Genomic DNA, 43284 nt, shown 5'->3' with positions numbered 1-43284 from the left:
AAACTCATTAAAAGGGGATCTTTTGGTTATAGAAATTATGATAATTTGCGTAATCGAATTATTATAACTTCGCGACTATTTGCCTCAACAACAAAAAAAGAGATTAAACAACCTAAGGTTGCTTAATCTCAATATTTGGACTCATCAGTCCGATTTGACGTAGAGCCTTTTTTATATGGAGCTAAACTTTCATTTTCTTATAAGTGATTTAAATGATAAAAATATTAAAATTTTAATAGTATTTTTTATTATGTTTAGTATAAAATATATGTATATTAAATATTAGGAGAATACTTATGGGGGATTTATATTTAGTATTTATTTGTCTTGTTATTAGTTTTATGTTACTTCTTTTTAAAAAGAAGGTTGCCATTGCAAGTTTGTCGATTTTAATAGCGTTTACCTCATTATTAGTAGTAATGCCACAGCACATTGTTAATGCGCAAAGTAATGTATTAACGAAAGAGAAAGTTAAATTTGTGAAGGGTATTGACGGAGATACTGTTCAACTACTTTACAAAGGGAAGAAATCGACTTTTAGATTGTTGCTTATCGATACACCTGAAACTAAAGATCCACGTAAACCTGTTCAAAAATATGGTCCAGAAGCTAGTCGTTTCACGACAAATATGTTAGCAAATGCTCGTACTATTCAAGTGCAGTTTGATAGAGGGCAACGCACAGATAAATATGGTCGTTATTTAGCGTATGTTTATGCTGATGGTAGAATGGTTAATGAAGCCGTTGTAAGACAAGGATTAGCACGAGTAACATACATTTATCCACCTAATAATACGTTCGAACAGATGTTGAAGGTGAGTCAATCGAAAGCTCTAGCTAAAAAGTTAAATATTTGGAGTAAGACAACATCGAACTCTAAAACCAAGGCAGGTCAGACATCTATTGCCAAGTCTACTCTAAAGCCAACAACACCAAAGACCTCGCCTTCAAAAACAACAAAAAAGCAATCTAAAGAATATTATAAAAATTGTACTTTGATGAGAAAGAAATATCCCAATGGAGTTAAAAAAGGACATCATGCTTATCAATCTAAGTTAGACCGTGATAAAGATGGATGGGCATGTGAAAGATAAGCATTAATCATATAGAGAATTAGGGTGCGGAACAATGAATTCGTAATGAATATTGTTTCGTACCTTTTTTATAGTGCAAAAGGCGTGACAATCAATTAATCAGCCTAATCATGATAAAATAAAGATTAATATTACAAATACTAGGTGAGAAGTTATGACTAAAGTCAATTTAATAGAAAGTCCGTATCCGCTTCAAAGTATCAAAGGACTAGGACCAAAAAGAATTGCTTTATTGCAAGAACTGAATATTAACACGGTTGAAGACTTAGTACTTTATCTACCGACTCGTTACGAAGATAATACAGTTGTAGATTTAAATATGGCTGAAGATCAATCTACAGTCACAATTGTCGGAGAAGTTTATTCGATGCCAACTGTCGCATTTTTCGGCAGAAATAAATCAAAGTTAACAGTACACTTGATGGTAGATAACATCGCGGTCAAGTGTATCTTCTTTAATCAACCATACTTGAAAAAGAAAATTGAACTTCATGGGTCGGTAACTGTTAAAGGAAAATGGAATCGTGCAAAACAAGAAATAAATGGAAATAGGATGTTTTTTAATGAAAAATCACAAGATACAAATGAAATTAAGTTAGAACCTGTTTATCGTATTAAAGAGGGCATTAAACAAAAACAAATGCGAGATATGATTTATCAAACTTTAGATGATGTTACAATCCATGAATGGCTTACAGAAGAACTTAAACAGAAATATAAATTAGAATCTTTAGAGGATACACTATATGCCTTACATCGTCCCAAGGATCGACAGGACTTATTACGTGCTAGAAGAACATATGCCTTTACTGAGTTATTTATGTTTGAATTAAGAATGCAGTGGTTAAATCGTTTAGAAAAGTCATCTGACGAAGCTATTGAGATAAATTACGATATTCAAAAAGTGAAAGATTTTATAGAAACTTTACCTTTTGAATTAACTGATGCACAAAAAAAGAGTGTGAATGAAATCTTTAGAGATTTAAAAGCGCCGATACGTATGCACCGATTACTACAAGGTGATGTAGGTTCAGGTAAAACAGTTGTTGCAGCAATATGTATGTATGCGTTGAAAACAGCGGGCTATCAATCAGCATTAATGGTCCCAACGGAAATTTTAGCTGAACAACATGCAAATAGTTTAACTGAACTGTTCGGTGACTACATGAATGTAGCATTGCTGACAGGTTCTGTTAAAGGTAAAAAAAGAAAAGTTCTATTAGAGCAATTAGAAAATGGTACTATTGATTGTTTAATAGGTACACATGCGCTTATTCAAGATGATGTAACACTTCAAAATGTAGGACTTGTCATAACAGATGAACAACATCGCTTCGGAGTCAATCAACGTCAACTTTTAAGAGAAAAGGGTGCAATGACGAATGTACTCTTTATGACAGCAACACCAATTCCTAGAACACTTGCTATATCTGTATTTGGTGAAATGGATGTGTCATCAATTAAGCAACTACCTAAAGGGCGCAAGCCAATTATTACAAATTGGGCAAAGCATGAACAATATGAGCAAGTGTTATCACAAATGACGTCTGAACTTAATAAAGGACGTCAAGCCTATGTAATATGTCCATTGATTGAGAGTTCAGAGCATCTTGAAGATGTGCAAAATGTAGTCGAGTTGTATGAATCACTTAAACTGCATTATGGAGAGGAAAAAGTAGGATTATTACATGGTAAAATGCCAGCTGAAGAAAAAGATGAGGTTATGACGCGATTCAGTCAACATGATATAGATATACTAGTTTCAACAACTGTAGTTGAAGTTGGTGTCAATGTACCAAACGCGACATTTATGATGATATATGATGCAGACCGCTTTGGTTTATCAACGTTGCATCAATTAAGAGGTCGTGTAGGACGTAGTGAACACCAAAGTTACTGTGCCCTTATCGCATCTCCCAAGACAGAAACTGGCATAGAACGCATGACTATTATGACGCAAACAACGGACGGTTTTGAATTGAGTGAGCGTGATTTAGAAATGCGTGGTCCTGGTGACTTCTTTGGAGTTAAACAAAGTGGTTTGCCTGACTTTATGGTAGCGAACATTGTTGAAGATTATCGAATGCTTGAAGTAGCTCGAGACGAGGCGGTAGAGTTGATACAATCAGGTGAATTTTTTACAGAAACATATCAGCACTTACGTGAATTCATTGATCAGAATTTGCTACATATGAGTTTTGATTGATGCTTAAAAGTCACTATTGTCAAAAAGTAAAATATAGCACTATGATATTTGTTGAGCTTATCAAACGGAAAGTGTTATGATATGTGAGGAATGTTTAAGACTTGGTACTAATTTCGCTTTTAAGGAGGGATTTAATTGAAATTGAAAAAAGTAGAACGTCGTCAGGCGATTCAAAAAGCAATTGAATTAAATCCCTTTATTACGGATAGTGAATTATGTGAACAGTTTGAAGTTAGTATTCAAACCATACGGTTAGATAGAACAAACCTAAGTATTCCAGAACTACGAAAGCGTATTAAATTAGTAGCTGAGCAAAATTATGAACAAATTCGTGCTCTAGAGGCAAATGAAGTGGTTGGAGATTTAATTCAAGTTGAACCAAATATATCCGCTCAATCCCTCATTGAAATTACTGAAGAATCCGTTTTTACGAAGACTCAGATAGCACGAGGTCATGTGTTATTTGCCCAGGCAAATTCGCTTTGTGTAGCTTTAATACATAAATCAACAGTGTTAACACAGGAAAGTAATGTAGCATTCATTGAGAAAGTTAAACTTAATGATACAGTAAGGGCAGAAGCACACGTTGTAAATAAAACTTCGCACCATTATGTTATAGAAGTAAACTCATACGTAAGAGACACAATAGTGTTTAAAGGAACGTTTAAAATGTTTTATATAAGCGAGGATGAATGACATGGTTAAAATTGCTATTGATATGATGGGTGGAGATGACGCACCCGGTATCGTCTTAGAAGCTGTTGAGAAAGCAGTTAATGATTTTAAAGATTTAGAGGTTATTTTATTTGGTGACAAAAATCAATACACACTCAATCATGAACGTATAGAATTTAGACATTGTTCTGAGAAAATAGAAATGGAAGATGAACCTGTAAGAGCTATTAAACGTAAGAAAGACAGTTCAATGGTAAGAATGGCAGAAGCAGTGAAAAATGGTGAAGCGGATGGATGTGTGTCTGCAGGGAATACCGGTGCGCTTATGTCAGCAGGTTTATTCATTGTTGGTCGTATTAAAGGTGTGGCAAGACCAGCACTTGTAGTCACTTTACCAACAATTGATGGAAAAGGATTTGTATTTTTAGATGTGGGTGCCAATGCAGATGCGAAACCAGAACATTTATTGCAATATGCACAACTTGGTAATATTTATGCTAAAAAAATACGTGGCATTCAAAATCCTAAAGTATCATTATTAAATATCGGTACAGAACCAGCTAAAGGTAATACATTGACTAAAAAATCTTACCAACTACTTAAAGGCGATCAAAGCTTTAACTTTGATGGTAATATTGAAGCTAAAACGTTAATGGAAGGTAATACTGATGTAGTGGTAACTGATGGATATACGGGTAACATGGTACTTAAAAATATCGAAGGTACTGCAAAATCAATAGGTAAAATGTTGAAAGAAACATTTTTAGGAAGTTTAAAAAACAAACTAGCAGCTTTAGTATTAAAAAAAGACTTAGATGCATTTACTAAGAAGATGGATTATGCAGAATACGGTGGATCAGTATTATTAGGTCTTGACGGAACGGTTGTTAAAGCGCATGGTGGATCAAATGCTCGCGCTTTTTATTCTGCGATTAGACAAGCTAAAATTGCTGGCGATGAAAAGATTGTCGAGATTATGAGAGAGACGGTAGGTGGTAAGGATGAGTAAGGTAGCAATTATTTTCCCAGGTCAAGGTGCACAAAAAGTTGGCATGGCAAGTGATTTGTTTAATGAGGATACGAAAGCGACAAATATTCTAAATACAGCTCAAGAAGCAATGGACTTTGATTTATTGGAAACGATGTTTACAGATAATGAGAACAAACTAGGTGAAACTGAACATACACAACCAGCTTTATTGACGCATAGTATAGCGTTATATAGTGCATTAGATAATATTAATGCTGATTATACTATGGGACACAGCTTAGGTGAATATTCTAGTTTAGTTGCTGCAGGAGTATTAAAATTTGAAGATGCAGTTAAGATTGTTCGCAAACGTGGTCAATTAATGGCTCAAGCTTTTCCAAATGGTGTTGGTAGTATGGCTGCAGTATTAGGTTTGAGTTATGAAGAAGTAGGCCGAATATGCAAAGAATTATCTACAAATGATGAATTGGTCGAACCAGCAAACATTAATTGTCCGGGTCAAATTGTAGTTTCAGGTCACAAATCACTTATTGATAAATTTGTTGAAGAAGGAAAATCGTTAGGTGCTAAACGCGTCTTACCTTTAGCGGTTTCTGGACCTTTCCATTCTTCAATGATGCAAGTGATTGAAAAAGACTTTGAGTCATTCATTAATCAATTTGAGTGGCATGATGCATCGTTCCCGATAGTTCAAAATGTTAATGCACAGGGTGAAACTGATGCAGCAACAATTAAGTCCAATATGATTAAACAATTATATTCACCCGTTGAATTTATCGATTCAGTAGAATGGTTAATTGCGCAAGGTGTAGATCATTTTATAGAAATTGGTCCTGGTAAGGTCTTATCTGGTTTAATTAAGAAAATAAATCGCGATGTTAAATTGACATCAATTCAAACACTAGAAGATGTGAAAGGATGGAATAATCATGACGAATAAAAATGCATTAGTGACTGGTGCTTCAAGAGGTATAGGTCGTAGTATCGCATTACAATTGGCTGAAGATGGTTTCAATGTAGCCGTAAACTATGCAGGTAATAAAGAAAAAGCTGAAGCAGTTGTTTCTGAAATTAAAGCTAAAGGTGTTGAAAGTTTTGCGATTCAAGCAAATGTAGCTGAAGGCGACGAAGTTAAAGCTATGATTAAAGAAGTCGTTAGTCAATTTGGTTCGTTAGATGTACTTGTAAATAACGCTGGTATCACTCGTGATAATTTATTAATGCGCATGAAAGAACATGAATGGGATGATGTTATCAATACTAACCTTAAAGGTACATTTAATTGTATTCAAAAAGCTACACCTCAAATGCTTCGTCAACGTGGTGGTGCAATCATTAACTTATCAAGTATTGTAGGTGCCATGGGTAATCCAGGACAAGCTAACTATGTTGCTACTAAAGCAGGTATAGAAGGTTTAACAAAATCAAGCGCACGTGAACTTGCATCACGTGGTATTACTGTCAATGCGGTAGCACCTGGTTTCATTGTTTCGGATATGACAGACGCATTGAGTGATGATTTAAAATCACAAATGTTAGAACAAATACCTTTATCTCGATTTGGTGAAGATACAGATATAGCGAATACAGTAGCATTTTTAGCATCTGATAGAGCGAAATATATTACTGGCCAAACAATCCATGTCAATGGTGGCATGTACATGTAATTGAAGTACTTGAATTTTATTATCAGTGTTTAAGAAATGCTTGTATTTTACCCATTAAAATGGGAAAATATAGTAGTCTATGGATAGACATTTTTAAAGGAGGTGAATCGACGTGGAAAACTTCGATAAAGTAAAAGATATCATCGTTGACCGTTTAGGTGTAGATGCTGATAAAGTAACTGAAGACGCATCTTTCAAAGATGATTTAGGCGCTGACTCACTTGATATCGCTGAATTAGTGATGGAATTAGAAGATGAATTTGGTACTGAAATTCCTGATGAAGAAGCTGAAAAAATCAATACTGTTGGTGATGCAGTTAAATACATCAATAGTCTTGAAAAATAAAAACTTACATCTGAGTCGTCTACAAGATGGCTCAGATTTTTTTCTTAAGAATCAAACAAAGAATAAACATATGGGAGGTTCTAATGTGACTAATCCAAAAAAAATAGAAATGGTTAATGACTTTCAACAACAGTTTGCGAAGAAAATGAATGAGTTTGGATTTACATATTCAAATATTGACTTGTATCAACAAGCTTTTTCTCATTCAAGTTTTATCAATGACTTTAATATGGATCGTTTGGCGCATAATGAGCGACTCGAATTTCTAGGCGATGCGGTATTAGAATTGACGGTTTCACGCTACCTTTTTGATAAACATCCAGATTTACCAGAAGGTAATTTAACAAAAATGCGTGCAACAATTGTATGTGAGCCCTCACTTGTAATATTTGCTAACAAAATCGAGTTAAATCAACTTATCTTATTAGGTAAAGGTGAAGAAAAAACGGGTGGGAGAACACGCCCTTCATTAGTGTCCGATGCCTTTGAAGCTTTTGTCGGGGCTTTATATCTTGATCAAGGATTAGATGTAGTTTGGCAATTTGCTGAGAAAGTGATTTTTCCATATGTTGAGGATGATGAATTGGTTGGTGTTGTTGATTTTAAAACACAATTTCAAGAGTATGTTCATAGTCAAAATCGTGGAGATGTGACTTATCGTTTAATTAAAGAAGAAGGTCCAGCGCATCATCGATTGTTTACGTCGGAAGTCATTTTAGAGAATGAAGCAGTAGCAACAGGTCAAGGTAAAACTAAAAAAGAATCAGAACAAAAAGCGGCAGAGAGCGCTTATTCAAAATTAAAAAGCAATAATAATCTTTAACATATATTAAAGAAAACCATTAAACGGTAAAATATTGTCCTCCTCTCAACTAGAATGAGTGGAATGATTAACAAGGAGAATAGTATGGTGTATTTAAAATCAATTGATGCCATAGGTTTTAAATCATTTGCAGATCACACAGATGTTCAGTTTGACAAGGGTGTAACTGCAATTGTTGGGCCTAATGGTAGCGGAAAAAGTAATATCACTGATGCCATTAAATGGGTATTAGGTGAACAGTCCGCCAAATCATTACGTGGCTCTAAAATGGAAGATATTATTTTTTCAGGAGCAGAACATCGAAACGCTCAGAATTATGCAGAAGTACAATTGAAACTTGACAATAAAGCTAGAAAGTTACAAGTTGATTCAGATGATATCGTTGTGACACGTCGTTTATATCGTAGTGGTGAGAGCGAATACTACCTTAATAATGATAAAGCGCGTTTAAGAGATATCACTGAATTATTCCTGGATTCTGGTTTAGGAAAAGAAGCATTTAGTATTATATCTCAAGGTAGAGTAGATGAAATTTTAAATGCTAAACCTATTGATAGACGACAAATACTTGAAGAATCAGCTGGTGTATTAAAATATAAGAAGCGAAAAGCTGAATCATTACAAAAGTTAGACCACACTGAAGATAATCTTACGCGCGTAGAAGATATTTTATATGATTTAGAAGGACGCGTTGAACCATTAAAAGCTGAAGCATCAATTGCAAAAGAGTATTTAAAATTGTCTGAAGAGATGAAACAAAGTGATGTTATTGTTACTGTACATGATATCGACCAATATTCAGAGGAAAATCGTCAACTGGATCAAAAATTAAATGATTTAAAAAGCCAACAAGCGGATAAAGAAGCAAAACAAGCTCAGATTAATAAATATATTCAAAAGCAAAAGTCTCAACGTCAACAAATTGATAATGACATTGAACAATTAAACTATGATTTAATCAAAGCTACTGAAGAATATGAAAAGTTCACAGGTCGATTGAATGTTTTAGAAGAAAGAAAACGAAATCAATCAGAAACGAATGCTCGTTTTGAAGAAGAGTTAGATAATTTACATCAAGAATTAAAAAATGCTCATAATGAAAAAGCTGATATTACTCAACAAATTACTGCCTTACAAGAAAAACAAAAAGAGTTGAATAATAGTATTCATCAATTAGAATCAAAACTGTATGTTTCTGATGAACAACATGACGAAAAATTGGAATCAATCAAAAATGAATACTATGAATTAATGTCTGAACAATCAGATGTAAATAATGATATTCGCTTTTTAGAGCATACGATTAAAGAGAATGAAGCGAAAAAATCACGCTTAGATTCTCGCTTGGTTGAAGCGTTCAATCAACTTAAAGCGTTGCAAAGTGAAATTTCTAATACAGAACGCAACCATCAAGCTACTGTTAAACAATTGAGCGATATTGAGACTCAAATAAGTCAACTAGAACAGCAGTTATCAAAATCTAAACAAACTCAAACTGAATATGAAGATAAACTTTATCAGGCTTATCGATACACTGATAAAATGAGAGCTAGAATAGAGAGTTTAGAAACTCAAGAAGAAGATTATACTTATTTCTTTAATGGTGTTAAACATGTGTTAAAAGCTAAAAATGATAACCTACAAGGTATTCATGGGGCCGTTGCAGAAGTGATAAATGTGCCATCTGAATTGACTCAAGCGATTGAGACCGCATTAGGTGCTTCATTACAACATATCATAGTTGATAGTGAAAAAGATGGACGCCAGGCAATACAATTTTTAAAACAAAAGGGTCTTGGTAGAGCCACATTCTTACCATTAAATGTTATAAGATCGAGACAATTATCTAATAATATTAGACATATCGCTGAAAATACAAATGGATTTATCAATGTAGCTTCAGATGCGATTAAAGTTAATTCACAATATCAAGCTGTAGTTGAAAATTTAATAGGTACTACTATTATCGTAGACAATTTGAAACATGCTAATGAACTGGCAAGAGCTATCCAATATAAAACACGCATTGTAACTTTAGAAGGAGATATTGTTAATCCTGGTGGTTCTATGACCGGTGGTGGTACGCGCAAGACGAAGAGTATTCTTTCACAAAAAGATGAACTGACAACTATGCGTAATCAATTAAAAGATTATGAATCGCAAACACAAGATTTCGAGAAACAGCTACAAAAACAAAAAAATGAAGTTGAACATCTCAGCGAAACTTATTTTAAAATGAGTCAGAAATATAATGAAGTAAAAGAACAATCTCATAACGAAGCGTTAGAATTAGATCGACTTAAAACACAAGAAACGCACATTAAAGATGAACATGAGGAATTTGAATTCGAGAAAAATGATGGCTACCAAAGTGAAAATAGTCGCATTACTTTAACTGAAAAACAAGAGCGTTTAACTATTATTCAAGGTAAGTTAAAACAACTTGAAACAGATATTGAACGTTATACTCAATTATCTAAAGAAGGTAAAGAGAATACCACTCAATTGCAACAACAATTAAACCAAAAACGTTCTGACTTAGCTGTAATTAAAGAACGAATAAATGCTCAAAAAGCGTCATTAGAACGTACAGATAAACAGATAGAGACGATTAACAAACAATTAACAAATGTTGACGATAAAATTAAACTCTTCAATTCTGACGAAATGATGGGGGAACAAGCATTTGAAAAATTACAACAACAGATAAAATCTAAAGAAAATGACCGACAATCCATCACTGATCAGTTAAAACAATTGAAAAAAGAACGTATTGATGTCAATGAACATGTTGAGTCACATGAAGCTACATTGCAAAAATGTCATCAAGATTTATTGTCAATTGAAAGTTTTTATCAAGATATAAAAGCACAACAATCGAAATTAGATGTATTGATTAACCATGCAATTGATCATTTGAATGATGAATATCAACTAACTGTTGAGCGGGCTAGAAGTGAATTCTCTTCAAAAACGCCAATTGATGCGTTGAGAAAGAAAGTCAAACTAACTAAAATGTCAATTGAAGAACTTGGGCCAGTAAATATAAATGCTATTGAGCAATTTGAAGAATTAAATGTGCGTTATACTTTCCTAGATGAACAACGTACAGACTTGCGTGAAGCGAAACAAACACTTGAACAAATTATAAGTGAGATGGACCAAGAAGTGAAAGGTCGTTTTAAAGAAACGTTTTTACAAGTGCAATCTCATTTTACGACAGTATTTCAGTCGTTATTTGGAGGTGGACATGCTAAATTAGAGTTAACAGATGATGATTATTTATCAGCTGGTGTCGATATTATTGTTCAACCACCTGGTAAGAAATTGCAACACTTATCTTTATTAAGTGGTGGTGAGCGTGCATTAAGTGCTATTGCACTACTATTTGCTATCTTGAAAGTAAGATCTGCTCCATTTGTTATACTAGATGAAGTAGAGGCTGCACTCGATGAAGCGAATGTAATTCGATACGCTCAATTTTTAAAAGAATTATCTATTCAAACTCAATTTATTGTTATTACACATCGAAAAGGGACTATGGAATATTCAGACCGTTTATATGGTGTGACGATGCAAGAGTCAGGTGTTTCAAAATTAGTAAGTGTCAACTTAAATACAATTGATGAGGTTATGAAGGAGGAACAAGCATGAGTTTCTTTAAACGATTAAAAGACAAATTTTCAACGAAATCTACTGAAGATATAGAACAAGATTTATCAGAAGAAGAAGGTAATCAGAGTAGCGCAACTCATGATGATAATGATGAAGCACAGATAGAACCGAAGAAAAAACCACGTAAATTAAGTGAAGCGGACTTTGATGACGATGGATTAATTTCAATTGAAGACTTTGAAGAAATTGAAGCACAAAAAATGGGTGCTAAATTTAAAGCGGGACTTGAAAAATCACGTCAGAACTTCCAAGAACAACTTAATAATTTGATCGCGCGTTATAGAACAGTAGATGAAGATTTCTTCGAAGCACTTGAAGAAATGTTAATCACTGCAGATGTTGGTTTCAACACAGTGATGCAATTAACAGAAGAATTACGTACTGAAGCACAACGTCGAAATATACAAGAAACTGAAGAGTTACGTGAAGTTATTGTTGAAAAGATTGTTGAAATCTATCATCAAGAAGATGACCAATCAGAAGCAATGAATCTCGAAGACGGCCGTTTGAATGTCATTTTAATGGTTGGCGTAAATGGTGTTGGTAAAACAACTACAATCGGTAAATTAGCACACAGATATAAAATGGAAGGCAAAAAAGTAATGCTTGCCGCTGGAGATACATTTAGAGCTGGTGCAATTGATCAACTACAAGTTTGGGGAGACCGTGTAGGTGTTGAAGTAATTCGTCAAAGTGAAGGTTCAGATCCTGCTGCAGTTGTATATGATGCAATTAATGCCGCTAAAAATAAAGGTGTCGATATATTAATTTGTGATACTGCAGGACGTTTACAAAACAAATCTAATTTAATGCAAGAATTGGATAAAATGAAACGTGTCATTAGCCGAGCTGTACCAGATGCACCACATGAAGCTTTATTATGCTTAGATGCAACAACAGGTCAAAACGCATTATCTCAAGCACGTTCATTTAAAGAAGTTACAAACGTATCAGGTATAGTATTAACTAAATTAGATGGTACTGCTAAAGGTGGTATTGTACTTGCGATTAGAAATGAACTTCATATACCTGTGAAATATGTAGGATTAGGTGAGAAACTTGATGACTTACAACCATTTAACCCAGAAAGTTATGTATATGGCTTATTTGCAGATATGATTGAACAAAATGAAGATATTCCAGATGAAGTTGCTGAATTAGATTTTAATAATGAGGATAATCCAAATGGGGAAAAATGATTTAGTTAAAACTTTGCGAATGAATTATTTGTTTGATTTTTATCAAACATTATTAACTGAAAAACAAAGAAATTATATGGAACTGTTTTATTTGAGAGACTATTCACTAAGTGAGATTGCAGAGACATTTGATGTGAGTAGACAAGCAGTTTATGATAATATAAGAAGAACTGGCGATTTAGTAGAAGATTATGAAGCTAAATTGAATTTGTATGAAAAATTTGAACAACGTCGTAAAATTTATGACGATATGAAACAAACATTAAATGATTCTAAGAAGTTAGAACAATACATTAATCAATTAGAAGAATTAGAATAAATAGAGATAAAGGAGGGCAATTGATATGGCATTTGAAGGATTATCCGATCGTTTGCAAGCTACGATGCAGAGAATGCGTGGTAAAGGTAAAGTTACTGAAGCGGATATTAAAGCAATGATGCGTGAAGTACGATTAGCATTATTAGAAGCCGATGTAAACTTTAAAGTAGTAAAAGAATTTGTTAAGACAGTGTCAGATCGTGCCTTAGGATCAGATGTAATGCAATCATTAACACCTGGTCAACAAGTCATTAAAATTGTACAAGATGAATTAACTCAATTAATGGGTGGCGAAAACTCAACGATTAAAATGGCAAATAAGCCACCGACTGTTGTTATGATGGTTGGTTTACAAGGTGCAGGTAAAACAACAACAGCCGGTAAACTAGCATTATTAATGCGTAAAAAATATAATAAAAAGCCAATGTTAGTTGCAGCGGATATTTATCGTCCAGCCGCAATTAACCAATTACAAACGGTAGGTAAACAACTTGACGTTCCTGTTTATAGTGAAGGGGACCAAGTTAAACCGCAACAAATCGTTGAAAATGCATTAAAACATGCCAAAGAAGAACATTTAGATTTTGTAATCATTGATACAGCAGGTCGTTTGCATATTGATGAAGCGTTAATGAATGAACTTCAAGAAGTTAAAGAAATTTCTAAACCTAATGAAATCATGTTAGTTGTAGATGCTATGACTGGACAAGACGCTGTTAACGTTGCTCAATCATTTGATGAACAATTGGACGTTACTGGTGTTACGTTGACTAAATTAGATGGGGACACTCGTGGTGGTGCTGCTTTATCTATTCGTTCAGTAACTCAAAAACCAATTAAATTTGTTGGTATGAGTGAGAAGATGGATGGACTTGAACTGTTCCATCCAGAGCGAATGGCTTCTCGTATACTTGGTATGGGAGATGTTTTAAGTCTTATTGAAAAGGCACAACAAGATGTTGACCAGGAAAAAGCTAAAGATTTAGAACAAAAAATGCGTAATTCTACGTTCACATTGGACGATTTCCTTGACCAATTGGATCAAGTTAAAAATCTTGGCCCACTTGATGACATCATGAAAATGATTCCAGGAATGAATAAGATGAAAGGCATGGATAAGTTAAATATGGATGAAAAGCAAATTGACCATATTAAAGCAATTATCCAGTCTATGACACCAAGTGAAAGAGAAAACCCAGCAGTACTAAATGTTTCAAGAAAAAAACGTATCGCCAAAGGTTCTGGGCGTTCACTACAAGAAGTGAATCGCTTGATGAAACAATTTAATGATATGAAGAAAATGATGAAGCAATTCAGTGGTGCTGGCCGTAAAGGTAAAAAAGGCAAACGTAGTCAAATGGAAAATATGTTAAAAGGTATGAACTTACCATTTTAATTAAGTGAAAATATCGAACGCTTCTCAAATAGCGTTCGATATTTTGATGTTTATTGAAAAATAAATGTACTACCAAACATTTAGCAAAAGGTTCGGCTTAGCTAAAGTATAAACGCAGTGGTTGATTGGACTTGAAATAAAATATTTCAAGCACCTAATCAACTGTGCGCGGTGACGGGGTCCCAACACAAAGAATTTCATTAAGAAATTCTACAAGCAATGAAAGTTGGGGTACGAATTCAAAGAATTCTATCTCACTCCTATAACCAAATCTACGGTTTTGAAAAAACCTAGTTAAAGGAACACCCTAGCTAAAGCTAGCCCATAACCAAATCTACGGTTTTGAAAAAAACTAGATTTGGTAAAGAAAAAAGTCTTTACAAAATATCAAGTTACTGTTAATATTATTTCTTGTAGAAAATAAAAAGTAAAAGATTTAAAGGAGAGTTTTATATATGGCAGTTAAAATTCGTTTAACTCGTTTAGGTTCAAAAAGAAATCCATTCTATCGTATTGTTGTAGCAGACGCACGTTCACCACGTGATGGTCGTATTATCGAACAAATCGGTACTTACAACCCAGCTAGTGTTAATGCTCCAGAAGTTAAAATTGATGAAGAATTAGCATTAAAATGGTTAAAAGACGGTGCTAAACCAACTGATACAGTTCATAATATCTTATCTAAACAAGGTATTTTAAAAACTTTTGATGAACAAAAACACGCTAAATAATTAGCTTAAACTTTATAAGTAAAGTAATAGAGGCGCCAACTGATGGCGCCTTTTTAAATACTGAAAAATCATGATATGATAAACAAAATGACATTAATGGATTAAATGAGGTGCAAATATGCAAGTTGAAGTTGGTCAAATCGTAAATACACATGGAATTAAAGGTGAAGTTAAAGTGAAATCTAATTCCGATTTTACGGATACCCGTTTCCAACCAAGTGAAGTATTGACGGTAAATCATCAAAATCATGAAGAACAATTGACGGTCTTATCTTACCGTGTTCATAAAGGATTCCATATGTTGAAATTTGAGGGAATAAATAACATTAATGACGTCGAACAATATAAAGGTGACTATTTGTACCAAGAACGCGATCATGAAGATATTGAATTAGCTGAAAATGAATATTACTACTCTGACATCATTGGAAGTACTGTATTTGATGATGACAATCAACCTATCGGCAGAGTTATCAATATTTTTGAAACAGGTGCAAATGATGTTTGGGTTGTTAAAGGAGAAAAGGAATATCTCATTCCTTATATAGCTGATGTAGTTAAAGAAATTGATATTGAAAATAAAACGATTCGTATAACACCTATAGAAGGGTTGTTAGATTAATGAAAATTGATTATTTAACTTTATTTCCTGAGATGTTTGATGGCGTGCTCAATCACTCCATTTTAAAAAGGGCACAGGATAAAGAAATCATTAGTGTGAATACTGTGAATTTTAGAGATTATGCCATTAATAAACATAATCAAGTGGATGATTACCCATTTGGTGGTGGACAGGGTATGGTCCTAAAACCTGAACCAGTCTTCAATGCTATGAAAGATTTACAACGAACTGATCAAACGCGTGTCATTTTAATGTGTCCTCAAGGTAGACCTTTTTCACAAGAAATTGCACAAGAATTAAGCGAAGCTGAGCATATCGTATTTATTTGTGGACATTATGAAGGTTATGATGAACGTATAAGAACGCACCTAGTGACGGATGAAATTTCAATGGGGGATTATGTATTAACTGGAGGAGAATTGCCAGCGATGACGATGACAGATGCGATTGTGCGATTAATACCAGGTGTATTAGGAAATCAACAATCACATCAAGATGATTCGTTCTCAGATGGTCTATTAGAATTCCCTCAATATACGCGTCCAAGAGAATTTGAAAATATGACCGTTCCAGATGTATTATTATCAGGTAATCATGCAAATATTGAACAATGGCGACATGAACAAAAATTAATCCGTACTTATCATAAGCGACCGGACTTACTTGATCGATATCCTTTAACGGAAGACGATGAAAAATTTATAGAAAGCTATAAAAAGCAATTGAAAAACAATTAGTATTATGCTAATATATATCAAGTGTGAAAAGACACTAATTATCACTATGATCCGCTGCTATATGAATGTCTAGGCAAGAACATAGGTTGAAGGAGAGTATATCAATGAGTAATCATAAGTTAATCGAAGCAGTTACAAAATCACAATTACGTACAGACTTACCAGCATTCCGTACTGGTGATACTTTACGTGTACATGTACGTATCGTAGAGGGTTCACGTGAACGTATCCAAGTATTCGAAGGTGTTGTAATCAAACGTCGTGGTGGAGGAATTTCTGAAACTTTCACAGTTCGTAAAATTTCTTCAGGTGTAGGCGTGGAACGTACATTCCCATTACACACTCCAAAAATCGAAAAAATCGAACTTAAACGTCGTGGTAAAGTACGTCGTGCTAAATTATACTACTTACGTAGTTTACGTGGTAAAGCTGCTAGAATCCAAGAAATTCGTTAATCAGCAAACTGAGTATAATAATAAGACAGAGGTTAGATACAACGTTTGTCTTACAAATAAAGCTTCCAATCTTCTTTCAAGTTGAGATTGGAAGCTTTATTATTTTTATTCACATTTTAAAGCAATTAAAGTTTAATTTATGAACTTAATTTATCGTTTTTTCTTAACCCATAAATTAAATAATATACTACCGATAACACCAATGAAACTCATAATAGTAAGTAGATAGAATTGAGGAGGGGTGTATGTGAGTTTAATTACTTTATCTCCTTTATTAACTGGTATTGCTGTCATGATACCATTAGCTTGGTGAACAGGTACTTCTTTCCCATCGACTTTCGCATGCATACCATTTGCATATACTGTTGGTAAAATGACATAGCCTGTTGCGTTCTTTGGTTTCTTGACGACATAACCATTTCTCATATCTTTAATTTTCACAGGAGTTAATTCTTTTGAAGCTTTTTTAAGTGTGCTGTAGTCCTCACCATAAATACCTTTCACAGATAAACGATAATTCCCTTTAGATAGATGAATATTTAGCTTATCAGACGCTTTAACACGCATTGTAACTGGTGTAACTAAGCGACGATATTTGTAGCTCAGTTCATTTCGATTTTGCGAATATTCATTAACACCTACTGAATGCGCTTTGTCAGGCGAAAGTAGTTCAACATCCATTTCTACGTACATATCTTTATACTTATTAGCGACAGATTCAGGTAATTTTAATGTAACCCTACCGTTATCTTTGTGTACTTTAAGATGATTTTGATTTTTCCAAGTCGCATCTTTTGTAGATATTTTTGACTTGTTTAAAAAATTTTTATTAGGTTTAAATGAAATATTTGCTTTTTCTGAAGTGTCGTTTAATACGATTCCTTTTAACATAGCTTGTTCACGATCTAAAGGTGACTTTAAATCATCACTATTATATATATGATTAGTTACATGAGCTGATGGATAGTCAATCATGTTTTTAGAATGGATAAGCGTATTCTTACCATTCAATATCGTATCTTTCTTTTCAAAACCGTAAGTCATATTTTGATCTTCAGGATGACGTAGTCGATCTTGAACATTCCATAAAGCAGTTAAGTTTGCACGATTTCCTAAAAAGCGATACGTACTATTTTTATCAACAGGCATATTAATTTGCATTAATTTATCATAATATTTCAAAATTCCTCCATCAAAAATGCTTGAGTATAGCGAAATACCATTGTAGTGATAAAGAAAAGGAGAATTTAATGCATATGCCGACATATAATCAATACGATGAAATGGATCATCATGATGTTCTTTGATAGAATCAATTTTTTTAGCAATAGTATCATTATAGTATGAAGGATCACTCAATGTATTGATTGTCGTTGAATATGGGTCTATCGTTCTTTGTCTTGAATCATGTGTCATCATAATTTGTTGACCGAAAAATAGCACAATCAACGATAACATAATAATTGGTTGTTTCAGTAAAGATTTGCGATAGATAAATATTCCTAGCACAACGATGGTAATTAAAGCAATTACCATCCAATCTACAAAGTTGTCAGCTATGATATATCTACACAAACCAGCAATAAATACGGGCATAGCTGCAAATAGAAACTGTTTCATAGTCAACTCTGATAAGTGATAAATATATAAAGCAATCAGTCCACTTGTAGATAACACTAAGAAATAAACCCAACGTCGTTGTGGTAATGAGAATCCATTAAAAGCACTGTCAAAGTACTGTGATAATGAACCAATAAGTAAGAACCACGTTATAATAGCAAAAATTTTATAGTAATAGTGTTTATATAACTTTGGCGTTAATAATGCTACCAATGCAATAAGTGATATTGTTACATAAAAGCCATTTGAAAATATATAATAATTATTTTTAGTTAAATCAGTAAATAGAGAGATGTTGAAATCAGAATTTTGTTGGCGATCATTATTTAGGAAAGATGATACACCAGTGTAAAAACCTAATATGCTTGATAGGAGCGCAAACATAGCCCCTATAATTAGTAAATAACATTTTTGCCAACGAGATACGATGTCATGGCGATATTGGAATACGACACGTAATATAAAATAAATACCTAACACAATGGCTTGATAATAAGTAAAGTAAAAATTTGAAAATAGTGTGATTGCCACTGCAAAGATGAACAAACCTATCTTTCTACGTTGAAAGAAACGTTCCATTCCCCATAATGATAATGGCAATATAATTAACAAATCTCCATAAAATGACCAAGTAAAATTGTAATATAACACCACTGTTGATGCCCCATATAAAATTGTTGCTATCAACAGAGGTGTGGAACTTAACTTTAAATATCTAAAATAATAAAATGCACAAATAAAAGTAATTATTGTTCGTACATAAGCAACAATTAATTGATTTGTTGGCCAAAAGCGAATGTTTTGCGGTTGCCAATGGAATATATGTTCACCGATCCATACAATAATAAAATTGACCCACATGATTGGTGAAAGGGAATAATAATAGGCTAACCCTTTAACATAATCTCCGCCTAGTCCAAATGAATGATCGTAAAATCCTTTTAATTGTGTGAAGTGTTCATATAAATATAATTGGAACGGCATCATTTGTCTAAAACCATCACCAGAGCCAGTAAATACCACGCCATCTTTTAAGTAATCTCGGATAAATGGATAATAAATGGTTAGTGTTACGATATTAGCTATGATGAAAATGAGGCCAAACGTCCATAAGGGTTTTGACCATATTTTTTTAATCAATTTACTTCCTCATCTTTCGTTTTTTTGAATTAATAATTTTTACAAAAACAGCACTAAGAATCATACTCATTAATGAAATGAATATCATAGTATTCCAGTAAGGAGGTTGATATTTAATGACAATTTGTTTTGCATTTTTTTCGACTGGAACACTGGTCATCATATAATTTACTTTTTGGATTTTTGCAGGTTGTCCATCAACATACGCACGCATTCCTTTTCGATAAGGAATGTTTATTGAGGCTATACCACTCTCATGGTGACTGAGTTGGACTTGTATACCATTTTTAATATCATAATAACTTGTATCAAAATTAGCATTATCATGTGCCTTTTTAAGCGTATCATAATTTTCGCCATTTAATTGTTGTAAATCGACATAAAATTCGCCATCAGGCGAAAGGGTAATAGTGATATCACCATTTTTATCTGGATGAGTGCGATAAAGTTGAGTGTCTACACCTGTTCGATAGGTAGAATTATTAAACAATCGATGATTAGCGTAATTATTGATAGCGACTGTGTAATTACTATCTGGATTACCTCTCTTTATCTTCATCGTTAAATAAAAATCATTATATTTATCACGTATTTGTTTTGGAAGATGTAATTTTATAGTACCACCTTTGCCACCACTAACCTTATAGCGATTTTTTCCAATTTGCTTAATATTTTGTTGTTGCATATCAACTTTTGATAGTAAATTAGATTCTGGTTGTTTGAAAGATTTTCCTGCATTATCCATGATCACACCATTTAACATTGCATGCTCACGATCTATAGATGTTTTTAAAGATTTACTATTATAAACATTTTTCGTAACTTTAACACTCGGCAAATTAAGTGTATTTTCATAGATAGAATATTGTCCACTTGTTTTAACCTTTTTAAAATAGGCGGGTAAATTTCCCTGATAATCTTTTAGCATCATATAACGTACTGAGAAAAGACTCGCTATATTTTGGCGACCATTTATTGATTGATAGCGACTTAGTGACTCTTCGGCAAGATTAATTTTTAGTGCATCATAATAGTAATCGAGAATATTATGATGGAAGATACTTGAATATAAACTTAGTCCCTTAAAGTGTTGGTACATAGGTGTGTTATCTTGCTCATTCACTCGCCAATCGATACGTTCATCTTCTCTCTTACTATTCTCCATTGTATTAACTAATGAACGTTGTAAGTCTGAACTATATAAACTTGAGTTAATATAAAATGTATTAGCTCGTTCTTGATGATCTTTAAAATAAATTTGATTTTTAATAAAGACGAAAGAAACCATTAAATTGAGTAAGATTATAGAAATGCCGAATATATAGCTTAGATTAATGCGATAACGTCTGTCTTTTAAAATTAAAATAAGTAACCCTATTAAAGAAACGATTGGTACAAGTACAAGCCAAGCTACAAATTTATGATAGGTAATAGCGCTAGCGAAAATGATAATTTCAGCAATAATATTACTAATTAAATATGATTTGACTTTTAGTGTTCTAAAATATTTTAGAAATAGACCAATTAATATGGCTGAATTAAAAGACAAAATAAAATGCCAACGTTTTTGTGGTGCAGAAAATCCATTAAACAATTGATCGATAAATGGTACAAAGCTTAATAGAATAAATGCGAAAGTTAAAATTGCGAATAAGCGATAATAAAAGTGTTTATAAAGTTTAATACATAATAGTGCTTGAATAGTTAGAAATAGCAATACGATTAAATAATTATCAAAGAAGATATTTGTGTTAATATCTAGCTTTTCGAAGGTATTTACTGTTCCTGAAAAAGGGACACGACGATTATTTAAAAAACTTTGAACACCGTGGAAGAACATAAATAAACTATTACCTAATCCTAAAATGGCACTGATAGCAAATAATATTAAAGCTTTGCCACGTGGAATAATATCTTTAGAGTGTCTAAAAATTATACGAAGAAGTATGTAACCTGCACCTATAAGACAAAGATAATATGCAAAGTAGAAATTATTTATCATTATTAGTGTAATTGTGACAATAAATAGACCAAACTTTTGTTTTTGAAGTGTGCGTTCTATAGAAAATAGTAACAATGGCATCCAAATAAATACATCACTAAAAAATGGCCAATAAACAGTAAAGCGATAATAAAGCGGCGACATAACAAATAGAAATGCCATAATAATACTAATCCAAGTATTACGTGAAATAAATTTACTATAGAGATAGGTACAATACATCGCTAATGAAGCTTTAATAATGGAAATAACTAGCGCATTTACCATCCAAAATAGTAATCCCTGAGTATTTATATGAATAATTGTTTTTAATAGAATGATACATAGTACATTAATAATAAATAGTATGTTTGTTGAGAAATAATAGCTTAAATCCGTAAAAAAATCTCCACCTAGACCAAAATCAGTAGCATAAAAAAGATTGCCAACGCTCCATTTATCAAATAGAAACATTTGAATAGGTATCATCTGTTCGATACCATCGTTGGGTCCTGTAAATAAAACGCCGTCGTGAATAAAGCGAAAAATTATATAGCTATGTCCTATGAAAGACAGAGTTAAGAATATACCTAAATATATTAATATTTTCTTCATAATTTACCTCTAAGCGATGGGATTATAATTGTAACAGTATAATTAAATTGTAGGGGATAGATTGTGTGATTAAAAGTAATTATGCTTTTCTGACATTATAAACTTATTGTACTTTATCGTTTTATTTAATGAATGATAAAATAAATGATGAACTTAGAAAAAAAGTGGCTCTCAAATAAAAATTCAACTATAATCAACAAGTTGAATTAAAATATATCGAAAGTAAGGTGACAATTAATGGCAATTCAATGGTATCCAGGACATATGGCAAAAGCTAAACGAGAGGTAACAGAACAATTAAAAAAAGTAGATGTTGTATTTGAATTAGTTGATGCACGTATTCCATATAGTTCTCGTAACCCAATGATTGATGAAGTAATTAAACAAAAACCGCGCGTAGTTATTCTTAATAAAAAAGATATGTCCAATTTAAATGAAATGCAAAAATGGGAACGCTTCTTTATAGATAAAGGATATTATCCTGTGTCAGTAGATGCTAAGCATGGCAAAAATTTAAAAGGTGTAGAAACTGCAGCTATAGCAGCAACAAAAGAAAAATTTGAACGTGAGAAAGCTAAAGGACTTAAACCTAGAGCAATTAGAGCAATGATTGTTGGCATACCTAACGTTGGTAAATCAACATTGATTAATAAATTAGCACGAAAAAATATTGCACAAACTGGTAATAAACCAGGTGTAACCAAACAACAACAGTGGATTAAAGTTGGGCAATCTCTACAATTATTAGATACACCTGGAATTTTATGGCCCAAATTTGAAGATGAAATTGTTGGTAAAAAATTAAGTTTAACAGGCGCAATAAAGGATAGTATTGTACATTTAGATGAAGTTGCTATCTATGGTTTACAGTTTTTAATTAACCATGATTTAGAAGGTTTTAAGCAACATTATAAGATTGATTTACCTGCAGATGCTGAAATATTAGAATGGTTTGATGTAATTGGACGTCGACGTGGACTTTTACAAAGAGGCAATGAAGTAGATTACGAAGCGGTTATTGAACTGATAATTAATGACGTTAGAAATGCTAAAATTGGAACATACTGTTTTGACTTATATTCAGAAATGAAGAGTGAATTAGATAATGACACAAACAATTAATGAAGCAAAGCACATATTATCTGAAATTAACTCAATTGAAGTTTTAGAACAACATGAATTAAATCAAGACGCTCGTAAAGGGGTACAACAAGCTATTACAAGACGTCGTAAACAACTTTTAAAAGAACAAGAAATTTTAGACCATTACAATACAATGAATCAATTTGAAAATGAGTTGCTGAATAACAATCCTCAAGCATTAATCTGTGGTATTGACGAGGTTGGACGTGGTCCGCTAGCAGGTCCTGTTGTTGCATGTGCGGTGATTTTAAATGAAGGGCATCGCTATTTAGGACTTGATGATTCTAAAAAAGTAACAGCGAGCAAAAGACAAATACTTAATAAAAAGCTTAAAGATGGGGTGTTGGAGTATGCCTATGGTTTAGCTAGCCCAGAAGAGATCGATGAACTGAATATATATAATGCAACTAAAGTAGCAATGAATCGAGCTTTGAGTCAATTAGTAAATCGTCCAGATCATTTATTAATAGATGCAATGTCTTTAGATACAACAATTCCTCAAACATCTATTATTAAAGGCGACGCAAAGAGTGTGTCTATTGCTGCAGCAAGTATAATGGCAAAAGAGTATAGAGATGATTTAATGAAAGAGATTGCAGATGAATATCCAGGATATGAATTTGAGAAAAATGTGGGTTACGGAACTAAAGCACATTTAGAAAGCCTAAATAAACTCGGTATTACACCGTATCATCGTAAAAGCTTTGAACCAATCAAATCTATAATGTAATTATTTGAATTTTAAATTAATTGCAAAAAGTGGAACACTTTCAGTTTACAATAGCGCTTTCATTTTCTATAATTATAACTGAACTTAACCTAAGAAGTAGGAGGATGGAAGATGAATATCCACGAGTATCAAGGTAAAGAAATATTTCGTTCTATGGGCGTAGCCGTTCCAGAAGGACGAGTTGCATTTAATGCTGAAGAAGCAGTGGAAAAGGCTAAAGAATTAGACACAGAGGTTTATGTGGTTAAAGCACAAATCCACGCTGGGGGTAGAGGTAAAGCAGGTGGAGTTAAGATTGCTAAATCATTATCTGAGGTTGAAACTTATGCCAATGAATTATTAGGTAAACAATTAGTTACACATCAAACTGGACCTGAAGGTAAAGAAGTTAAACGTTTGTATATTGAACAAGGTTGCGATATTCAAAAAGAATATTATGTAGGTTTTGTAATTGACCGTGCAACTGATCGTATTACTTTAATGGCTTCAGAAGAAGGCGGTACTGAAATTGAAGAAGTAGCTGCTAAAACACCAGAAAAAATCTTTAAAGAAACAATCGATCCAGTTGTAGGTTTATCACCTTATCAAGCGCGTCGTATTGCTTTCAATATTAATATTCCAAAAGAATCTGTAAATAAAGCAGCAAAATTCTTAATTTCTTTATACAATGTATTTATCGAAAAAGATTGTTCTATCGTTGAAATTAACCCATTAGTTACTACTGGTGAAGGTGAAGTTTTAGCTTTAGATGCTAAAATCAATTTCGATGACAATGCATTATTCAGACATAAAGATATCCAAGAATTACGTGATTTAGAAGAAGAAGATCCTAAAGAGATTGAAGCATCTAAATATGACTTATCTTACATTGCATTAGATGGAGATATTGGTTGTATGGTTAATGGTGCTGGTTTAGCGATGGCTACAATGGATACTATTAATCATTTTGGTGGAAATCCAGCTAACTTCCTAGACGTAGGGGGCGGCGCTACAAAAGAAAAAGTTACTGAAGCATTCAAAATCATTTTAGGTGATGACAATGTTAAAGGTATCTTTGTAAACATCTTCGGTGGAATCATGAAATGTGATGTTATTGCTGAAGGTATCGTAGCAGCAGTTAAAGAAGTTGAATTAACTTTACCATTAGTAGTTCGTTTAGAAGGTACAAATGTAGAACGCGGTAAAGAAATCTTAAACGAATCAGGTTTAGCAATTGAACCAGCAGCTACAATGGCTGAAGGCGCTCAAAAAATTGTTAAGCTTGTTAAAGAAGCGTAAGGAAAGGATGGGAACACTAAGATGAGTGTATTTATAGATAAAAATACTAAAGTGATGGTACAAGGTATTACAGGGTCTACTGCCCTTTTCCATACAAAACAAATGCTTGATTATGGTACACAAATTGTTGCAGGGGTAACACCAGGTAAAGGTGGACAAGTTGTTGAAGGCGTACCTGTATATAATACTGTTGCAGAAGCTAAAGAAGAAACAGGTGCTAACGTATCTGTAGTTTATGTTCCAGCGCCATTTGCAGCAGATTCTATTTTGGAAGCAGCAGATGCAGATTTAGATATGGTTATTTGTATTACTGAACATATTCCTGTTGTTGACATGGTTAAAGTTAAGCGTTACTTAGAAGGAAGAAAAACACGTTTAGTTGGACCAAACTGCCCAGGTGTTATTACTGCTGATGAATGTAAAATTGGTATCATGCCAGGATATATTCATAAAAAAGGTCATGTAGGTGTTGTATCACGTTCTGGTACGTTAACTTACGAAGCGGTTCATCAATTAACTGAAGAAGGCATTGGTCAAACTACAGCTGTAGGTATTGGAGGCGACCCTGTCAACGGTACTAACTTTATCGATGTACTTAAAGCGTTTAATGAAGATGAAGATACTAAAGCTGTTGTAATGATTGGTGAAATTGGTGGTACTGCTGAAGAAGAAGCAGCTGAATGGATTAAAGCGAATATGAACAAACCAGTTATTGGTTTCATTGGTGGTCAAACAGCACCTCCAGGTAAACGTATGGGTCACGCTGGTGCGATTATTTCTGGTGGTAAAGGTACTGCAGATGAAAAAATTAAGACATTAAATGAATGTGGTGTTAAAACTGCGGATACACCTTCAGAAATCGGTACTACATTAATCGAAGCAGCTAAAGAAGCTGGTATTTATGAAGAATTATTAACAATTAAATAATCATCATTAAAATTTGAATTGATTTTATTGTCTAAGACCTGATTTCTAATATTGGAAATCAGGTCTTTTGTTTAATTTATTATAAGTAATTAATAATTATTAAAGTCAAAGTCGAAGTTAATATTTGTATAAGGTTAATTAAATTAATTATTTATAAAAATATTTAATTTATTATAAATAATATATAATAGCGGTGTATTGATAAAAGGAGTGAGCATCATGAATAAAATATCATATCATCAAATTTTTCTATTCGGAAAATAACTATCGGTGTAGTGTCTTTTTAGTAGGTTCTTTATTTTTTATTAATCACAATTATAGTGCATATGCAAGTGAGATAAAATCTAACGATAAAGTAGTAATAACTTCACAGGATGATTTTAATAAAAATATAGTTGTGACAAATGAAACAAGTTCTAAAAAACAATATGGAAATGTGAAAATTGAATATAAAAACACTTTTACTTTAGAAGCTAAACCTGGAGATGTTGTAGTTTTTAGTGGAAGGTATGATGGTGGATTTGGACATACAGAAATAGTGTTGGATGGTAATTATGATGGTAAACTCATGTAGTTTCAAAGTTTAGATCAAAATTGGAATTTAGGTGGTTATAGAAAAAGTAGTAGCGCATCGAGTGATACATAATTATAACTACGATATGATTTTTATAAGATCTAATAAAGAGGCATAAATGAATTTGAGGAAAGAGAGTATTAATGATTTGAATTTTACAACTTTAGAATTAAATGAATTTGAAATTTTTATGAGAAAATAATTTTTCGCATTTTACTCAGATTGTAGAGTTATATAAATATAGGAAAGCTCGAAATTTAGGGGTTCATATTGTCGGTGTCAAAGAAAACGGTAACGTAGTTGCTGCCTGTATATTAACTGATGCTCGTATATTTAAGGTGTTTAAATACTTATATACCCATCGAAGACCGGTGATGGATTTTACTAATTTAGAGTTAGTTGAATTTTTCTTTAAAAAATTAACGTATTATGTACGTATGCGAAGAGGTGTTTTTATACTAGTTGACCCTTATGTCTTGGAGAATATAAGAAGTGCTGACGGTGAGATTATAGAACACTTTAACAATAAAAAGTGGTTCAAGGTGATGAATAAATTAGGATACCAACATCAAGGTTTTACAACTGGCTATTCAGCTATGAGTCAAATAAGATAGCATTCTATACTAGATTTAAAAGATAAAGGTGAACAACAATTATTAAAAGATATGTCATATCAAACTAGACGTAACATTATGAAGACAATTGAAATGGGTGTGCAAATAAAAACTTTTAGAGAGCCTTTAAATAAAATAGCAAAAACTGAACAAGTAATCATTACGGATGGTACATTATTTGATTTAGTTGCTGCATTGTTTATTTATAACAATCACGAAATGTACTATTTATCAAGTGGTTCTAATCCTAAATACAATGAATTTATGGGTGCCTATTGTCTGCAATGTGATATGATACGCTACGCAAAAGAGAAAGGCATAGAGCGTTATAATTTCTACGGCATAACTGGCGACTTTGGTGAGGATGCAGAAGATTATGGTGTCCAACAATTTAAAAAAGGATTCAATGCATTTATAGAAGAATATGTTGGTAATTTTATTAAGCCAGTAAATAAATTACTCTATAAATTATATCAAAAGTAAGTGAATCAATTTATTTAGTGCTAAGGTAACAAAATTTAAAGTAATCTTGGGCTTTTAGGTTTCAGATTTTTGTATAAAATGAGCATGAAGACAGTTTACATAATTCAATATTAAAATTACTCATTAAAAGTTATTAAATTTTATCCATCAAATGTCTTTTAATTGAAATGTGATATACGACATAGTTGTCTTATAATGTTTTTAAAGGAGACGACTTCATGACTAACAACAACATATTACTTTTGAAATTAATTTGGCTAGGTTATACGACCCAACATATTCATCATTTATTAAAATTAAATCCTGATTTTTTTAAATTCTCTTATACTGATCAAATAGATACAATAAGAAATTGGGACAGAATGTTTCATAATGATGATTTTATTGATAAATTTAATAATTTAAATGAAAAAGATATTTTGTCACTTTTGCAGAATCACAAAGTAAGTTTTACAACACCGTTTAACACTAATTATCCTCGACTGTTAAAAGAAATTTATGATTATCCGTTTGTCCTATTTTACCAAGGTGACCCCCGTTTATTAACATCCTCCAATACATTAGGTGTGGTGGGCTCAAGAAATGCAACAGAATACTCAGCTAAAGCCATGCAATACTTATTTCCTAAATTTAAACAAATTCCACTAACTATTATTTCCGGTTTGGCAAAAGGTGCTGATAGCATAGCACATCATTTTGCTATAGAGTATCAATTACCTACAATAGCTGTTTTAGGTTTTGGTCATATGATGCATTACCCTAGAGAAACGCAAAAATTACGCAACATAATTGAAGAAAAAGGTTTAGTTATTAGTGAATATCCGCCACTCACTAGTGTTAGGCGATATCACTTTCCACAGCGCAATCGTTTGATAAGCGGTCTTTCAAAAGGGGTTTTAATAACTGAAGCAAGTGTTAGAAGCGGTAGTCAAATTACAATTGATTGCGCATTAGACCAAAATAGAAATATATATGTATTACCAGGTTCAATATTTAATCCACTAACAAAAGGTAATTTGAAACGAGCTCAAGAAGGTGCGATGATTGTAACCTCAGCTGATGATATCCTATGTGATTATAAATAGATATCATTAATGATTCATTCTAGAGTATTAAAAATCTATATTTAATTCTAATTGATCGCTAAAAATAATATTAAAAAGCGTTTAAAATGCACGTTAATAGAATTTAAACATTGACAAAAACAAAATTGACCGTTTATCATTTATCTTTAGTAATTGAAATAGCAAGGGGGAATTCACTTTGGCAGATAATTTAGTCATAGTTGAGTCGCCTGCAAAAGCGAAAACCATTGAAAAATATTTAGGTAAAAAATATAAAGTTATAGCTTCTATGGGACATGTTAGAGATTTACCAAGAAGTCAAATGGGTGTCGATGTAGAAGATAATTATGAACCGAAATATATTACGATACGCGGTAAAGGTCCAGTTGTTAAAGACTTAAAGAAATATGCTAAGAAAGCAAAAAATGTCTTTCTTGCGAGTGACCCTGACCGTGAAGGTGAAGCGATTGCTTGGCATTTATCAAAAATTTTAGAACTTGATGATTCAAAAGAAAACAGAGTAGTATTTAATGAAATTACAAAAGATGCGGTAAAAGAAAGTTTTAAACACCCACGTGGCATTGAAATGGATTTAGTCGATGCACAACAAGCACGCCGTATATTAGATAGATTAGTTGGATATAATATTTCACCAGTATTATGGAAGAAAGTGAAAAAGGGGCTGTCTGCAGGGCGAGTTCAATCTGTAGCTTTAAGATTAGTAATAGATAGAGAGAATGAGATTCGTAACTTTAAGCCTGAAGAGTATTGGTCTATAGAAGGTGAGTTTAGATATAAGAAATCTAAATTTACTGCTAAGTTTCTTCATTATAAAAATAAACCATTTAAATTAAAAACAAAAAAAGATGTTGAAAAAGTTACAGCTGAATTAGATGGAGACAAATTTGAAATTACAAATGTTAATAAAAAAGAAAAAACTAGAAATCCTGCTAATCCATTTACCACTTCAACATTACAACAAGAGGCAGCTCGTAAATTAAATTTCAAAGCGCGTAAAACTATGATGCTCGCGCAACAATTATATGAAGGTATTGATCTAAAACGACAAGGTACAGTTGGATTAATCACATACATGAGAACTGACTCTACACGTATATCACAAACCGCTAAAGACGAAGCGAAACAATATATTGAAGATAAGTATGGTAAAGATTATCTTTCTAATAGAACTGCTAAGGGTAAACAGGGTGACCAAGATGCCCATGAAGCAATTCGACCAACAAGTACTTTACGTACACCTGATGAAATGAAAGCATACTTAACTAGAGATCAGCATCGTTTGTATAAATTAATATGGGAAAGATTTGTAGCAAGTCAAATGGCACCAGCAATTTTAGACACTGTTGCTTTAGATGTTACCCAAAACAACATTAAATTCCGAGCTAATGGTCAAACAATCAAATTCAAAGGTTTCATGACGCTTTATGTAGAAGCCAAAGATGATAAAGATAATGAAAAAGAAAATAAATTACCTAACTTGAGTAAAGGTGATGAAGTGACTGCAACTCAAATTGAACCAGCGCAACACTTCACTCAGCCACCTCCACGTTATACAGAAGCACGTTTGGTTAAAACGTTAGAGGAATTAAAAATTGGTAGACCTTCTACCTATGCACCTACGATTGACACAATACAAAAACGTAATTATGTAAAACTTGAAAGTAAACGATTTGTACCTACTGAATTAGGTGAAATTGTATATGAACAAGTAAAAGACTATTTCCCTGAAATAATTGATGTAGAGTTTACTGTTAATATGGAAACGCTATTGGATAAAATTGCTGAAGGAGATATCGGCTGGAGAAAAGTAATTGATAACTTTTACGGAAGTTTCAAATTAGACGTTGAACGTGCTGAGGAAGAAATGGAAAAAGTTGAAATTAAAGATGAACCTGCTGGCGAAGATTGTGAAGTTTGTGGCTCTCCTATGGTTATTAAAATGGGACGATATGGTAAGTTTATGGCGTGCTCAAATTTCCCAGACTGTAGAAATACGAAAGCAATCGTGAAAACTATTGGCGTAACTTGCCCTAAATGCAAAGATGGAGATGTCGTTGAAAGAAAATCTAAGAAAAATAGACTTTTCTATGGTTGTTCAAACTATCCTGAATGTGACTTTATTTCTTGGGACAAACCTGTTGGTCGTGATTGTCCTAAATGTAATCATTATTTAATGGAACATAAGAAAGGACGCAGTTCACAAGTTATTTGCTCAAACTGTGACTATAAAGAAGAAGTTCAAAAATAGATAATAAATTAAGGAGGAAAACCATGAGTCAAACTGTAAATATAGTTGGCGCTGGACTAGCTGGTTCAGAAGCCGCTTATCAATTAGCTCAACGAGGTATCAAAGTGAATTTGATTGAAATGCGCCCAGTTAAGCAAACGCCAGCACACCATACTGATAAATTTGCAGAATTAGTATGTTCTAACTCACTACGAGGCAATGCATTAACGAATGGTGTGGGTGTATTAAAAGAAGAAATGAGAAGATTAGACTCATTAATTATCTCTGCTGCTGACAAAGCAAGAGTTCCTGCTGGTGGTGCATTAGCAGTTGATCGACATGATTTTTCTGGTTATATTACTGAAACTTTAAGAAATCATCCTAATGTTACTGTTATTAATGAAGAAATTAATAGTATCCCTGAAGGATATACAATTATTGCTACTGGTCCATTAACTACAGAAAATTTAGCTAAAGAAATCGTAGATATTACAGGTAAGGATCAACTTTATTTTTATGATGCAGCTGCTCCAATTATTGAAAAAGAATCGATTGATATGGATAAAGTGTATCTAAAATCACGTTATGATAAAGGTGAAGCAGCCTATCTTAATTGTCCTATGACAGAAGAAGAATTTAATCGCTTTTATGATGCAGTACTTGAAGCAGAAGTTGCACCAACAAATGAATTTGAAAAAGAAAAATATTTCGAAGGATGCATGCCTTTTGAAGTAATGGCTGAACGTGGACGCAAAACACTTTTATTTGGTCCTATGAAACCTGTTGGTCTTGAAGATCCAAAAACAGGTAAACGTCCATTCGCTGTCGTTCAATTACGACAAGATGATGCAGCTGGAACGCTATATAATATTGTTGGTTTCCAGACTCATTTAAAATGGGGCGCACAAAAAGAAGTAATTCAACTTATCCCTGGTTTAGAAAATGTTGATATCGTACGGTATGGTGTGATGCATAGAAATACATTTATAAATTCTCCAGATGTATTAAATGAGAAATATGAGTTGATTAAAGAAGATAGAATTCAATTCGCAGGTCAAATGACTGGTGTTGAAGGATATGTTGAAAGCGCAGCAAGTGGACTTGTTGCTGGGATTAACCTAGCTCATAAATTACTTGATAAAGGTGAAGTTATTTTCCCTAGAGAGACAATGATAGGAAGTATGGCTTATTACATATCCCATGCTAAAAATGAAAAGAACTTCCAACCTATGAATGCTAACTTTGGTTTATTACCTTCACTTGAAAAACGGATTAAAGATAAAAAAGAGCGTTACGAAGCACAAGCTAACAGAGCGCTCGAATATTTAGAGAATTATAAGAAAACACTATAATTATAGTGATTGAACTAGAATAGAATTTATTTCGAATTCATTGTTTTAGTTGCACGTTCAAGTTATTTCAATCTTTTAAGTAATTCTCAAAAGATTTTGAATTCTATAGCTAATTATTTTAGTCCCCTTCATGTTATATGCTACAATGCATATGATGGAGGGGATTTTTAAGTGGAAGAAATCCAAGTTACATTCTTAAATATGCTCAAAGTTGAGAGAAATTTCTCCGCCCATACATTAAAATCATATCATGATGATTTAGTACAATTTAATCATTTTTTAGAACAAGAATTACTAAATCTAAGAACATTTGAATATAAAGATGCTAGAAATTATTTAAGCTATTTATATTCACAGAATTTGAAACGTACTACTGTATCAAGGAAGATTTCAACTTTAAGAACTTTCTATGAGTTTTGGATGACACAAGACGAGACAATCATAAATCCTTTTGTACAACTCGTCCATCCTAAGAAGGAGAACTACTTGCCACAGTTTTTTTATGAAGAAGAGATGGAAGCATTATTCGAAACTGTAGCAAAAGATACAAAAAAAGGATTACGGGATCGCGTTATTCTAGAATTATTATATGCAACGGGTATACGTGTTTCTGAGTTAGTAAATATCCAACTTAAAGATATTGATATGTCTTTACTTGGTGTGAAAGTACTAGGAAAGGGAAATAAGGAACGGTTTGTTCCGTTTGGAGAATTTTGTCGTCAAAGCATTGAACAATACTTAAGCGAATTTAAGCCTATACAACATACCAAACATTCATTTTTATTAGTTAACATGAATGGCGCCCCTATAACAGAGAGAGGCGTTAGGTATGTTTTAAATGATGTTGTTAAACGTACAGCAGGGGTTACGGAAATTCACCCCCACAAATTAAGACATACGTTTGCAACACATTTACTTAATCAAGGTGCGGATTTAAGAACGGTACAATCTTTGTTAGGACATGTTAATCTTTCGACAACTGGAAGATATACACATGTTTCTAACCAACAATTACGTAAAGTGTATTTAAATGCACATCCTCGAGCGAAAAAGGAGAGTAAATAAATGAGTAAAACATCATTACATGCAACAACTATTTATGCCGTTAGACACAACGGTGAAGCAGCGATGGCTGGTGATGGACAAGTTACACTAGGTGAGCAAGTTATTATGAAGCAAACAGCGCGCAAGGTCCGCAGATTATATGAAGGAAAAGTATTAGCTGGATTTGCTGGTAGTGTAGCTGATGCTTTCACTTTGTTTGAGAAGTTTGAAACAAAATTACAACAATTTAGTGGTAATTTAGAACGTGCAGCTGTTGAACTAGCTCAAGAGTGGCGTGGTGATAAACAATTACGTCAATTGGAAGCTATGTTAATTGTAATGGATAAAGATGCAATATTAGTGGTTAGCGGAACTGGAGAAGTCATTGCACCTGATGATGATTTAATTGCGATTGGCTCAGGAGGCAACTATGCTTTAAGTGCTGGAAGAGCATTGAAACGTCATGCAAGCCAATTATCTGCTAAAGAAATGGCTTACGAAAGTTTAAAGGTTGCATCTGACATTTGTGTGTTCACAAATGATAATATTATAGTGGAAACACTTTAACTTTTAAAAATATGGAAATGAATATAAATGGATGTAAATTAGGTTGGAGGTAAAATATATGGATGCAAACGGTATAAAATTAACACCTAAAGATATCGTATCTAAATTAGATGAATATATAGTTGGGCAAGATGATGCTAAACGAAAAGTTGCCATTGCTCTAAGAAATCGCTATAGAAGAAGTTTGCTTGATGAAGAAACCAAACAAGAAATCGCACCTAAGAATATTTTGATGATCGGTCCAACTGGTGTTGGTAAAACTGAAATAGCAAGACGTATGGCTAAAGTTGTAGGAGCGCCATTTATTAAGGTGGAAGCTACTAAGTTTACTGAAGTAGGATACGTTGGACGCGATGTTGAGAGTATGGTTCGTGATTTAGTCGATGTAGCTGTAAGACTTGTTAAAGATCAAAAGAAAGATTTGGTTAAAGACGAAGCAGTTAATAAAGCTAATGAAAAGTTAGTTAAATTACTAGTACCTAGTATGAAGAAAAAAGCGTCAAATAATAGTAATCCTTTAGAGTCATTACTTGGTGGTGCAATTCCAAACTTTGGTAACAATGATGATGAAGAAGAGGAAACACCTACGGAAGAGATTAAAACTAAGCGTTCAGAAATCAAAAAACAATTATTAGATGGTAAACTTGAAGAAGAGAAAGTTAGAATTAAGGTAGAACAAGATCCAGGTGCGCTAGGCATGCTCGGTACAAATCAAAACCAACAAATGCAAGACATGATGAATCAACTCATGCCTAAACGTAAGGTTGAGCGTGAGGTGCCAGTTAAAACAGCTCGTAAGATTTTGGCTGATGATTTTGCCGATGAATTAATTGATCAAGAAACTGCAAATCAAGAAGCGCTTGAGTTAGCAGAACAAATGGGTATTATCTTCATCGATGAGATCGATAAAGTAGCAACGAATAACGCTAATAGTGGTCAAGATGTTTCAAGACAAGGTGTACAACGAGATATCTTACCAATTTTAGAAGGTAGCATGATTCAAACTAAGTATGGTACTGTAAATACTGAACATATGCTGTTTATCGGTGCAGGCGCGTTTCACGTATCGAAACCAAGTGATTTAATACCTGAATTACAAGGACGCTTCCCAATTAGAGTAGAATTAGAAAGTTTAACTGTTGACGATTTTTACAGAATATTGACTGAACCTAAGCTATCACTCATCAAACAATATGAGGCATTGCTTCAAACAGAAGAGGTCACTGTGAACTTTACTAAGGAAGCGATTACAAGATTAGCTGAAATGGCATATCAAGTTAACCAAGACACTGATAATATTGGTGCACGTCGTTTACACACAATCTTAGAGAAAATGCTTGAGGATTTATCTTTCGAAGCCCCTAGCATGCCAAATGCTGTAGTAGATATAACACCACAATATGTTGATGATAAGTTGAAATCTATTTCAACAAATAAAGATTTAAGTGCATTTATTTTATAATATAAATAAAGGAGAAATTTTATGAGCTTATTATCTAAAACTAGAGAATTAAATACACTATTACAAAAACATAAAGGTATTGCGGTCGACTTTAAAGACGTTGCTCAAACAATTAGTAGCGTTACAGTAACGAACGTATTTATTGTTTCACGTAGAGGTAAGATTCTAGGTTCAAGTTTAAATGAACTTTTAAAAAGTCAAAGAATTAACGAAATGTTAGAAAGTAAACACATTCCTAGTGAATATACAAAACTATTAATGGATGTTAAACAAACTGAATCTAATATTGATATTGATAATGAATTAACTGTATTCCCACCTGAAGATAAAGAAGTATTTAGTAGCAGTCGTACAACTGTATTTCCAATACTTGGTGGTGGCGAAAGATTAGGAACATTAGTACTTGGTCGTGTTAAAGATGACTTTAACGAAAATGATTTAGTATTAGGCGAATATGCTGCAACTGTTATTGGAATGGAAATACTTCGTGAGAAACATAATGAAGTAGAGAAAGAGGCACGTGATAAAGCGGCAATCACTATGGCAATTAATTCATTATCTTATTCTGAAAAAGAAGCAATTGAGCATATTTTTGAAGAATTAGGTGGTAATGAAGGCCTATTGATAGCTTCAAAAGTAGCAGATAGAGTAGGTATCACTCGCTCAGTAATCGTGAACGCGTTACGTAAACTTGAAAGTGCTGGTGTAATCGAATCACGATCCTTAGGGATGAAGGGTACCTTTATAAAAGTTAAAAAAGAAAAATTCCTTGATGAATTAGAACGAAATAAATAATTATGATTTAAATCGATAATGCAATAACCAACATTCAACTGTTGCAAGTATGTAATATTATTTGTAACAGTTTTTATTATGAAAAATGTGTATTGCATTATTTCTTTAATGAAATTAACATTGCGTATTATATAGAAATATGATATTATTGTTTTCAGCTATAAAAGCCAATACACACATGATAAACGTACATTTAAAGGGTGCAATTAAATTAATTGTCTTTATATGAGTTTATTATGGAGGTAAATAACCACTAGGAGGAATTTAAAATGGCAGTAATTTCAATGAAACAATTACTAGAAGCCGGTGTTCACTTCGGTCACCAAACACGCCGTTGGAACCCAAAAATGAAAAAATATATCTTCACTGAGAGAAATGGTATCTATATCATTGACCTACAAAAAACAGTGAAAAAAGTTGAAGAAGCTTATAACTTCATCAAACAAGTATCTGAAGATGGCGGTAGAGTCTTATTCGTAGGTACAAAAAAACAAGCACAAGAGTCAGTTAAAGCTGAAGCAGAACGTGCTGGACAATTCTACGTTAACCAAAGATGGTTAGGCGGAATTTTAACTAACTACAAAACAATTTCTAAACGTATCAAACGTATTTCTGAAATCGAAAAAATGGAAGAAGACGGTTTATTTGACGTTTTACCTAAAAAAGAAGTTGTTGAACTTAAAAAAGAATACGACCGTTTAATCAAATTCTTAGGCGGTATTCGTGATATGAAATCTATGCCTCAAGCATTATTCGTAGTTGACCCTCGTAAAGAGCGTAACGCGATTGCTGAAGCACGTAAATTAAATATTCCAATCGTTGGTATTGTTGACACTAACTGTGATCCAGATGAAATTGATTACGTTATCCCAGCGAACGACGATGCTATTCGTGCCGTTAAATTATTAACTGGTAAAATGGCTGACGCTGTCTTAGAAGGTCAACAAGGTGTTTCTAACGATGAAGTAGCTGCAGAGCAAAACATCAATTTAGATGAAAAAGAAGAATCTCAAGAAGCAGAATCAACTGAAGAAAATACTACTGTTGAATCAAACTAAGATATAGTTTAAATGGGTGATAAGATGTAATGCTTATCGCCCTTTTTTCAAATAATAAAAAATAATAATTAAAGTTTACTAGAGTATTGGAAATTATAGTGACTTTAATGGTAATATTTAGGTATCATCTATTATTACAATTAGAAATATTGGAGGAATAATTAATGGCAATTTCAGCAAAACTTGTTAAAGAATTACGTGAAAGAACTGGCGCTGGTATGATGGATTGTAAAAAAGCGCTAACAGAAACTGATGGTGACATCGATAAAGCGATTGATTACTTACGTGAAAAAGGTATCGCTAAAGCAGCTAAAAAAGCAGACCGTATCGCAGCTGAAGGTTTAGTACATGTTGAAGTTAAAGGAAATGAAGCTGCTATCGTTGAAATCAACTCTGAAACTGACTTCGTAGCTCGTAATGAAGGCTTCCAAGAATTAGTTAAAGAAATTGCTAATCAAGTTCTTGATAGCAAAGCTGAAACAGTAGATGCTTTATTAGAAACTAAATTATCAAGTGGTAAAACAGTTGATGAAAGAATGAAAGAAGCAATCTCAACAATCGGTGAAAAATTAAGTATCCGTCGTTTCGAAATCAGAACAAAATCTGATAACGATGCATTTGGTGCATACTTACACATGGGTGGACGTATCGGTGTGTTAACTGTAGTTGAAGGTTCTACTGATGAAGAAGCTGCTAAAGATGTTGCTATGCACATCGCAGCTATCAATCCAAAATATGTTTCTTCAGAACAAGTTAAAGAAGAAGAAATCAATCACGAAAGAGAAGTATTAAAACAACAAGCATTAAATGAAGGTAAACCTGAAAACATCGTTGAAAAAATGGTTGAAGGTCGTTTACGTAAATATCTTCAAGAAATTTGTGCAGTTGATCAAAACTTCGTTAAAGATCCAGATCAAACAGTTGAAACTTTCTTAAAATCTAAAGGTGGTAAACTTGTTGACTTCGTTCGCTATGAAGTAGGCGAAGGTATGGAAAAACGTGAAGAAAACTTCGCAGACGAAGTTAAAGGTCAAATGAAATAATCTGTCGACAAGATTTACAAGAAAGAAGACACCTTTGAGGTTTTCTATTATAAAGTGATACTTTATGTTAGAAGGCGCGTCAGTGTCTTCTTTACTTGTATATATTACATATTTTTACAATAGAGAGGAAAAAACAATGGCGCAAACTTCTAAATATAAACGTGTAGTATTAAAACTTAGTGGTGAAGCACTCGCAGGAGACAAAGGTTTTGGTATTAATCCAATTATTATTAAAAGCGTGGCACAGCAAGTAGCTGAAGTTGCTAAGATGGATTGCGAAATCGCAGTTATCGTTGGTGGTGGCAATATTTGGAGAGGTAAAACAGGTAGTGATTTAGGTATGGACCGTGGTACAGCGGACTACATGGGTATGCTTGCTACAGTTATGAATGCTCTTGCACTCCAAGATAGCTTAGAACAATTAGAATGTGACACACGTGTGTTGACATCAATTGAAATGAAACAAGTTGCTGAACCATATATCCGTCGAAGAGCTATTAGACATTTAGAGAAGAAACGTGTTGTTATTTTTGCAGCAGGAATCGGTAATCCATACTTCTCTACAGATACAACTGCAGCGTTACGTGCAGCAGAAGTCGAAGCCGATGTTATTTTAATGGGTAAAAATAATGTTGATGGAGTATATTCAGCAGACCCTAAAGTAGATAAGAATGCAGTTAAATATGAACACTTGACGCACATTCAAATGTTACAAGAAGGGTTACAAGTAATGGACTCAACTGCATCATCATTCTGTATGGATAATAATATTCCTTTAAATGTATTTTCAATCATGGAAGAAGGCAATATTAAACGTGCAGTTATGGGTGAAAAAATAGGTACGTTAATAACAAAATAATTAGAGGTGTAAACAATATGAGTGACATAATTCAAGACACTAAAGCTAGAATGAGCAAATCTATCGATAATTTATCAAGAGAATTAGCAAATATCAGTGCTGGAAGAGCAAATTCAAATTTATTAAGTGGCGTAACTGTTGACTATTATGGTGCGCCAACACCAGTTCAACAATTAGCGAGCATCAATGTGCCTGAAGCACGTTTATTAGTTATTTCTCCTTATGATAAATCTTCAGTAGCCGATATTGAAAAAGCAATTTATGCAGCAAATTTAGGTGTAAATCCTACAAGTGATGGTGAAGTTATTCGTATCACTGTCCCAGCTTTAACAGAAGAACGTCGTAAAGAATTAGTGAAAAACGTTAAGAAAATTGGTGAAGATGCGAAAGTATCTATCCGTAACATCCGTCGTGATATTAATGATCAATTGAAAAAAGATGAAAAAAATGGGGACATTACTGAAGATGATTTAAGAAGTCAAACAGAAGATGTTCAAAAAGCTACAGATAATTCTATTAAAGAAATTGATCAATTAGTAGAGGACAAAGAAAAAGACATTATGTCTGTTTAATTAGTTCGACAATAAATTAATTCATTTAATAATGTGTAAGTATTATTATAAATATACTTTCTACATTACTATAAATTATTTTAGTCTAAACTGTGCCAATTCAGACTTTGGTACAGTTTTTTCATTTGCTTATTCAATGCCATTATCGAGTATGATAAAATGATAGATGATTTCTTAAATAACTAATATAATATAATAGAGATGATCAGGCTCGGAGGAAAGACCATGTTTAAAAAGCTAATAAAAAGAAATAAGACTAAAATCAGTCATAACGATGATTTAGATTTACATAATTTACCTGAACATGTAGCGATTATCATGGACGGAAATGGACGTTGGGCCAAAAAGCGTAAAATGCCTAGAATTAAAGGACATTACGAAGGTATGCAAACCATCAAAACTGTAACGCGAGAAGCAAGTGATTTGGGCATTAAATACTTAACACTATACGCTTTTTCAACTGAAAATTGGTCTAGACCTGAAAATGAAGTTAATTATATCATGAATTTGCCTGTTAATTTTTTAAAAACATTTTTACCCGAACTCATTGAAAAAAATGTTCAAATAGAAACGATTGGATTTTTAGATGCAGTTCCTAAATCGACGATTGAAGCAATACAACATGCAAAAGAAAAAACAAAAAATAATACAGGTCTGAAATTAATATTTGCCATCAATTATGGTGGACGAGCTGAAATTGTTCAAAGTATGAAATCAATTTATGATGAACTTCAACGCAATGGTCAAGACAGTAAAGATATTGATGAATCAATGATTAACAACCATTTAATGACGCATTCATACCCAGATCCTGAGTTATTAATTCGCACTTCTGGTGAACAACGTATTAGTAATTTCCTTATTTGGCAGTCTTCTTATAGTGAATTTATATTTAATGAGAAATTATGGCCAGACTTTGACGGTGAAGAATTTAAAAATTGCTTAAAAATATATCAATCTCGCCAAAGACGCTTTGGAGGGTTAAGTAAGGAGTAGTGTATGAAAGTTAGAACTTTAACCGCAATTATAGCATTGTTAATTTTTCTACCCATTCTATTGATGGGTGGTACAACGTTAATGTTGTTTGCGTACTTACTAGCTTTAATTGCATTAAAAGAACTTTTAAATATGAATATGATTAAATTAATTTCAGTCCCTGGTATTTTTAGTGCTTTAGCATTAATTATTATTATGTTACCTCAATCAGCAGGTGACTGGGTTAGTGACATTCAGTTAAAAAGTTTAATCGCAATGAGTTTTATTTTACTAAGTTACACTGTACTGTCAAAAAACAGATTTAGTTTTATGGATGCTGCTTTCTGTCTTATGTCAGTTGCATATGTCGGTATTGGATTTATGTATTTCTATGCAACACGTTCAGATGGCTTACATTACATACTTTATGCATTCTTAGTGGTGTGGTTAACAGATACAGGTGCTTATATTTTCGGTCGACTAATGGGTAAACATAAATTATGGCCAGTAATTAGTCCTAACAAAACTATTGAAGGTTTTATTGGCGGATTAATTTGTAGTTTAATTGTGCCAATTGTTATGTTGTTCTTTGTTGATTTCAACTTAAATATTTGGTTACTATTATTAGTAACTATCATCTTGAGTATCTTTGGTCAACTTGGTGATTTAGTTGAATCAGGATTTAAACGTCATTTTGGTGTTAAAGATTCTGGTAGAATTTTACCGGGTCACGGTGGTATATTAGACAGATTTGATAGTTTCATGTTTGTTTTACCATTACTCAACATTTTATTAATACAAATGTAGTGCGATTTTAATGTTTTATTTATATATGAAAAATGTATAGTGCTATAATTGAGGAGTTATTGAGTGCACATTTGACTAGACATAGTAGATGATGTAATTCTTAACTCCTTTTATTAAAAGTAAAATTCTTGAATAATTTAACCAAATCATAGATAATCTACATCGTTCTAATGAAAAAAGTAGAAATTTAATTTAATTGAGGTGTATCATGTGAGCTATTTAATCACTATTGTCTCATTTATGATCGTGTTTGGTGTACTTGTTACGGTACATGAATATGGTCACATGTTCTTTGCTAAGCGTGCTGGAATAATGTGTCCTGAATTCGCGATAGGTATGGGACCAAAAATATTTAGTTTCCGTAAGAACGAAACTTTGTATACCATCCGTTTATTACCTGTAGGTGGTTATGTAAGAATGGCTGGAGACGGTTTAGAAGAACCACCAGTTGAACCAGGTATGAATGTTAAAGTAAAACTTAATGATAAAGAAGAGATTACGCATATAATTTTAGATGATCAGCATAAATTTCAAAAGATAGAAGCAATTGAAGTTAAACAATGTGACTTCAAGGATGATTTATACATTGAAGGTATTACTTCATATGATAATGAGCGACATCATTTTAATATTGCTGAAAAAGCATATTTTGTTGAGAATGGTAGTTTAATTCAAATTGCTCCACGACATCGACAATTTGCACATAAGAAACCTTTACCCAAATTTTTAACGTTATTTGCAGGACCATTATTTAACTTTATATTAGCCTTAATATTATTTATCACATTAGCTTATTTCCAAGGAACACCTACTACCTCAGTGGGGCAATTAGCTGATAACTATCCAGCGCAACAAGCAGGATTAAAATCTGGAGATAAAATCGTTCAAGTAGGTCAATATAAAACTAAGAGTTTTGATGACATTCAGTCTGCAGCAAATAAAATTAAAGATAATAAAACAACGATAAAATTCGAAAGAGATAATCAAACAAAGACAGTGGATATAACTCCTAAAAAGCAAGTTATTAAGCAAACTAAATTAAATTCTGAGACGACGTACATTTTAGGTTTCCAACCTCAGAAAGAACATACTTTAATAAAACCAATTGCGCTAGGATTTGATCAGTTTGTTAGTGCCAGTACATTAATCTTTAAAGCTGTAGGAACAATGATTGCAAGTATATTCACAGGTCAATTCTCATTTGATATGTTAAATGGTCCAGTGGGTATTTATCATAATGTTGACTCTGTAGTTAAACAAGGTATCATTGCATTAACATACTACACTGCACTATTAAGTGTTAACTTAGGTATAATGAACTTATTACCAATTCCAGCACTTGATGGTGGTCGAATTTTATTTGTTATCTATGAAGCAATTTTCAGAAGACCAGTTAA

At 32.9% G+C, this 43284-nt stretch carries 36 protein-coding genes and 2 pseudogenes (1 of these 38 cut by a window edge); 36 read left to right on the top strand and 2 right to left on the bottom strand.

Going from position 1 to position 43284, the window contains the following annotated elements; translation table 11 throughout:
* Nucleotides 1-296 precede the first annotated feature (296 nt).
* The 16 genes from BDW31_RS07695 (at nucleotide 297) to rplS (ending at nucleotide 16936) form a co-directional block, all read left to right on the top strand.
* Nucleotides 297-1094 (top strand): thermonuclease family protein, encoded by a 798-nt coding sequence (locus BDW31_RS07695; RefSeq protein WP_053024887.1) that lies wholly within the window; start codon nucleotides 297-299, stop codon nucleotides 1092-1094.
* A gap of 154 nt (nucleotides 1095-1248) precedes the next feature.
* Complete coding sequence (gene recG, locus BDW31_RS07690; protein WP_053024888.1) at nucleotides 1249-3300, top strand: ATP-dependent DNA helicase RecG; 2052 nt, start codon at nucleotides 1249-1251, stop codon at nucleotides 3298-3300.
* Nucleotides 3301-3435: 135 nt separating this feature from the next.
* A complete protein-coding gene (fapR, locus tag BDW31_RS07685; RefSeq protein WP_037551685.1) occupies nucleotides 3436-3996 on the top strand; it encodes a transcription factor FapR in 561 nt (186 codons plus the stop codon).
* A 1-nt stretch (nucleotide 3997) separates the two neighbouring features.
* A complete protein-coding gene (plsX, locus tag BDW31_RS07680; protein ID WP_053024889.1) occupies nucleotides 3998-4984 on the top strand; it encodes a phosphate acyltransferase PlsX in 987 nt (328 codons plus the stop codon).
* Nucleotides 4977-5906 (top strand): ACP S-malonyltransferase, encoded by a 930-nt coding sequence (gene fabD, locus BDW31_RS07675; RefSeq protein ID WP_053024890.1) that lies wholly within the window; start codon nucleotides 4977-4979, stop codon nucleotides 5904-5906. Before plsX ends, fabD begins: the two co-directional genes overlap by 8 nt.
* On the top strand, nucleotides 5896-6633 hold the full coding sequence (fabG, locus tag BDW31_RS07670; RefSeq protein WP_011275968.1) for a 3-oxoacyl-[acyl-carrier-protein] reductase: 738 nt from the start codon (nucleotides 5896-5898) through the stop codon (nucleotides 6631-6633). Before fabD ends, fabG begins: the two co-directional genes overlap by 11 nt.
* Before the next feature lie 112 nt (nucleotides 6634-6745).
* Complete coding sequence (locus tag BDW31_RS07665) at nucleotides 6746-6979, top strand: acyl carrier protein (protein WP_001830184.1); 234 nt, start codon at nucleotides 6746-6748, stop codon at nucleotides 6977-6979.
* A 70-nt stretch (nucleotides 6980-7049) separates the two neighbouring features.
* The gene (rnc, locus tag BDW31_RS07660; protein ID WP_276312364.1) at nucleotides 7050-7802 is read left to right on the top strand and encodes a ribonuclease III; all 753 of its coding nucleotides are present in this window, start codon (nucleotides 7050-7052) and stop codon (nucleotides 7800-7802) included.
* A gap of 84 nt (nucleotides 7803-7886) precedes the next feature.
* The gene (gene smc, locus BDW31_RS07655; RefSeq protein WP_053024891.1) at nucleotides 7887-11456 is read left to right on the top strand and encodes a chromosome segregation protein SMC; all 3570 of its coding nucleotides are present in this window, start codon (nucleotides 7887-7889) and stop codon (nucleotides 11454-11456) included.
* On the top strand, nucleotides 11453-12676 hold the full coding sequence (gene ftsY / locus BDW31_RS07650) for a signal recognition particle-docking protein FtsY (RefSeq protein WP_053024892.1): 1224 nt from the start codon (nucleotides 11453-11455) through the stop codon (nucleotides 12674-12676). The genes smc and ftsY overlap by 4 nt, the downstream gene beginning before the upstream one ends.
* Nucleotides 12663-12995 (top strand): putative DNA-binding protein, encoded by a 333-nt coding sequence (locus BDW31_RS07645; RefSeq protein WP_011275964.1) that lies wholly within the window; start codon nucleotides 12663-12665, stop codon nucleotides 12993-12995. The genes ftsY and BDW31_RS07645 overlap by 14 nt, the downstream gene beginning before the upstream one ends.
* A gap of 25 nt (nucleotides 12996-13020) precedes the next feature.
* The gene (gene ffh / locus BDW31_RS07640; protein WP_053024893.1) at nucleotides 13021-14391 is read left to right on the top strand and encodes a signal recognition particle protein; all 1371 of its coding nucleotides are present in this window, start codon (nucleotides 13021-13023) and stop codon (nucleotides 14389-14391) included.
* Nucleotides 14392-14846: 455 nt separating this feature from the next.
* Nucleotides 14847-15122, top strand: a complete 276-nt coding sequence (gene rpsP, locus BDW31_RS07635; protein WP_011275962.1) for a 30S ribosomal protein S16 — start codon at nucleotides 14847-14849, stop codon at nucleotides 15120-15122.
* 118 nt (nucleotides 15123-15240) lie between these two features.
* Complete coding sequence (rimM, locus tag BDW31_RS07630) at nucleotides 15241-15744, top strand: ribosome maturation factor RimM (RefSeq protein ID WP_053024894.1); 504 nt, start codon at nucleotides 15241-15243, stop codon at nucleotides 15742-15744.
* Nucleotides 15744-16481: a tRNA (guanosine(37)-N1)-methyltransferase TrmD gene (gene trmD / locus BDW31_RS07625; RefSeq protein WP_037551666.1), complete on the top strand. Its 738-nt coding sequence runs from the start codon at nucleotides 15744-15746 to the stop codon at nucleotides 16479-16481. Before rimM ends, trmD begins: the two co-directional genes overlap by 1 nt.
* A gap of 104 nt (nucleotides 16482-16585) precedes the next feature.
* Nucleotides 16586-16936, top strand: coding sequence for a 50S ribosomal protein L19 (gene rplS, locus BDW31_RS07620; protein ID WP_037537864.1), 351 nt, complete (start codon nucleotides 16586-16588; stop codon nucleotides 16934-16936).
* 150 nt (nucleotides 16937-17086) lie between these two features.
* Here rplS and BDW31_RS07615 read toward each other — a convergent pair whose 3' ends face one another.
* Both BDW31_RS07615 and BDW31_RS07610 read right to left on the bottom strand, forming a co-directional pair.
* A complete protein-coding gene (locus BDW31_RS07615; RefSeq protein WP_053024895.1) occupies nucleotides 17087-19696 on the bottom strand; it encodes a YfhO family protein in 2610 nt (869 codons plus the stop codon).
* 1 nt (nucleotide 19697) lies between these two features.
* Complete coding sequence (locus tag BDW31_RS07610; protein WP_053024896.1) at nucleotides 19698-22292, bottom strand: YfhO family protein; 2595 nt, start codon at nucleotides 22290-22292, stop codon at nucleotides 19698-19700.
* 237 nt (nucleotides 22293-22529) lie between these two features.
* Between BDW31_RS07610 and ylqF the strand changes: the two genes are divergently transcribed.
* The 20 genes and pseudogenes from ylqF to rseP form a co-directional block, all read left to right on the top strand.
* Entirely contained in the window at nucleotides 22530-23414 is an 885-nt protein-coding gene (gene ylqF / locus BDW31_RS07605) for a ribosome biogenesis GTPase YlqF (RefSeq protein ID WP_053024897.1), read from the top strand.
* Complete coding sequence (locus BDW31_RS07600) at nucleotides 23398-24165, top strand: ribonuclease HII (protein ID WP_037551656.1); 768 nt, start codon at nucleotides 23398-23400, stop codon at nucleotides 24163-24165. The genes ylqF and BDW31_RS07600 overlap by 17 nt, the downstream gene beginning before the upstream one ends.
* 111 nt (nucleotides 24166-24276) lie before the next feature.
* Nucleotides 24277-25443, top strand: coding sequence for an ADP-forming succinate--CoA ligase subunit beta (gene sucC / locus BDW31_RS07595; RefSeq protein WP_053024898.1), 1167 nt, complete (start codon nucleotides 24277-24279; stop codon nucleotides 25441-25443).
* Between the two features lie 21 nt (nucleotides 25444-25464).
* Nucleotides 25465-26370, top strand: coding sequence for a succinate--CoA ligase subunit alpha (gene sucD, locus BDW31_RS07590; protein ID WP_037551652.1), 906 nt, complete (start codon nucleotides 25465-25467; stop codon nucleotides 26368-26370).
* Nucleotides 26371-26818: 448 nt separating this feature from the next.
* Nucleotides 26819-27062 (top strand): annotated as a pseudogene (locus BDW31_RS12735) (cell wall hydrolase); the annotation flags it as partial.
* Between the two features lie 30 nt (nucleotides 27063-27092).
* Nucleotides 27093-28041 (top strand): annotated as a pseudogene (locus BDW31_RS07575) (peptidoglycan bridge formation glycyltransferase FemA/FemB family protein).
* Nucleotides 28042-28259: 218 nt separating this feature from the next.
* The gene (gene dprA / locus BDW31_RS07570) at nucleotides 28260-29126 is read left to right on the top strand and encodes a DNA-processing protein DprA (RefSeq protein ID WP_037551650.1); all 867 of its coding nucleotides are present in this window, start codon (nucleotides 28260-28262) and stop codon (nucleotides 29124-29126) included.
* A 178-nt stretch (nucleotides 29127-29304) separates the two neighbouring features.
* Entirely contained in the window at nucleotides 29305-31374 is a 2070-nt protein-coding gene (topA, locus tag BDW31_RS07565; RefSeq protein WP_037537327.1) for a type I DNA topoisomerase, read from the top strand.
* Nucleotides 31375-31397: 23 nt separating this feature from the next.
* Nucleotides 31398-32705, top strand: coding sequence for an FADH(2)-oxidizing methylenetetrahydrofolate--tRNA-(uracil(54)-C(5))-methyltransferase TrmFO (trmFO, locus tag BDW31_RS07560; protein ID WP_037537326.1), 1308 nt, complete (start codon nucleotides 31398-31400; stop codon nucleotides 32703-32705).
* Nucleotides 32706-32906: 201 nt separating this feature from the next.
* On the top strand, nucleotides 32907-33770 hold the full coding sequence (gene xerC, locus BDW31_RS07555) for a tyrosine recombinase XerC (protein WP_276312366.1): 864 nt from the start codon (nucleotides 32907-32909) through the stop codon (nucleotides 33768-33770).
* On the top strand, nucleotides 33771-34316 hold the full coding sequence (hslV, locus tag BDW31_RS07550; protein WP_011275947.1) for an ATP-dependent protease subunit HslV: 546 nt from the start codon (nucleotides 33771-33773) through the stop codon (nucleotides 34314-34316). It begins immediately after the preceding gene.
* Between the two features lie 58 nt (nucleotides 34317-34374).
* A complete protein-coding gene (gene hslU, locus BDW31_RS07545) occupies nucleotides 34375-35778 on the top strand; it encodes an ATP-dependent protease ATPase subunit HslU (protein WP_037537323.1) in 1404 nt (467 codons plus the stop codon).
* Between the two features lie 21 nt (nucleotides 35779-35799).
* Nucleotides 35800-36573, top strand: a complete 774-nt coding sequence (codY, locus tag BDW31_RS07540) for a GTP-sensing pleiotropic transcriptional regulator CodY (protein WP_037551646.1) — start codon at nucleotides 35800-35802, stop codon at nucleotides 36571-36573.
* A 269-nt stretch (nucleotides 36574-36842) separates the two neighbouring features.
* Entirely contained in the window at nucleotides 36843-37631 is a 789-nt protein-coding gene (rpsB, locus tag BDW31_RS07535) for a 30S ribosomal protein S2 (RefSeq protein WP_011275944.1), read from the top strand.
* 164 nt (nucleotides 37632-37795) lie between these two features.
* Nucleotides 37796-38674 (top strand): translation elongation factor Ts, encoded by an 879-nt coding sequence (tsf, locus tag BDW31_RS07530; RefSeq protein ID WP_110709467.1) that lies wholly within the window; start codon nucleotides 37796-37798, stop codon nucleotides 38672-38674.
* A 136-nt stretch (nucleotides 38675-38810) separates the two neighbouring features.
* Nucleotides 38811-39533 carry a UMP kinase gene (gene pyrH, locus BDW31_RS07525; RefSeq protein ID WP_011275942.1) on the top strand — a complete coding sequence of 241 codons (723 nt, stop codon included), beginning with the start codon at nucleotides 38811-38813 and terminating at the stop codon, nucleotides 39531-39533.
* Between the two features lie 17 nt (nucleotides 39534-39550).
* Complete coding sequence (gene frr, locus BDW31_RS07520; RefSeq protein WP_011275941.1) at nucleotides 39551-40105, top strand: ribosome recycling factor; 555 nt, start codon at nucleotides 39551-39553, stop codon at nucleotides 40103-40105.
* A 225-nt stretch (nucleotides 40106-40330) separates the two neighbouring features.
* Entirely contained in the window at nucleotides 40331-41101 is a 771-nt protein-coding gene (locus BDW31_RS07515; protein WP_037551640.1) for an undecaprenyl pyrophosphate synthase, read from the top strand.
* 3 nt (nucleotides 41102-41104) lie between these two features.
* Nucleotides 41105-41887 carry a phosphatidate cytidylyltransferase gene (locus BDW31_RS07510; protein WP_037537321.1) on the top strand — a complete coding sequence of 261 codons (783 nt, stop codon included), beginning with the start codon at nucleotides 41105-41107 and terminating at the stop codon, nucleotides 41885-41887.
* A 210-nt stretch (nucleotides 41888-42097) separates the two neighbouring features.
* On the top strand, nucleotides 42098-43284 hold the 5' portion of the coding sequence (gene rseP / locus BDW31_RS07505) for an RIP metalloprotease RseP (protein ID WP_037551637.1). It continues 100 nt past the right edge of the window; only the first 1187 of its 1287 coding nucleotides appear in the window; its start codon is at nucleotides 42098-42100; its stop codon lies beyond the right edge, outside the window.

The organism is Staphylococcus sp. AtHG25 (assembly GCF_003217445.1).
GTDB lineage: Bacteria > Bacillota > Bacilli > Staphylococcales > Staphylococcaceae > Staphylococcus > Staphylococcus haemolyticus.
The sequence above is the reverse complement of the archived record's forward strand: the minus strand, read 5'-3'. Positions and strand labels throughout refer to the sequence as shown.

Bases quoted from the DNA above. Each gene is read 5' to 3' on its own strand.
- BDW31_RS07695 (WP_053024887.1), top strand. From the start codon at position 297: ATGGGGGATTTATATTTAGTATTTATTTGTCTTGTTATTAGTTTTATG.
- recG (WP_053024888.1), top strand. From the start codon at position 1,249: ATGACTAAAGTCAATTTAATAGAAAGTCCGTATCCGCTTCAAAGTATC.
- plsX (WP_053024889.1), top strand. From the start codon at position 3,998: ATGGTTAAAATTGCTATTGATATGATGGGTGGAGATGACGCACCCGGT.
- fabD (WP_053024890.1), top strand. From the start codon at position 4,977: ATGAGTAAGGTAGCAATTATTTTCCCAGGTCAAGGTGCACAAAAAGTT.
- fabG (WP_011275968.1), top strand. From the start codon at position 5,896: ATGACGAATAAAAATGCATTAGTGACTGGTGCTTCAAGAGGTATAGGT.
- rnc (WP_276312364.1), top strand. From the start codon at position 7,050: ATGGGAGGTTCTAATGTGACTAATCCAAAAAAAATAGAAATGGTTAAT.
- smc (WP_053024891.1), top strand. From the start codon at position 7,887: ATGGTGTATTTAAAATCAATTGATGCCATAGGTTTTAAATCATTTGCA.
- ftsY (WP_053024892.1), top strand. From the start codon at position 11,453: ATGAGTTTCTTTAAACGATTAAAAGACAAATTTTCAACGAAATCTACT.
- BDW31_RS07645 (WP_011275964.1), top strand. From the start codon at position 12,663: ATGGGGAAAAATGATTTAGTTAAAACTTTGCGAATGAATTATTTGTTT.
- ffh (WP_053024893.1), top strand. From the start codon at position 13,021: ATGGCATTTGAAGGATTATCCGATCGTTTGCAAGCTACGATGCAGAGA.
- rpsP (WP_011275962.1), top strand. From the start codon at position 14,847: ATGGCAGTTAAAATTCGTTTAACTCGTTTAGGTTCAAAAAGAAATCCA.
- rimM (WP_053024894.1), top strand. From the start codon at position 15,241: ATGCAAGTTGAAGTTGGTCAAATCGTAAATACACATGGAATTAAAGGT.
- trmD (WP_037551666.1), top strand. From the start codon at position 15,744: ATGAAAATTGATTATTTAACTTTATTTCCTGAGATGTTTGATGGCGTG.
- rplS (WP_037537864.1), top strand. From the start codon at position 16,586: ATGAGTAATCATAAGTTAATCGAAGCAGTTACAAAATCACAATTACGT.
- BDW31_RS07610 (WP_053024896.1), bottom strand. From the start codon at position 22,292: ATGAAGAAAATATTAATATATTTAGGTATATTCTTAACTCTGTCTTTC.
- ylqF (WP_053024897.1), top strand. From the start codon at position 22,530: ATGGCAATTCAATGGTATCCAGGACATATGGCAAAAGCTAAACGAGAG.
- BDW31_RS07600 (WP_037551656.1), top strand. From the start codon at position 23,398: ATGACACAAACAATTAATGAAGCAAAGCACATATTATCTGAAATTAAC.
- sucC (WP_053024898.1), top strand. From the start codon at position 24,277: ATGAATATCCACGAGTATCAAGGTAAAGAAATATTTCGTTCTATGGGC.
- sucD (WP_037551652.1), top strand. From the start codon at position 25,465: ATGAGTGTATTTATAGATAAAAATACTAAAGTGATGGTACAAGGTATT.
- dprA (WP_037551650.1), top strand. From the start codon at position 28,260: ATGACTAACAACAACATATTACTTTTGAAATTAATTTGGCTAGGTTAT.
- trmFO (WP_037537326.1), top strand. From the start codon at position 31,398: ATGAGTCAAACTGTAAATATAGTTGGCGCTGGACTAGCTGGTTCAGAA.
- xerC (WP_276312366.1), top strand. From the start codon at position 32,907: ATGCTCAAAGTTGAGAGAAATTTCTCCGCCCATACATTAAAATCATAT.
- hslV (WP_011275947.1), top strand. From the start codon at position 33,771: ATGAGTAAAACATCATTACATGCAACAACTATTTATGCCGTTAGACAC.
- hslU (WP_037537323.1), top strand. From the start codon at position 34,375: ATGGATGCAAACGGTATAAAATTAACACCTAAAGATATCGTATCTAAA.
- codY (WP_037551646.1), top strand. From the start codon at position 35,800: ATGAGCTTATTATCTAAAACTAGAGAATTAAATACACTATTACAAAAA.
- rpsB (WP_011275944.1), top strand. From the start codon at position 36,843: ATGGCAGTAATTTCAATGAAACAATTACTAGAAGCCGGTGTTCACTTC.
- tsf (WP_110709467.1), top strand. From the start codon at position 37,796: ATGGCAATTTCAGCAAAACTTGTTAAAGAATTACGTGAAAGAACTGGC.
- pyrH (WP_011275942.1), top strand. From the start codon at position 38,811: ATGGCGCAAACTTCTAAATATAAACGTGTAGTATTAAAACTTAGTGGT.
- frr (WP_011275941.1), top strand. From the start codon at position 39,551: ATGAGTGACATAATTCAAGACACTAAAGCTAGAATGAGCAAATCTATC.
- BDW31_RS07515 (WP_037551640.1), top strand. From the start codon at position 40,331: ATGTTTAAAAAGCTAATAAAAAGAAATAAGACTAAAATCAGTCATAAC.
- BDW31_RS07510 (WP_037537321.1), top strand. From the start codon at position 41,105: ATGAAAGTTAGAACTTTAACCGCAATTATAGCATTGTTAATTTTTCTA.